Below are 41,673 nucleotides of genomic sequence, written 5' to 3'. Positions count from 1 at the left end.
CCCATGCAGATCACCGAGCAGCAGCTGCTGCAGATCCTCCCGAACGCCCGCACTGTTGCGGGCGTTTTCGTTTCCGCCATCAACCGAGCGGCGGCCCGATACGACATCACCAGCCGCGTACGCCTGGCCGCGTTCCTGGCCCAGGCTGGTCATGAGAGCGCCGAGCTCACCCGGCTGGTGGAGAAACTGAACTACGGCGCCGCCGGCCTGGCCAATACCTGGCCCGGCCGTTTCGCCGCGGATCCGACCGCCCGCCAGCGTGTGCCCAACGGGCTCGCCCTGCGCCTGGAGCGCCAGCCCGAGGCCATCGCCAATGCGGTCTATGGCAATCGGATGGGCAACGGACCGGCCGCCTCCGGTGACGGCTGGCGGTACCGGGGCCGGGGCCTGTTCCAGATCACCGGCCGCGCGCAGTACCAGCGGTGCGGCCGTGCACTGGGCCTGCCCCTGGTGGAGCAGCCTGAGCTGCTGGAGCGGCCTGAGCATGCGGCGCTGTCGGCGGCGTGGTTCTGGGCGGACGCCGAGCTGAACGCCTTGGCCGACGCCGGCCGGTTCGACGACATCACCCAGCGCATCAACGGCGGCCAGAACGGCCGCGCCGAGCGGCGCCTGCTGTGGGATCGCGCCCGGGCGGTGCTGGCATGAGCGCCGTGATCCCGCTGCGCCTGGTGCTGGCCGGCGTGGCGCTTCTGTTGGCCGCTGCCGGTGGCGCCTGGCTGGCTGCCCGGCACTATCGCCCGCTGCTGGACGAAGCACAGGCCCAGGCCGTGCGGTGCCAGCAAACGCGCCAGGGGCTGGAGAGCGCCGTGGGCGAGCAGAACGCCCGGGTGGCCCAGTTGCGCGCCGAGGCTGAGCAACGGCAGCAGGCCGCCGCGCAGGCCCAGCAGCAGGCGCGCCAGGCCGCTGCCGGCGACTACGCCGCCGCCCAGCGCCTGCAGCAGGAGGGGATCGGTGGCGACCAGTGCGCCGCGGCCGAGGCAGTGATCAACCGGGAGCTTGGTCTATGAGGCTGGGAATCGTGGTGGGGATGGTGTTCGCGCTGGCGGGGTGCGCCGGCCGGCAGTACGCCGAGCCGCGCATTGTGCGCGTAGAGGTCCCGGTGGCTGTGCCGTGCCGGGTTGAGGAGGTGGCCGTGCCGCCCTGGGCTGCATCGACGCTGCGGGCGGGTGACTCGCTGGAGGTGAAGGTGAGGGCGCTGCTGGCAGAGCGCCGGCAGCGGATCGGCTACGAGAGGGAGCTGGTGGCGGCGATCAAGGCATGCCAGTGACTGTCTAAAACTAACTGCCTCTACCGCGATTTATCTGGCCTGTACGGCGCCTATCTCGAGATTTCGTTTTAGACGAACGAAAGGTGATCCGCAGAATTACCGAGACCCTGAGCAGCATTTCCCCGCTACTGCTGCATCATGGGCGTGTGTTCGGAAAGGTCCTGGGTATCTTTGGCCATCGGTGCTTCGCGATTCTGAAGGTGGGGCCGGGCATTCCGATTGCCATGAACCGATGCCCGGTCTTGCATGGGAAGGGCGCTAGTGTACGGTATCCGGCTTGCCTGCTTTAACCCCGGAGTTGCACATGCCCGACACCGATCTCTCCCTGACCGAACTTGCCGCCCGCCTTGGCAAGGCCCTGGCGGCCATAAAAGCGCAGGTCACCACGGCGGAGTCCTGCACCGGAGGTGGCATCGCCGAAGCGATCACCCGTATTCCGGGCAGCTCCGCCTGGTTCGAAGCCGGCTATGTCACCTATTCCAATGCTCAGAAGACGGCGCAACTGGGTGTACCGGAAGCCCTGTTCAGCCATGTCGGTGCGGTCAGCCGCGAGGTGGTCCTGGCCATGGTCGAAGGCGCGCAGGCCCGCAGTGGCGCGCGATTCGCCGTCGCAGTCAGCGGCGTTGCGGGGCCTGATGGGGGCTCGCCCGAGAAGCCGGTCGGTACCGTCTGGATCGCCTGGGCCGATGGAGACGCGCGCCATAGTCGTCGCTACCAGTTCGTGGGCGACCGCCAGCAGGTGCGTCGGCAAACGGTGGAAACGGCCCTCCACGGTGTCATCCGACTAGCTGCAGGAGAAAAACCGTTCGAGGGGTAGGCGAGCGAAAGTTTCCTGTGAAATAATACTGTCTACTTATACAGTTGTTGGTGGCCGTCAGGCCCTCTTGATGAGCGAGGACTTCAATGGACGAGAACAAGAAGCGTGCTTTGGCGGCTGCCCTGGGCCAGATCGAGAAGCAGTTCGGCAAAGGCGCGGTCATGCGCATGGGCGACCATGAGCGCCAGGCCATTCCGGCCATTTCCACCGGCTCCCTGGGGTTGGACATCGCCCTCGGCATCGGCGGCCTGCCCAAGGGTCGTATCGTCGAGATCTACGGCCCGGAATCCTCGGGCAAGACCACCCTGACCCTGTCCGTGATCGCCGAAGCCCAGCGCATGGGGGCCACCTGCGCCTTCGTCGACGCCGAGCACGCGCTGGACCCGGACTACGCCGGCAAGCTGGGCGTCAACGTCGATGACCTGCTGGTTTCCCAGCCCGACACCGGTGAGCAGGCCCTGGAAATCACCGACATGCTGGTGCGTTCCAACGCGGTCGACGTGATCATCGTCGACTCCGTTGCCGCCCTGGTGCCCAAGGCCGAGATCGAAGGCGAGATGGGCGACTCCCACGTCGGCCTGCAGGCCCGCCTGATGTCCCAGGCCCTGCGCAAGATCACCGGCAACATCAAGAACGCCAACTGCCTGGTCATCTTCATCAACCAGATCCGCATGAAGATCGGCGTCATGTTCGGCAGCCCGGAAACCACCACCGGTGGTAACGCGCTCAAGTTCTACGCTTCCGTACGCCTGGACATCCGCCGTATCGGCGCGGTGAAGGAAGGCGAGGAAGTGGTGGGCAGCGAGACCCGCGTCAAGGTCGTCAAGAACAAGGTTTCCCCGCCGTTCCGCCAGGCCGAGTTCCAGATCCTCTACGGCAAGGGCATCTACCGCAGCGGCGAAGTCATCGACCTCGGCGTGCAGCAAGGCATCCTCGAGAAGTCCGGCGCCTGGTACAGCTACCAGGGCAACAAGATCGGCCAGGGCAAGGCCAATGCCGCCAAGTACCTCGAGGACAACCCGGAAACCGGCAAGGCCATCGAGAAGCTGATCCGTGAGCAACTGCTGAATCGCAACAACGGCAAGCAGGACTTCGTCCCCACCGCCGAAGAAGCCGCTGAAGCCGACGCTGACGCCTGATCCCGTGCCCGTCGTGCTCGACAGCCCCGCCGCCGTGCGGCGGGCCGCGATGGACCTGCTGGCGATGCGCGAGCACGGTCGCGTCGAGCTGACGCGCAAGCTGCGTCAGCGCGGCGCCCCGCCTGAACTGATCGAAAGTGCCCTCGACCGGCTTGCCGACGAGGGCCTTCTCGATGAATCCCGTTACCTCGAAAGCTTCATTGCCAGCCGTGCCCGCTCCGGTCACGGGCCTGCCCGTATCCGTGAAGACCTGGCCCAGCGCGGCTTGCCCCGTCCGGCCATCGAGGCGGCTTTGCGTGAAGCCGACATCGATTGGGGCGCGCACCTGCGTGAAACCTGGACGCGCAAGTTCGCGCGATTGCCCCTCGACGCCAAGGAGCGCGCCAAGCAAGGGCGCTACCTGGCCTACCGGGGGTATTCGATGGAGATGATCAGCCGCTTGCTGAGAGGCTCGTCGCTGGACGATTGAGGTGTTGTACGTACTGAAAAGCCCTGCCAGGCATACCTGGCAGGGCTTTTTCATTGGGCGTCAGCGCACCCAGTGTTCCGGCAGGTTGATGAAGTCCACCAGCTCCCGCAGGCGCCCGTGGTCGCGGCCGTTGAAGCGGAACGCCAGGCGGATGAGGTGGCAGAACTCCGGCTCGTCCCGCTCAGGCTCGCAGTAGGGGCGCTGTTCGAAGCCGCCCTGCAGGCACAGGCCTTTGAATTCTTCGTGCAGGGTGTGAAGGGCCGACTCTGTCAGCGGGTGGTTCATGCGAATGACGAAGTCGCTCTTCAGCCAGCGGCTGGAGTGGAAGTTGCCGTAGAAGCGGGCGATCTCCATGGCCGCGTCTTCCGCGCTGTGCACCAGCCGAACCAGGCGCAGGTCGCTGGGCAGGATGTAGCGGTTCAGTTCCAGATGGCGGTGCAGGAAGTCCAGCGCATCCTTCCAGTAGCTGCCGCCGGGCTCGTCCAGCAGTACCACCGGCACCAGCGGGCTCTTGCCGGTCTGGATCAGGGTGAGCACTTCGAGGGCCTCGTCCAGCGTGCCGAAGCCCCCCGGGCACAGCACCAGGGCATCGGCTTCCTTGACGAAGAACAGCTTGCGGATGAAGAAGAAGTGGAACGACAGCAGGTGGTCGGTGCCCGCCACCGTGGCGTTCGCGCGTTGCTCGAAGGGCAGGGTGATGTTCAGGCCCAGGCTGTTCTCCTGCCCGGCGCCTTCGTGGGCGGCGGCCATGATGCCGCCCCCGGCACCGGTAATGACCATCATGTCGAGCCGGGAGATGGCCTCGCCCAGCTGGCGGGCCAGGTCGTACAGCGGGTGCTCCACGGGCGTGCGTGCGGAACCGAACACGGTGACCTTGCGACGGCGCTTGAACTGCTCGAGGACGCTGAAGGCGTGCTCCATCTCGCGCAGGGTCTGCAGCATGATCTTGGCGTCCCAGCGGTTGCGATCCGCCTGGGCCATGCGCACCACGGTGGTCACCATCTCGCGGTAGAGGGACAGGTTGGGGCTTTCGTGCGGAACCACCAGCCCGACCAGTTCGTCGACCTTTTGCGCCAGGTCGATCCCGCTGGTCTGGAAGTGCCGGGAGAGGTAGTCATCCGGTTCGAAAGGCATAGCGTTCTCCTTGCTCAGCAACTGCAAGGCACGCCCGGGGTGGGCGCGCCAGAGCCCTGCCAACGGGGCATTCGACCCGGATGCAGGACGCTGGGACAGCTTGCGCGAGTGCCTCGGGCTTTTCCAGCCGCAAGACGCAGCCTCGACCCCAGCCCCCTGTAGGACACGGGGGCCGACAGCCGCAGGCAGGAGGGGAAGGCGGTGTTACTTGGCCGTGGAGGCCTTCAGGCCGCAGTCGCTGGCAATGAAGCGTTCGTTGGTGACCGGGCGATTGCTCTTGTACTCGGTGAAGGCGTAACGCAGCGCCGCGCCACGGGCCAGCAGCTGGCGGTAGCCGTTGTTGCGGCACACGCTGTTGGCCAGCTGGGCGCGAACCGAGTCGGGGTTGGCACGCATCTGGGCCGCGTGGGCGGGGCGGACGCTGAGGTGGTTGATCAGCTCCGTACCTTCCACCGTGTAGCCCTGGTCGAGGATGTCCTCGTTGATGGCGCGGGGCGTGCCGACGCTGCTCTCCTCAGCCACTTTCTCCAGCATCTTGGTCAGCTCGAAATCCTTGAGCGAGGCCGCCTGCACGGCGATGGGCGCGAGAAGGACGAGGGCGGCGAGGGTTAGGCGTTGCATACGAATCTCCGAGGGTGGGGCAGCCTTTGACTCTGGCTGCGGCCGAGTGTTCATGGCCCGGGAGCCTGGTGCGCGCATCCTGAACAAGCGCCGCCCGCAGATCAAGGTCCGTCGGCGTTCCCAACGCAGGACCGTGCCGACGAGCGGTCCCCCGGTGCTGGCGGCCTGCCAGCCTGTGGTCATGCGTAACAACCCGCCCTACCTGAACGAACCCCGTCACAAGGGGCGCGGGCCAGATTGCCGCTTCGCTTGGCCCCTGCGTCGTGGCTGCGTTCTGTTACCGGCAGATGACCACGAGGCAGGGCCCACCTCGACTTAAGGATGGGGATCGACGGCAAAACACGAACTGTCCCAAAACCCGTGATGCCTTCCGGTGTCCAGTTAGGAATGACCCGGCCACCCCAGGCCTTGCGTGCGGGTCATTGAAAACAAAGGGCGGGGCCATGTTCCCCGCCGCTACAGTTCGGAGTCGAGAACAATGACAACAACTCGTCCTGCCGGCTGGCTGACCGCATTCTGCGGCGGCAGCCTCGTGCTTGCCTTCCACGCCCCTGCATTGGCCTCGGGCTACCACTTCGGATCCCAGTCGGTGTCCGCCCAGGGCACCGCACACGCCAATGGAGCCGAGGCAGCCGACCCCTCGGTGATCTTCTACAACCCCGCCGGCCTGGCGCGTCTGAAGGGTACCCAGATGACCACCGGCATGAGCATCCTCATCCCCCGTGGCGAATACGAGGACAAGGGCAGCACCGACGTTTTCGGCAACCCCACCGGCAGCGGTGACGGTGATGCCGGTTCCTACCTGCCGGATGCCGCTGCGGCGCCGAATTTCTACTTCTCCCGGCAGATCAACGACCAGGTCACCGTCGGCCTCGGCATCTTCGTGCCCTACGGCGCCAAGCTCGACTACGAGGAGGACTGGAGCGGCCGCTATGGCATCCAGTCGGCCAGCCTGGAGACGGTCAACTTCAACCCCAGCATCGCCTACCGCTTCAACGAGCATCACAGCATCGGCTTCGGCGTCTCGGCCCAGTACATCAAGTCGGTCCAGCGTGGTGCGGCGGATGTGAAGGGCGCGTCCCGCCAGTTGGCCGGGCAGTTCGTCGCGGCCAACCAGCAGGTCACCGAGCTGGCCGCCTCGCCCCTCGGCCAGGCCGCGATCCCATTGCTCTACGGCGTCAGCGTGCCGGAGGAAATCACCCGCTGTAACGGCCAGAGCGGCGATGCCTTCGTCGACTGCGTGGCCTCGAACTTCGCCGATAACGTGCAGGGCGACGGCTACTTCCGCGCCAAGGGCGACGACTGGGGCTTCGGCTGGAACATCGGCTACCTCTGGGAGCCCACCGAGTCGACCCGTTTCGGCATCGCCTACCGCTCCCACATCAAGCACACCCTCAAGGGCGAGTCGAAGTGGAGCTTCGCCGATGTTCAGGGCGCCGTGCCCTCGCCGACCGCGGACCTCAGCGGTGGCATCGACCTGGGTGTGATCACCCTGCCGCCCAAGGACCAGCTCGAACTGGTGCTGGACCCGGCCAACTGGGTCAACCCGGGGGATTTCGCCGCCACCCGCCTGCACCCCAACTCCAAGGCCAGCACCTCCATCGACACCCCCGAGTCGCTCTCCATCAACGCCTTCCACCAGCTCAACGACAAGGTCGCGCTGATGGCCGACGTCACCTGGACCCGCCACTCCCGGCTCGGCACCATCGGCGTCGGCCTGGACCAGGTGGCCGGCTACCCCTACTTCAACGGCGTCACCGAGGGCGACCTCAACGTCCGCCAGGACTGGAACGACACCTACAAGATCTCCCTGGGGATGAACTACCAGTACAGCGACGACCTGCTGCTGCGCACCGGCATCGCCTACGACAAGAGCCCGGTGAGCGGCGCCAGCACGCGCCACCCCGGCTTCCCCGACGCGGATCGCTACTGGCTGTCGTTCGGTGCCAACTACCAGCTGTTCAAGGACACCTCGGTGGACCTGGCCTACAGCTTCGTGCAGTTCGACACCGGCAAGATGGACTACACCGACAACTGCTCCCCTGCAGGCTGGGTACCCGGCAGCGGCGGCCTCTACGTCGACAGCGGCCAGCGTTGCACCGGCAACGGGGGCAACTACAAGGGCGAGTACAAGACCCAGATCCACTTCATCGGGCTGGCCCTCAACCACACCTTCTGAATGGGGCGATGGGCAGTGGGCAACGGCTCGTCCGGCCCGCTGCCCATCGATGACCGGGCGGGGGTACACTGCGCGCCGTTTCCGCACAGCCCTGGTTTCCCGCCTTCCATGACCCACGCCGTCTTCCGCTTGCGCGCCGAATGCCTGGCCCGCGCCACCCGCCCGTTCGTTGCCCGCGGCTCCCGCGCCCCCCGCTGTCCGCGTTGCCGGGTGATTCCCGCCTACTGCTTCTGCGACCAGCGTCCGCAGGTGCCGGCCAACGCCGGGATGTGCCTGTTCATGTACTACTCGGAGCCGCTCAAACCGAGCAACACCGGCTGGCTGATCGCCGACGTGGTGGCCGATACCGCCGCCTTCGAATGGTCGCGGATCGCCCTCGACCCGGCAGCCGAGGCCCTGCTGAACGATCCCCAGTGGCAGCCGTACGTGGTGTTCCCGGGGGAATACGCCGAGCCGGAGCGGGTGGTGGAGGAGGTGGCGGTCGAGCCAGGCAAGCGACCGCTGTTCATCCTGCTGGATGCAACCTGGACGGAGGCTCGCAAGATGTTCCGCAAGAGCCCGTACCTGGACCGTTTCCCGGTGCTGAGCCTGCGCCCGGAGCAGATCTCCCGCTACCGCCTGCGCCGCTCCAAGCGTGACGAGCACCTGTGCACGGCCGAGGTGGCCGCGCTGTGCCTGGAACTGGGCGGTGACTCACAGGCCGCCGGCGCGCTGGATGCGTACCTGGACCTGTTCACCGAGCGTTACCTGGGCGCCAAGCACGCCCTGCCGCTGGACCTGGAGAGCCCGGCGCACCAGGCGCTGCGTCCTTACCTCTGAGCCTCGTGGCGCTGCGGCCAGAGCTGCGCCACCAGCATGCCGACGAACATCAGCGCACAGCCCAGGTAGCCCCGCGCATGCAGGGACTCGCTGAGCATGAGGGCACCGGCGATGGCGGCGAACACCGCCTCCAGGGACAGGATGATGGCCGCGTGGGAGGCAATCGCATGCTTCTGCGCCACCACCTGCAGGGTGTAGCCGATGGCCACGGCGATCACCCCGCCATAGAGGATGGCCGGGCCGGCCGAGACGATGGCGTCCAGGCGGATGTCTTCCAGCACCAGGGCCAGGGCCAGGCTGATCACCGCACAGGTGATGAACTGCAGGATGGCCAGTCGCACCGGGTCGTGGCGGCTGGCAAAGAACCCCACCAGCAGCACGTGCACACCCCAGACCACCGCACCCGCCAGTTGCAGCCAGTCGCCCCGCGCCACCTGGAAGTTGTCACCGACGCTGAGCAGGAACATGCCGCCCACCGCCAGCAGCGCGCCGATCCAGGTGCCCATGCCGGTGCGATGGCCCAGCAACAGCCCCAGCAGCGGCACGATGATCACGTACAGGCCGGTAATGAAGCCGGAGTTGGTCACGCTGGTGAACAGCAGGCCCACCTGCTGCAGGTTGATGCCCAGGGACAGGGCCAGCCCCATCAGCACACCGCCCAGCAGCAGGCCCCGGTTCATCGGCTCATGGTGTTCGCCACGTGGCAGCAGGTAGAGCAGCGGCAGCAGCACCAGGGCACCGAGTGCGAAGCGCAGGCCGGTATAGAGGAAGGGGCCGATGGCATCCATGCCGAGCCGTTGTGCCACGAACGCAGCGCCCCAGATGGCGGCGGTGATCAGCATCAGGATGTCGGCGCGCAGGGCTTGGCTTCGCATGGGACTTCTCGGCAGTCAAAAGGCCAAGACTCTGACGCAAAGATGGCCGCTTGACCACCCCGCCGAGGGTCGGCATGCTGGGCGCCGCTCCACGGCCGCCCATTAGCCGCCAGGGCCCTCCAATCGCCGCCAGGGCGGTGGGGCCCGCCAGAAAAGGACCCCTCGATGGCCGCTTACGACATCCTCATCGCCGACGATCACCCGCTGTTTCGCAGCGCCCTGCACCAGGCCCTGACCCTGGGGCTGGGCCAGGATGTGAGTCTGGTGGAAGTGGCCAGCATTGCCGAACTCGAGGAGCGCCTGGCGCAGAAGAGTGACTGGGACCTGGTCCTGCTGGACCTGAACATGCCCGGCGCCTACGGCTTCTCCGGCCTGGTGCTGTTGCGCGGCCAGTATCCGCAGATCCCGGTGGTGATGATCTCCGCCCAGGAGGAGGCATCGGTCGTGGTGCGGGCGCGGGAGTTCGGCGCCAGCGGCTTCATTCCCAAGTCCAGCCCGCTCGAAGTCATCCAGTCGGCCGTGCGTGCCGTGCTCGATGGCGATGCCTGGTGGCCGCCGCAAGCAGACGAGGCGGTGGTCGTGTCCGACGAGGCCCGTGCCGCCAGTGCCGGCCTGGCCAGTCTCACACCCCAGCAGTTCCGCGTGCTGACCATGGTCTGCGAAGGCCTGCTGAACAAGCAGATCGCCTTCGAGCTGAATGTGTCCGAGGCCACGGTGAAGGCCCACGTCACGGCGATCTTCCGCAAGCTCGGCGTGCGGACCCGTACCCAGGCCGCTTTGCTGCTGCAACAGATGGAATCGATTCCGCCGGCCTGACGCCGGCCTTTTCACGCAAATTTGAGACGCGCCGCGCTAGGCTGCGCGCTCCTTTCAAACAGCCAGCCTTCCCATGTCGCCATTCAAAGGCCAGACCGGCCTCAAACGTATCCTCAACGCCGCCGGCTATTCCTTCGATGGCCTGCGTGCCGCCTTCACCGGTGAAGCCGCGTTCCGCCAGCTGGTGCTGCTCAACGTCGTGCTGATTCCGGTGGCGTTCTTCTTCGATGTCAGCCGCGGCGAGCGGGCGCTGATGATCGGCGTGTGCCTGCTGGCCCTGATCGTCGAGCTGCTCAACTCGGCGGTGGAGGCGGCCATCGACCGCATCTCCCTGGACCGCCACCCGCTGTCCAAGAACGCCAAGGACATGGGCAGCGCCGCCCAGTTCGTCGCCCTGACGCTCATCGGCTCGGTCTGGGCCACCATCCTGCTGGGCTGATCAGGGGATCTCGGGCAGCACAATCTCGTCGCTGCGCCGTACCCCCACCGTGAGTTCGCGGCACTGTTCGAGGAACTCGCGCATGGCCGCCGTCTGGTACTTCTGCCGGTGCCAGATGAAATAGAACTGCCGACGCAGGTCGATCCCCGGGGTTTCCAGCGGCACCAGGCTGCCCCGGCGGAAGGCATCGCGCAGCGCCAGGCGCGAGATGCAGCTGATGCCCAGTCCCGACTCCACCGCGCGCTTGATCGCTTCGGTGTGCTCCAGCTCCAGGCGGATGTTCAGTGGCACCGGGTGATGACGCATGGCCTGGTCGAAGGTCAGGCGCGTACCGGAGCCCTGCTCGCGGAGGATCCACGCCTCCCGGCACAGCTCGTCCAGGCTCACCGGCTGCTGTTGGGCCAGGCGATGGCCGGGGGCGCAGAACACCACCAGTTCGTCCTCCACCCAGGGCAGGACCTCGATGTCCGGGTGCTGGCAATCGCCTTCGATTAGACCCAGATCAAGTTCGTAGTGGGCGATCTGCTGGACGATATTCGCCGTGTTCTGCACGTGCAGGCTCACCTGGCACTCCGGGTGACGCTGCATGAAGCTGCCGATCAGCAGGGTCGCCAGGTAGTTGCCCACCGTCAGGGTGGCGCCTACCGCCAGCGAACCGAAGCCGCTCTTGCCGTTGAGCAGGTCCTCGATCTCCCGGGCCTGATCCAGCAGGGCGACCGCCTGGGGCAGCAACTGGTGGCCCAGCGCATTGAGGCTGAGGCGCTTGCCGACACGGTCGAACAACTGGCAGCCAGACTGCCGCTCCAGCTCGGTCAGCGAGGTGCTGGCCGCCGATTGTGAAAGGGACAGCGATTCGGCTGCGCGAGAGACGCTGCCTTGCTGGGCGACGCTGACGAAAACCTGCAATTGACGGAGTGTGAAACGCATATCGATATAACCGATAACCTATATCTTGATAATCCAGTTAACAGATATTGTGGCGATCACTACAATGCCGCGCAATTGCGCCCAAGCGGCGCTGGCGACATTCCCTCTTCGGAGCTTCCGGAAACATGAGCAACTTCAACTCCGAGCGCGTCCTCAGCGTTCATCACTGGAACGACACGCTGTTCAGCTTCAAGTGCACCCGCGACCCGGGCCTGCGCTTCGAGAACGGCCAGTTCGTCATGATCGGCCTGCAGCAGCCCAACGGCCGTCCGCTCATGCGCGCCTATTCCATCGCCAGCCCGAACTGGGAAGAGCACCTGGAGTTCTTCAGCATCAAGGTGCCGGACGGCCCGCTGACCTCCCAGCTGCAGCACCTGAAGGAAGGCGACGAGATCATCATCAGCAAGAAGCCCACCGGCACCCTGGTCCTCGATGACCTGAACCCGGGCAAGCACCTCTACCTGCTGAGCACCGGCACCGGCCTCGCGCCCTTCATGAGCGTGATCCAGGACCCGGAGACCTACGAGCGCTTCGAGAAGGTCATCCTCGTGCACGGCGTGCGCTACGTGAACGAAGTGGCCTACCGCGAATTCATCACCGAGCACCTGCCGCAGAACGAGTTCTTCGGCGAGGCGGTGAAAGAGAAGCTGATCTACTACCCCACCGTCACCCGCGAGCCCTTCGAGAACCAGGGCCGCCTGACCGACCTTATGCGCAGTGGCAAGCTGTTCCGCGACATCGGCCTGCCGCCGATCAACCCGCAGGACGACCGCGCCATGATCTGCGGCAGCCCGAGCATGCTCGACGAGACCAGCCAGGTGCTCGACAGCTTCGGCCTGAAGGTATCGCCGCGCATGCGTGAGCCGGGTGACTACCTGATCGAGCGCGCCTTCGTCGAGAAGTGATCCCGCGCCGCGCCTAACGAGAAGCCCGCCATCCGGCGGGCTTTTTCGTTTCAGCCCGGCAGGCTGAAGCGCTGGCCGGACAGGGCAGGGTGGTAGATCGGCTGGACCTTGTTCCCGGCCGGGTCCAGCAAGTGGAAGCTGTGGGTGCCGTCGCCATGGGCGAAGGGGCGGTCCAGCAGCGTGACGCCCTGGTCCTTCAGGTAGCGGTACCAGGCCTCCAGGTCTTCCAGGCTGTCCACCACGAAACCGAAATGGTCCACCGCCTGCGCGCCGTGGCTCGGCACCGTGGCGCGCCCCAGGGACAGGTTGTCGTTGCCGCAGGTGAGGTAGACCAGGTCCTCGTGGGCACGGTGCAATACCTCCATGCCCAGGACATCGACGTAGAAGCGCTCGCACGCCTCGAGATCCGGAACCAGCAGGGCGATGTGGCGCAGGCCGTTGAGCCGGGCAGGGCGGTTGGACATGTGATGGCACTCTTTTTTGTATACAATTTTTCGAGAATATAAGACAAAAAGGACTCACCCATGTACTGCCTGCTGCTCAAGACCCAACTGAAACCCGGAAGCCTGGAGGCCTTCATGGAAGCGATGCGCATCAATGCCGCCGCCTCCGTGCGGGATGAACCGGGTTGCCTGGTGTTCGACGTGCTGCGTGACCGCAGTGATCCGGATCGGGTGTGGCTCTACGAGGTGTACACCGACGAAGCGGCGTTCGAGGCCCACATGCAGACGCCGCACTTCCTGGCGAGCCGACCGCTGGTGGAGCCGCTGATTCTCCGGCAGGACTGCTTCGAGGCCGATGCGCTGGCCCTCAACCCCTTTCGCTGAGTCGCCTCAGGCGTCCGCTCCGCGTGCGATCTCCAGCACGCGGATGCGGCCAGCCTCGGGGTAGTGCCAGCGCACGTCCACGTCCCACAGGCGCGCGCCATAGCGGCGCTCCGGCTGGGGCTTCTGGTAGGCCGGGCGGGGGTCCTGGGCCAGGCACTGCTCCACCAGCGCCACCAGCGGCTCACCCAGGCGCTCGCCTTCGAGTCGGGCCTGGGCCAGGGCTTCGGGCGTCCATTCCACCGGAATCAGTTCCGGCGGGGCCGCAGCGATGCCGTTGCGTGCGTCCAGCTGGCAGTCGGCGTAGGGCACGTAGGGCTTGATGTCGAGCACCGGCGTCCCGTCCAGCAGGTCAATGCCCGACAGCCAGAGCCGGCCGGCTTCCACCTTGTCCAGCTTCACCACCGACTGGCCGATGCCGTTGGGGCGGTGCGTGGCGCGGCTGGCGAAGACCCCCAGGGTCTGGTTGCCGCCCAGGCGGGGCGGGCGCACCTTCAGGCGCGGTGTGTCCTCCAGCGCCTGATGGAAGAGGAACAGCAGCCACACATGGCTCACCTGCTCCAGGCCCGCCACCGCCTCGCCGCCATCGAAGGGTGGCAGCAGCTCCAGCACGCCACGGGCGGCCGGGGCGAGCTGGGGCTGGCGGGGAATGGCGAATTTTTCCTTGAAGCAGGACCGCAGGATGCCGACCGGGGAAACCAGGTGCTGCATGGCGTGTGACTCAGCGGCTGCGGATCGGTGCGCCCTGGGGCACCCGGCACCCGGCGTCGCGGTAGGGGCCGCTGTGGCGCACCCAGCCCTCGCCGGGCTGCACCTGGGCGCAGGTGAAGCGGCCGTCCAGCGTGCTCTGCCAGACATAGAACGGCGCCGGCGCGGCAAGGGCCGGCAGGGCAGGGAGCAGGGCGAGGCACAGCAGCAGGGCACGCATGGTGGGGTTCCGGGAAGAATGCGCGGCTACCCTAGCAGGTTGTTGAAACACTGGCCACGCCGCCGCTGCAGCGCTGAAGGCGCCCTCAAGTGGCCCATTTACTCCACCTGGACCAGGCTTTTTTCGTGCTTCGCCTTCCTGCCTGCGCCGGCATTCGCCAGGTGCAAGCCGTGGGCGCGCGCAGGTGCGCAGCGCCCGGCTCGGGCCTCAGAGGTGGAAGCCGCCGTCGATGGGGATGATGGCCCCGGTCATGTAGGCCCCGGCGGTGCCGGCCAGGGCGATGGCCAGGGCGCTCATCTCCTCTTCGCGGCCCCAGCGCTGCATGGGGATGAGGGCAACGTCCGCCGCCAGGGCATCGTCGTCCTGGGCGATGAAGCGGGTCATTTTGCTCGGGAAGCGGCCGGGGGCGATGACGTTGACGTTGATGTGTTCCTTCACCAGCTCATGGGCCAGCATGCGCGACAGTTGGTGCAGCGCTGCCTTGCTGGGGCCATAGGCGTAGGCCTGCTCGCCCATGGCGGTGATCCCCGCCACCGAGCCGATGTTGATGACCCGCGCCGGGCTGGCCGCGGTGCCGGCCTTGCGCAGCAGCGGCAGCAACTGCTGGATGCAGCTGAAGACGGCCGTCACGTTGAGCTGCATGACCTTCTCCCAGCCCTTGACCGGGTAGCTTTCCAGCGGCGCGCCCCAGGTGGTACCGGCGTTGTTGACGAGGATGTCCAGCTGCCCGACCTGCCTGCCCAGGGTTTCGGCCAGGGCACGCGCGCCTTCTTCGCTGGAGAGGTCCGCCGCCAGCCCGACGCATTCGCCGAAGGCCGAGAGTTCGGTGGCGGCTTCCGCGCACGCCTCGGCGTTGCGGGCGCAGATGAACACGCGGGCGCCGGCTTCCAGCAGGCCCTGGGCGATCATCCGGCCGATGCCGCGGGTGCCGCCGGTGACCAGTGCCGTGCGGCCTTTCAGGCTGAAGTACTTCTCCATGGGGTGAGCCTCGTCAGTGGGTGAGGGCCTTACCCTAGCCGCTGGCGGGCGGCGGCAAAGCCATCATCGAGACGGGGAATGCACGGCCATTCCAGCCCCCATGGAAACGAAAACGCCGCGAGCCCTGGGGGCGTCGCGGCGTTTGTCAGCTGATCGCGGGGGTCAGATGCACTCGGCCCACAGGTCGTACTCGTCGGCGTCCACCACCCGCACGCGGACCTTCTCGCCCGGCTTCAGGTTGGGGTTGTCGATGAACACGCTGCCGTCGATCTCCGGGGCATCGGCCCAGGAACGGGCCACGGCGCCTTCGTGGTCCACCTCGTCCACCAGCACGTCCATCTCCTGGCCGATCTTGCGCTGCAGGCGTGCAGCGGAGATGGCCTGCTGGTGCGCCATGAAGCGGTCCCAGCGGTCCTGCTTGATGTCGTCCGGCACCGGCTCCAGGCCCAGGTCGTTGGCCGGGGCGCCGTCCACCGGGGAGTACTGGAAGCAGCCGACGCGGTCCAGCTGGGCTTCGGTCAGCCAGTCCAGCAGGTACTGGAAGTCCTCTTCGGTCTCGCCGGGGAAGCCGACGATGAAGGTGGAGCGGATGGTCAGCTCGGGGCAGATCTCGCGCCACTTCTTGATGCGGGCCAGGGTCTTGTCCTCGAAGGCCGGGCGCTTCATGGCCTTGAGCACGTTCGGGCTGGCGTGCTGGAAGGGGATGTCCAGGTAGGGCAGCAGCTTGCCGGCGGCCATCAGCGGGATCACGTCGTCCACGTTCGGGTACGGGTACACGTAGTGCAGGCGCACCCACACGCCCATGGCCGAGAGCGCCTCGCACAGCTCCAGCATGCGGGTCTTCACCGGCTGGCCGTTCCAGAAGTCCAGCTTGTACTTGAGGTCCACGCCGTAGGCGCTGGTGTCCTGGGAGATCACCAGCAGTTCCTTCACGCCGGCCTTCACCAGGCGCTCGGCCTCGGAGAGCACGTCGCCCACCGGACGGCTGACCAGCTTGCCGCGCATGGAGGGGATGATGCAGAAGCTGCAGCTGTGGTTGCAGCCTTCGGAAATCTTCAGGTAGGCGTAGTGGCGCGGAGTCAGCTTGATGCCCTGGGGCGGAACCAGGTCGATCAGCGGGTTGTGCTCGGTCTTCGGCGGCACCACTTCGTGCACGGCGTTGACCACCTGCTCGTACTGCTGCGGGCCGGTCACGGCCAGCACGCTCGGGTGCACGTCACGGATGCTGTGCTCGGCCACGCCCATGCAGCCGGTGACGATCACCTTGCCGTTCTCCGAGAGTGCCTCGCCGATGGCGTCCAGGGATTCGGCCTTGGCGCTGTCGATGAACCCGCAGGTGTTGACCACCACGACGTCGGCGTCCTGGTAGGTCGGAACGATCTCGTAACCCTCCATGCGCAGCTGGGTGAGGATGCGCTCGGAGTCGACGGTCGCCTTGGGGCAGCCGAGGGAGATGAATCCGACTTTGGGTGTTGCGGTGGTCATGGGGGCTAACCTCGGAAGGGCACCTTGGGGGCGCCTCTGATCAAAAAGTGCGCAATTCTAGCGGCGGCCTACACACTTGAACAGCCTCTCCGAGGCAAGTCGTCGCAGGTGCATGCCCAGGCCCTGCCAGCGGGCGTCCCGGGGAATACGGCCTATAGTCAGCGGGAATGAAAATGACCGGCTCTTGCAACCCGATTGGGGTGAGAGCAGGATGCGCCGAATTTTGTCTGAGGGATTTTGTTACATGTCCGATGCAAGCACCGGGACCGCTGAGCAGGAACAACACCCCCACTCGAGCTCCGCCGTCGGCCTGATGGTCGGCGCCGTCGGGGTGTGCTACGGCGATATCGGCACCAGCCCGCTGTACACCCTCAAGGAAGTCTTCATCGGCGGCTATGGCGTGCAGGCCAACCACGATGGCGTGCTGGGCGTGCTGTCGCTGATCTTCTGGTCGCTGATCTGGGTGGTCTCCATCAAGTACGTGATCTTCGTTCTGCGGGCCGATAACGAAGGCGAGGGCGGCGTCATGGCGCTTTCGGCGCTGGCCCGTCGTGCCGCCACCGGGCGCCGCCGCCTGCAGGCCATGGTGGTGGCGGCCGGCCTGATCGGCGCTGCGCTGTTCTATGGCGACAGCATGATCACCCCAGCCATCTCGGTGCTCTCGGCCATCGAGGGCCTGGAGATCGCCTTCGACGGCCTGGAGCACTGGGTGGTGCCGCTGTCGCTGGTGGTGCTGGTGGGCCTGTTCCTGATCCAGAAGCACGGTACGGCGCGCATCGGCATCCTCTTCGGCCCGGTGATGGTGGCCTGGTTCCTGGCGCTGACCGCCCTGGGCATCTACGGCGTCGCCCAGCAGCCGGAAGTGCTCAAGGCGATGAACCCGGCCTGGGCGGTGAATTTCTTCATCTCCCACCCGGGCATCGGCGTGGCCATCCTCGGCGCCACGGTGCTGGCGCTGACCGGTGCCGAGGCGCTCTACGCCGACATGGGCCACTTTGGCCGCAAGCCCATCGCTCGGGCCTGGTTCGCCCTGGTATTGCCGGCGCTGGTGCTGAACTACTTCGGCCAGGGCGCGACCATCCTGGTCAACCCGGAAGCCGCGCGTAACCCCTTCTACCTGACGGCGCCCAGTTGGGCGCTGGTGCCGCTGGTGGCGCTGTCCACGGCCGCCACCGTCATCGCCTCCCAGGCGGTGATCTCCGGTGCCTTCTCCCTGACCCGCCAGGCCATCCAGCTGGGCTACGTGCCGCGCATGTTCATCCAGCACACCTCCAGCCAGGAGCAGGGGCAGATCTACATCGCCGCCGTGAACTGGGCGCTGATGGTGGGCGTGGTGCTGCTGGTGCTGGGCTTCGAGTCTTCTGCGGCCCTGGCCTCGGCCTACGGCGTGGCGGTGACCGGCACCATGCTGATGACCACGCTGCTGATGGGCGTGGTGATCTGGCTGCTGTGGAAATGGCCGATGTGGATGGCCATTCCGTTCTTCCTGATGATGCTGCTGGTGGACAGCCTGTTCTTCGCCGCCAACCTGCCCAAGGTCATCCAGGGCGGTGCCTTCCCGGTGATCGCCGGCATCGCGCTGTTCATCCTGATGACCACCTGGAAGCGCGGCCGCCAACTGCTGGTGGAGCGTCTCGACGAGGGTTCGCTGCCGCTGCCGCTGTTCATCGCCAGCATCCGCTCGCAGCCGCCGCACCGCGTACAGGGCACGGCGGTGTTCCTCACCGCCCGCTCCGATGCGGTGCCCCATGCGCTGCTGCACAACCTGCTGCACAACCAGGTGCTGCACGAGCAGGTGGTGCTGCTCACGGTGGTCAACGAAGACAGCCCGCGCGTGGCGCCGGAGCGGCGCTTCGAGGTGGACGCCTATGGCGAGGGCTTCTTCCGGGTGCTGCTGCATTTCGGCTTCATCGAAGACCCGGACATTCCCCAGGCGCTCAAGCTGTGCCACCTCAACGACCTGGACTTCAGCCCGATGCGCACCACCTACTTCCTCAGCCGCGAGACGGTGATCCCTTCCAAGCTGATCGGCATGGCGCTGTGGCGCGAGGCGCTGTTCGCCTTCCTGCTGAAGAATGCCAACGGCAACCTGCGCTACTTCAACCTGCCGCTGAACCGGGTGATCGAGCTGGGTACCCAGGTGGAGATCTAGCCGGCGACGAGGTTCGCCACAACGAAAAAGCCCGGGCATGGCCCGGGCTTTTTCATGGGGTGACGATCAGCCGCGGCCGGGCAGCATGCGCCGCACGGTGTCGTCCTTGCTGATGAAGTGGTGGAACAGCGCGGCCACCGCGTGCAGGCCGATCAGCCAGTAACCGAGAACGGCCACGGTCTCGTGCAGCTCCTTGATCTGCCCGGCGAGGTCGGGGTTCTTGCCGATCAGCGGCGGCAGTTCCAGGCCGAAGAAAGGGATCGGCTTGCCGGCGGCGCTGAGGATCAGCCAGCCGGCGAACGGCAGGCCCAGCATCAGGCCGTACAGCGCCAGGTGCATCAGCTTCGCCAGGGCGTTCTGCCAGGCCGGCGGATTAGGGGTGATCGGCGGGGTAGGCGAGAGGAAGCGTGCGGCGATGCGCACGAACACCAGGGCAAATACCGAAAGGCCCAGCATGAAGTGCCATTGCTTGAGCAGTTCGCGGGTCTCGCTGCCTTTGGGGAAGTTGCCCTTCAGCTCGATGGTGGCGTAGACGGCGGCGATCAGCAGCAGCATCAGCCAGTGCATGGCGATGGAAAGTTTCCCGTAGCGGGAGGTCTGGGTGGTCATCACGGCTCCTTGTTGTCCCGCATCGTGGTGGCGGGCTTGTCCTCAGCTTAGCGGCTGGGCCTTAAGTGAAAATGAAGCAGGTCAAAGAACGGGGGATTCGCCGCCCCTGGGCGGGGCGGCGGAGGGGTCAGGGCTTGGCCTGGCGCTTGGCGATGGCCTTGACCAGGCGCTCGGCCAGGGCCGGGTAGTTTTCGTCGTAGTGGTGGCCGCCGGGCAGGCCCAGCACTTCGCCGATGGCGCCGGGCTGGGTGCAGCCGCTGTCCTTGGCTTCGTCCTTGCCGTACACGCAGAGCACCTTCTCCGGCGGCAGCTTGGCCAGTTCCGGGCCGGTGGCCGCTTCCTGGCCGGCCTTGCCCAGCCAGCCCTGCACTTCGATCTCGAAGCTGCCGCTGCGGGCCAGGGCCAGCAGCAGGATGGCGTCCACCTGCTGCTGGTCGGTTTTGGGCAGGCGGTTGTAGAAGGCCGGCAACACGTCGGCGCCGAAGGAGTAGCCCGCCAGGACGAAGCGCTTGGCGCCCCATTGCTCGCGGTAGCGCTTCATCAGGCGGCTGAGGTCGGCTGCGCCCTGCTCGGGGCTCTTGTGCTGCCAGAAATAGCGCAGCGCGTCGATGCCGACCACGGAGTGATCGAGCTTGGCCATTTCTTCGGCCACGGCGCGGTCCAGGTCGCGCCAGCCGCCGTCGCCGGAATAGAACAGGGTGACGGTGTCGGAGGGATGGTCCGCCGGCACTTCCACCACCGGCATCTGGCTGCCACCGCCTTCCAGCAGGCTGCGCAGGCGCTCGTTGAGCAGCTCGGGCAGGCTGGTGTCGTAGTCGCTGATGCCGGTATCGGCGTTGGCCTGGTCACGGGCGAAGGCCGCGCTGGGGTCGTCCGGGTTGTCGTTCCAGGCGATGGTCCAGTGGCCGTGGGGCGCTGCCTTGGGCAGCGGGGCGCTGCAATCGGGCTGGTCGAGGCTGAAGTCGATGGATAGGGCGCGGGCCTGGTCGTTGCCCTGGCCGGCCAGCCAGCGCCAGGCGAAGGCTGCACCCGGCCCGATGCCGGCCACCAGGGTCGGGTCGCCTTCCAGCACGGTGCGGGCCAGGCCCAGCAGGTGCTGCTGGGCATCGCAGTTGTCAGCGGGCAGTTGCAGCTGGACGAGGCGTGCGCCGCCGTCCTGGGCCAGGGTCAGCAACTGGGCCTCGTTCAGCTGTTGCTTGGCGTCCACCACCAGCAGCACGCGGGCACGGGTCTCGCCCGGGGGCAGGGCGATGGTGGCGCGGCTGCCGTCGGCCAGGGTGCGTTGTTCCACCCGGGCTTGCGGCGAGGGGCGGCCCCACAGCAGCAAGGCGGTGCCCACCACGAGCACGAGGAAGATGATCAGCAGGCGGTGCCAGTGGCGTTTGAGCATGGGTCCCTCAGCGTTTGACCAGTCCAGTGAAGCCGCCCGCGATCAGGGCTGCGGTATCGGCCAGTGCCACCAGGGGGTCAAGGCCCGGCGGTACGGCCATGTAGCGGGGCTCCCAGTCCGGCTGGAACTTGTCCTTGAAGCGGCGCAGCCCCTGGAAGTTGTAGAACTGCTCGCCACGGCGGAACACCAGGGCGCCGAGGCGCTGGGTCAACGGCGCGCCGCGACGGGGCTGCAGGCCGGCCAACGGCACCATGCCGAGGCTGAAGCGCTCCACGCCCCGCTCCTTGAAGTGCAGCAGCAGGTTGAGCATGAGGAATTCCATGGTCAGCTTCGGCGCTTCCGGGTGCACCCGCATCAGATCCAGGCTGGCCAGCTCCTGGCTGTCGGTCTCCAGCAGGTTGGCAAAGGCCATGGGGCGGCCTTCGAAGGACACCACGGCGATGCGGAAGTACTTCAGGTAGTCCGGGTCGAAGCGGCCCAGGGAGAAGCCTTTCTCGCGCACGTTCTTGCCCTGCATCCAGGCATCGGAGATTTCCCGCAGCGCTTCGATGGGCGCTTCGCCCGCTTCGTGGAAGGCCAGGGTCAGGCCGTCGCGCTGGCCCCGGCTGAGGGTGTAGCGCAGGTCCTTCATGGCCTTGTTCTTGGCGTCCAGGTCGAAGCGGCGCAGGTCCACGCGGGCCTCCTCGCCGAGCTTCAGGGCGCTGAGGCCGATGTCCATGTAGTAGGGCAGGTTCTCCGCGCGCACCTGGTAGAACACCGGACGGGCGTGGTGCACGTCGCACAGGTCGCGGAACTGCCAGATCAGCTCGGCGCGGTGGTTGGCCTTGCCGATGGGGTCGAATAGCGCCACCAGGCTGCGGCCACGGCGGGCGAACATCAGGAAGGCGTCTTCCTCCGGGTGGAACAGCAGGGCCTTGTCGCCGGTCAGCACCAGGCCGCCATCGGGCTGGGCGGAGCCACGGACGATGCGCGCTGCCTTCAGCAGCTCTTCCTCGGTGGGTTCGTGGATCACCAGGGGCACCGGACGCAGCAGCCACACCAGGCCCAGGCCGGCCAGCAGCAGGCCGCTGCCCAGGGCGGCGCGCAGGGTGCGCGGCGCGTCGGCGTCCACGGCGAACTGCCAGAACAGCTCGCGGCTGTAGGGCACGTCCTGGTAGGCGAAGAACATCAGCCAGATCGACGCAGCCAGCACGCAGGCGGCCGCAGCGAGGTTCACCGGGGAGAACGGCACCTCCAGCAGGCGGCTGGGGCGGTAGAAGGCGCTGCGGAACATCGCCAGCAGCGAGGCGGTCAGCAGCAGCAGGGTGGCCTCTTCCCAGTCCACGCCCTTGAGCATCGACAGCACCGCGCCGGTCACCAGCAGCACCAGGGTCAGTGCCCAGGCTGCCGACAGCCGCCGGCGCAGCCCGTGGGCCAGCAGCAGGCAGAGCACGCCCACCAGGCTGGCGGCCAGGTGCGAGGCGTCGATCAGGCGGTGGGGGATGAGGAAGCTGAGGTCGTCCAGGCGGGTGTCGATGGCCGGGGTGGCGCCGGAGAACAGCAGCACCACGCCGGAGAGGAACACCATCAACGACAGCACCGGCGCCGCGAGGCCCGAGGCACTGCGCATGGCCTGGCGGCCAGCCGGCAGGAAGCGCTGGGCTTCGTTCACCAGCAGCAGCATGCAAGCGACTACCAGCGGCAGCCCCACATAAATGAGGCGATAGAGCAGCAGCGCAGCGGCCAGCGGGGCTGCACCGAGCTGGCCGGCGAAGGCGGCCAGCAGCACCGCTTCGAACACGCCGACGCCACCGGGCACGTGGCTGAGTACGCCGGCCGCCAGGGCCAGCAGGTACACCAGCATGAAAGCGCCCAGGGGCGGCGCCTCCGGCAGCAGCAGGTAGAGCACGCTGGCGGCTGCGCAGACGTCCACCAGGGTGATCAGCAATTGCAGGCCCGACAGGCCCAGGCCGGGCAGGCGTACCCCACGGCCCAGCAGGCGCACGCTGATGCAGCCGGGCACCGGGGCTTCGGGTTCGCGCAGGCGCGAGAACCAGAACACCGCCAGCAGGGTGAGGCCGAGTACGGCGCCGGCGATCAGCGCCACCATCGAGGGGGCCAGGCGCAGCGCCTGGGAAGCCGCGTCCAGGTTGCTCAGCGCGGCAACGGCTGCCAGCGGCGGCAGGGCCGAGCCCAGCGCCAGGCTGGCGAACACCGTGACCCGGGCGATATCGGGCGCACTGACGTTGTCGCGGCTATAGAGGCGGTAGCGCACCGAGCCGCCGGTGACCACCGAGAGGCCGATGGCATTGCCGATGGCCGAGGCACAGAAGCTGCCCAGGGCCATGCGTGGCAGTGGGATGCGCACGCCGGCGAAGCGCAGGCCGGACCACTCGTAGCCCACCAGGGCCATGAAGCTCACCGCCGTGGCGCCGACGGCCGCCAGCAGGCTGCTCACCGGCACGTCGTGCAGGGCACCGCGCAGGGCGTTGGGGTCGAGTTCGCGCAGCAGGTGCCAGCAGGCCACCAGGCCGATGGTGAAGAGAAGGAGGGTAAAGGCCAGCCCCAGGGGTTGCCGGTAGGCACTCAGGCGGTCGAGCCAGCGCAACTGGTTGGCGTCGACCGGTTGCTCGTCATCAGGCAGGGCGGATTCGTCGGGTGTAGCGGGGCTGGCGCGCATCGAGCACCTCATGGAAATTTGCGCCACAGGATGTGGGCTGGACGTTCAAGTTCCAAGCCCCGGCGTGCAATTTTTCCCTGGCGCTCCTGGCGGTAGAGGAAAACACCCCACAAAAGAAAAGGCCACTCGTTTGAGTGGCCTTTCTTTGTTTGGTTGCGGGAGCTGGATTTGAACCAACGACCTTCGGGTTATGAGCCCGACGAGCTACCAGACTGCTCCATCCCGCGTCTGTGGGTCGGCATTCTAGCGATTAATCTGGCCCTGTCAACAACTGATTTCTGAAAAAGTGGTTTTTCATCAGAAACTTAGCGCGTCGAAACGGCTCCATCCCGCGTGGTACATGGCCTGCAGCTGGGAGAATTGTTTACTCAAGGGGGTAGGAAAGACCTCGAGGCCGGTACGGGGTAGGGACCGGCCTCGAGGGTGCCGGTCCTTCCATTACCAGGCACCCGAGCAGGCTAGCGGGAGGCTGGCTGGGAAAGTTGTCAGAAAAGGGTAGGAGATTTCTGATTGGCGATCCGGGCGTTGAAGCGTGTCCGGCGGTGGGGATACTGGCCGGGCGGTCGTACCCGGTACGGCCGTCGCCTCTCCCGGCGAGCCCCACTCCTTGAGTGGGGCTTTTTTCGTCAGGGTTGGCGGTTCTTGCCCAGCCCGACTGCGTAATCGTTCCGGAGGACTCCTCATGCTCGATGCGATCCGTCGCACCATCCTGCACCCTGCATTGGCCCTGCTGCCCGAAACCCTGTCCGGGCGCGAGGCGGAGGTGCTGCTGCTGGCCAGCGGCCTGGCCGCCAGTGGCTTCCAGACCCGGCGGGATGCCCGTGGCCCGGGCCGGGGTTACTGGCGGGCCTTGCCCGACGGGGTGATGGTCGGTGGCGTGCTGCGGGCGGCGCAGACCCGCGACCTGGCCGTGGCGGTGTGCGATGCCCGGCAGGTGCCGCCGATTGCCGAGCGGGTCTACAGCGCGCTGGAGCATGACGATGTGCTCGCCGCTGCCCTGGCGCGCCTGCTGTTATGGAGCGACCCGGCCAGCCTGCCGTCGCTCGGGGATGAGGCCGGTGCCTGGGCCTGCTACCAGCGCCACTGGGCCGTCGACGAGGTGGCTCGCCGGGACTGGCCCGCCCATTACCAGCGCGCGCTGGCTGCCTGCCCTGCCTGACCCCGCCGGCCCGGCCCTCACGCGGCCGGGCCGCCTTGCCGCGAATCCGCTAGAATCCGCCTCCCTTCATATGGACGTGCGCCCCGCCTGCGCAGCCGTGACCCGTGCCGCCTCCATGAGCCAGCGGAAGATCATCCACATCGATTGCGACTGCTTCTACGCCTCCATCGAGATGCGTGACGACCCCAGCCTCGTGGGGCGGCCGCTGGCCGTTGGTGGCTCGGCGGATCGTCGCGGGGTGATCGCCACCTGCAACTACGAGGCGCGGGCCTATGGCGTGCGCTCGGCGATGTCCTCGCGCCACGCGCTGAAGCTGTGCCCGGACCTGCTGATCGTCAAGCCGCGCTTCGAGGCCTACCGCGAAGCCTCGAAGGCCATCCACGGCATCCTCCGGGACTACACCGAGCGCATCGAGCCGCTGTCCCTGGACGAGGCCTACCTCGACGTCACCGACAGCCCGCACTTCAGCGGCAGCGCCACCCGCATCGCCCAGGACATCCGCCGGCGGGTCTGGCAGGAGCTGCGCATCACCGTCTCCGCCGGGGTGGCGCCGAACAAGTTCCTCGCCAAGATCGCCAGCGACTGGCGCAAGCCCGATGGCCTGTTCGTCATCACCCCCGACCAGGTGGAGGCGTTCGTCGCCGAGCTGCCGGTGGCGAAGCTGCATGGGGTGGGCAAGGTCACGGCCGACAAGCTCGGGCGCCTCGGCGTGCACCTCTGCTCGGACCTGCGGGAATGGAGCCTGACGGCACTGGCGCGGGAGTTCGGCAGCTTCGGCGAGCGCCTCTACAACCTGGCGCGTGGGCACGACGAGCGCCCGGTGCAGGTGGACAGCCGGCGCCAGTCATTGAGCGTGGAGAACACCTACGACCATGACCTGCCGGACCTGGCGGCCTGCCTGGAGCGCCTGCCGGCACTGCATGAGGAGCTGGAACGGCGCCTGGCGCGGCTGGATGCCAGCTACCGGCCGGACAAGCCGTTCGTGAAGCTGAAGTTCCTCGATTTCACCCAGACCACCCTGGAGCAGGCGGGGGCCGGGCGGGACCTGGACAGCTATCGGTTGTTGCTGGGCGCCGCCTTCGCGCGGGGCGAGCGCCCGGTGCGGCTGATCGGCATCGGCGTGCGCCTGCAGGACCTGCGCGGCGCCGCCGAACAGCTCAGCCTGTTCTGACGCCGACTCAGCGCTCCGGCCAGAGGCGCAGGGCCTTGCCTTCGGCCGGCCACAGGCGCAGTTGCTCGGTGGCCGAGAAGTCCCAGCGCTGCACGTTGGGGAGGAAGTCCAGGAAGCGCTGTTCCTGTTCCATCAGGGCTGGGGCACAGGCCTTGCGGGTGCTGCCCACCGGACCGAAGCTCAGGCGCTCGCCCTCCAGGGTGTAGGGGGCGAACCAGTGGTTGCAGCCGGCATTGCCGTAGGCGCGGCCATCGTGGCCCAGGGTCAGCGTCAGGTGGCTGCGGTCGATCAGCGGGCGCTCACCGATCCACTCCACCTGGTAGGTACGTTCGGTTTCCAGGGTGGGGCCTTCGGTGGCGCAGCCGGCGAGGGTGGCGCCGACCAGGGCCAGCGGCAGGGCGAGTCGTTTCATCACACGGTCTCCTGGCAGGTGGGGCAGAGGTGGCGACCGTCACGCTTGGCCCAGCCCAGCTCGGCGATGCGCGCTTCGGCGGCGGGTGTCTCGGCGGGCTTGCCCAGGCTGGCGTCCACGGCGAATTCGAAGTCCAGGCGCTTGCCGCAGGCGTCGCAGTCGACCTTCCACTGCAGGATCGACAGCTCCTTGAACGCCGGCCCCTTGGCCACGGCCAGCCACTGGCCGGGCGGGTTGATCAGGTGGCGGACCTTCTCCACCTCCAGGCGCATGGACAGCTCGCGGCTGCCGCGCAGGGTGACCAGCAGGGTGTCGCCATCCTTCACCGAGCCACCGACCCCGGTGACCTGGTAGCGGCCCGGCGCGAGGGCGCGGCATTCGTTGAGGGTGTGGGCGGGGTTGAGCAGGGTGTAGCGGAAATCGTGTTCGGCCATGGGTCCTCCGGAATCGACGCGCATGCTAACAGACTAGGCGTCTTCATCGGATTGCGAAGGCGCGCCGCGGCGCCTTCGCACAGGCTCAGGCTTCGACCCGGTTCACCGGCGCGCCGCTGGCCCAGGCGCTGATGTTGTCCAGGGTGGTGCGGGCGATGGCGGCCAGGGCCTCGCGGGTGAGGAAGGCCTGGTGAGCGGTGACGATCACGTTGGGGAAGGTCAGCAGACGGGCCAGCACATCGTCCTGCAGCGGCAGGTCGGAACGGTCCTCGAAGAACAGGTTGGCCTCCTCTTCATAGACATCCAGGCCCAGGTAGCCCAGTTGGCCGCTCTTCAGCGCCTCGATCAGCGCCGGTGTCTCCACCAGCGCGCCGCGCCCGGTGTTGATCAGCATGGCGCCGCGCTTCATGCGCTGCAGGCTGTGGCTGTTGACCAGGTAGCGGGTGCCGTCGTTCAGCGGGCAGTGCAGGCTGACGATGTCGCTCTCGGCCAGCAGCTCGTCCAGGGGCACGTAGCGCCCGCCCAGGGCTTCCACCGCCGGGTTGGGGTACGGGTCGTAGGCCAGCAGGGCGCAACCGAAGCCGGCCATGATGCGGGCGAACACTTCGCCGATCTGCCCGGTGCCCACCACCCCGACGCGCTTGCCCACCAGGTCGAAGCCGGTCAGCCCGTGGAGGCTGAAATCGCCCTCGCGGGTGCGGTTGTAGGCGCGGTGCAGGCGCCGGTTCAAGGCCAGGACCAGCGCCACCGCATGCTCGGCGACGGCGTGGGGCGAGTAGGCCGGCACCCGTACCACCGTGAGCCCCAGCTGCTGGGCGGCGTGCAGGTCGACGTGGTTGTAGCCGGCCGAGCGCAGGGCGATCAGCTGGGTGCCGCCTTCGGCCAGGCACTCCAGCACCGGGGCGGAAAGGTCGTCGTTGATGAAGGCACAGACCACCGCATGGCCCTGGGCCAGTGCGGCGGTGTCCAGGGTCAGGCGGGCGGGCTGGAAGTGCAGGTCGAGGTCGGACGAACAGGCCTGGAAGCTGTCGCGGTCGTAGGTCTGGGTGCTGAACAGGATGGTTCGCATGGGCGCTCCTTTATAGGTGCCCGGAGTCTAGGAATCCCTTCCCGCCGGGGCCTTGCCCCAGGTCAGCTCAGCCGGCCTCGGCCGCCAGGCGCTCGATGGCGCGGTCCAGGTCGTCCAGGGCTTCGCGGCTGGTCGGGTCGTTCTTCTTCAGCAGGGTCTCGCTGCGCTGGCAGGCGGCCCGCAGCTGGGGCACGCCGCAGTAGCGCGTCGCGCCATGCAGGCGGTGCACCCGCTCCAGCAGCGTGGCGCGATCATCCGCCTCCAGCGCCTGGCGGATGGCCTGGCGGTCGGCGTCCAGGGAGGCCAGCAGCATGCCCAGCATGTCGGCGGCGAGGTCGGCCTTGCCGGCGGCCAGGCGCAGGCCTTCCTCCGGGTCCAGCACCGCTGGCTCCTCCTGGGGCGCGGCGGGCTCGGCGGGGCGCTCCGCTACCGGGCCCTGGAGCGCCAGGCCGGTCCACTTCAGCACCACCTGGGCCAGTTGGCGCTCGCCGATGGGTTTGGTCAGGTAGTCGTCCATGCCGCCCTGCAACAGGGCGCGCTTCTCGTTGGCCAGGGCGTGGGCGGTGAGGGCGACGATGGGCACCGGGCTGGTTTCGTGGTTGGCCTCCAGGCGGCGGATTTCCTCCGTGGCCTGGCGCCCGTCCATGCCGGGCATCTGCACGTCCATCAGCACCAGGTCGAAGGTCTGCTGGCGCACCGCGTCCACGGCACCGTAGCCGCTGTCCACCGCCGTCACCTCGGCGCCCATGTCGCCGAGCAGGGTCTTCACCAGCAGCAGGTTGGCCGGGTTGTCGTCCACGCAGAGGATGCGCGGTGCCCGCTGCACCACCGGCATCGGCGCCTCCACGCGGACCGGGCGCGGCCCCACCAGGCTGCTGAGGGCACGGTGCAGCTTGCGGGTGCAGGCCGGCTTGGCCTGCAGCTGGTTGTGGGAGTCGGGCAGCACCGGGTGGTACAGCGCCTGGTCGGTGGTGGGGCAGAGCACCAGGCTCTTGCAGCCCAGTTGTTCCAGGTCCCAGATGTATTGGGCGAGGCGCTCCGCCGGCAGTTCCGCGGTGCTCGCGGCCAGCACGGCGAAGCCGATGGCCTGCGGCCCCTGGCGCTGGGCGGCGACCTGCTCCAGCAGGGCCTCCAGGCTGGGCGCATCGAGTACTTCCAGGCCGCAGTCCTCCAACTGGTGGCGCAGGGCCTGGCGGGTCAGCTCCTGGGGCTCGAAGACGATGGCACGACGCCCGGCCAGGGTGGCCTTGGGCAGGTCGTCGGCATCGTCGCGGGCCTTGGGCAGGCTGATGCTGATCCAGAACTCCGAGCCCGCGCCCGGGGTGCTGGCCACACCGATCTCGCCGCCCATCTGTTCCACCAGGCGCTTGGAGATGACCAGCCCGAGGCCGGTGCCGCCGGCCTGGCGCGAGAGCGAGTTGTCGGCCTGGGTGAAGGCCTGGAACAGCGCCCGCAGGTCCTCGTCGGAGAGGCCGATGCCGGTGTCCTGCACGCTGATGCGTAGCTGTACCAGGTCCGGCTCGCTGTCGTCCTCGAGCATCGCCCGCACGGCGATGGTGCCCTCGCGGGTGAACTTGATGGCGTTGCTCACCAGGTTGGTCAGCACCTGCTTGAGGCGCTGAGGGTCGCCCATCAGGTGCACCGGGGTGTCGCGGTACACCAGGCTGACCAGTTCCAGGCGCTTCTCGTGGGCGGCCGGGGCGAGGATGGTCAGGGTGTCCTGGATCAGGTCGCGCAGGTTGAAGGGGATGTTCTCCAGCACCAGCTTGCCGGCCTCGATCTTCGAGAAGTCGAGGATCTCGTTGATGATCCCCAGCAGGCTCTCGGCGGACTGCTCGATGGTGCCCAGGTAGTCCTGCTGGCGCGGCGACAGCTCGCTCTTCTGCAGCAGGTTGGTGAAACCGAGGATGCCGTTGAGCGGCGTGCGGATCTCGTGGCTCATGTTGGCGAGGAACTCGGACTTGATGCGGCTGGCCTCCAGGGCCTCCTTGCGCGCCAGGTCCAGCTCGATGTTCTGGATCTCGATGGTCTCCAGGTTCTGCCGCACGTCCTCAGTGGCCTGGTCGATGTTGTGCTGCAACTCTTCCTGGGCGCTCTGCAGGGCCTCGGCCATGCGGTTGATGCCGGCGGCCAGCTCGTCCATCTCGTGGTTGCCCAGTTGCGGCAGGCGGGTTTCCAGGCGGCCTTCCTTGAGCAGCGCGACACCCTGCTTGATGCGCCGCAGCGGTTCGTTGATGGAGTGGCTCATGCGCAGCGCCAGCAGCGCGGTGACGGCCAGGCCGGCGGTGATCAGCATCAGGCTGGCGAACAGGCTGCGGTAGCCGCGCAACAGGGTGCCGTGGTGGGACATCTCCAGTTCCACCCAGCCCAGCACCTTGTCACCTTCGCCGGGTGGCGCGTCGCCGGCGAGCACCCGGTGGCGCTCGAACACCGGCAGCATGAAGCGCGTGGCATCGGTGTTGCTGATCTGGCTGGTGTGGCTGCCGTCGTTGTCCGGGCTGCCGTTGAGCATGCTCGGCCCGGCGTGGGCCAGGCGCACCCGGTCGAGGCTGAGGAAGCTCACCGCGCGCACGTCGGGCTGGTCCAGGGCGTTGTCGGCGATGCGTTCCAGCAGCAGGCCGTCGCCGCGCACCAGGGCGGGGGCGGCCAGGGGCGCGAGTTGCTCGGCGATCATCTGCCCGCGCTGCAGGAGCTGGGCCTGCATGTCGGAAAGCTGGGCCCAGATGAAGTAGCCGCCCAGCACCATGGCCAACAGGCTGGTGGGGAGCAGGGTCAGCAACAGCACGCGACCCTTGATGCCGAGATCCTTGAACACGCCGGAATCCTTTAGACGAAAGTGCCCGAAGTGTAGCGACTCGCCCGGTGGGAATCTGCCTGCCGTTTTGACAGAATGCGCGCTCTTTTAGGAATGCTTCGTATTCGCTGGTGCAAGTCATGAACAATTGCTCGCCGGGGGCCGCCCGCATCCTGGCCATCGAGGACGACCCGGTGCTGGCCGCCCACCTGGCCGACCACCTCGGGCGCCGAGGTTTCGAAGTGGTCCTGCAGCACGACGGCGAGGCCGGCCTCGGGCTGGCCCGTCGCGAGCCCTTCGACCTGATCCTGCTGGACATCCTGCTGCCCGGGCGCAACGGCCTGGAGGTGCTCGGCGAGCTGCGCCGGGAGCGTGGCGTGCCGGTGATCCTGATGTCCGCCCTGGGCGCCGAGCAGGACCGCATCGCCGGCTTCAGCCGGGGCGCCGACGACTACCTGCCCAAGCCCTTCAGCCTGGTGGAGCTGCAGGTGCGCGTCGACGCAGTGTTGCGCCGGGTGGCCTATGAGCGCCGGGGCGCGGTCACCGCCGCAGCGCTGGAGGAGCCAGGCCTGCAGTTCGATGACGTCAAGGGCGATGTCGCCTGCGAGGGCAACTGGGCCGGGCTTACCGGCACCGAGTACCGCCTGCTGGAGACCCTGGTCCGCCACGCCGAGGAGGTGCTCAGCAAGGCCTTCCTTTATCAGCAGGTGCTGCACCGGGCCTATTCCCAGCACGACCGCAGCCTGGACATGCACGTCAGCCACATCCGCCGCAAGCTCGTTGCCGCCGGCTACACCAACGGCCGTGTGGAAACGGCCTGGGGCAAGGGCTACCTGTTCACCCGGCAGGACGCCTGACATGCCCGGGCGGCGTTCGCTGTTCTGGCCCCTCGCGGTGTTGCTGGTGGCCTTCAGCGTGCTGGTGATCTGGCTCGCCCGCGCCTGGGGCGAGTACGTCGAGTTGCAGAGCTACCACCTCACCGAGGCTGCCCAGGCCCGGCTCAACCACTACGCCGCGGAGGCCGAGCAGGCCTGGCGGCGCGACGGCCGGGCCGGTGTGGACCGCTGGCTGGAGCGCCACCAGGCCCGCGAACCGGATTGGGCCGTGGTGGTGGGGCCCGACCTGCGCAGCCTCGGCAGTCGCCCGCTGAACGCAGAGGAGTATGGGCGCCTGACCTTCATGCGGCGCGTCGACTGGCCCATGAGCAAGCGCAGTGGCGGGCTGCCGATCCTCAGCCTGCCGTTCCCCGAGGCACCGGATGCCGGCCAGCTGGTGATGCGCCTGCCCGAGCGCTACCTGCCCGGCGGGTTCAGCCTGCTGGCGCGCTTCGTGATCCACGGCGTGGTGCCGGGGGCCCTGGCCTTCCTCCTCTGCGTCGGGCTGTACCGCCTGCTGCTCGCCCCGTTGCGTCACCTGCGCGAGCAGGCCAACGCGCTGCGCGGCAACCACCTGTCCACCCGGGTTTCACCCGAGGTCAGCCGCCGTCGCGATGAACTGGGCGAGCTGGCCCGGGCCTTCGACCACATGGCCGAGCGCCTGGAAACCACGGTGGAGCACCAGCGCCAATTGCTTTGCGACCTCTCCCACGAGCTGCGCACGCCGCTGAGCCGGCTGCGGGTGGCGGGGGAGAGCGAGCTGGAGATCGGCCAACTGCGCCAGCGCCTGGAGCGCGAGGTGCAGTGCATGCAGAAGCTGGTGGACGACACCCTGGAGCTGGTGTGGCTGGACACCGAGCGCCCGCAGCTGCCACGGGAGGTGATCGACGTGGCCTCGCTGTGGGCCGTGCTCAGCGAGGACGCCTGCTTCGAAAGCGGCTGGCCGCCGGAGCGCCTGCGCTGCGAGCTGCCGACGGACTGCCGCGTCCACGGCAACCTCAACGGCCTGGCCCAGGCCCTGGAGAACGGCCTGCGCAACGCCATCCGCCATTCCCCGCCGGACGGCACGATCCGCCTCGGTGCACAGCGCGGGGATGAGTACTGGCAGCTGTGGCTGGAGGATGAGGGCGGCGGCGTGGACCCGGCCCAGCTGGAAGCCATCTTCCGGCCCTTCACCCGCCTCAGCAGTGCCCGGCCGGGGGGCGAGGGCTTCGGCCTGGGCCTGGCCATCGCCCGCGGCACCCTGCGCTCACAGGGTGGTGACCTGTGGGCGGAGAACGGCGCGCGGGGCTTGCGCCTGTGCCTGCGTTTGGAAAATGTATAGTTTGTAAATGATCTTTACTGTCAAATAAGAATAAATACCATTTGCGCCGACCCGCGTCCGACTCGGGCCTGCCAAATGAAGACTAGCGCGGTCGCTCCGCCTGCATCGGCATGCCCCGTCCCACGTGACTGCCCGATTGCCCAAGGAGTGCCCCATGACGCAGCCGCGATTCACCCTCAACCCCTTCGCCCTGGCCCTGCTGGCCGCCTCTGCGCCGGCCTGGGTCCAGGCCGAGACGCTGGAGCTGGCCGACGACGTCGCCGAGCAGGCCCGGGCAAAGGTCGGTGAAGCCGCCGAGCAGGCGCTGGAGCTGCAGGAAACCCGCGTGATCGGCACCGCCGAGCAGGAGCTGAAGCAGGCCCCGGGGGTTTCCATCATCACCGCCGAGGACATCCGCAAGCGTCCGCCGGCCAACGACCTGTCCGACGTGATCCGCCGCGAGCCGGGGGTCAACCTCACCGGCAACAGCACCAGCGGCAACCGTGGCAACAACCGCCAGATCGACCTGCGCGGCATGGGCCCGGAAAACACCCTGATCCTCATCGACGGCAAGCCCTCCACCTCGCGCAACGCCGTGCGCTACGGCTGGAACGGCGACCGCGACACCCGTGGCGAGACCAACTGGGTGCCGGCCGAGGAAGTCGAGCGCATCGAGATCCTCCGTGGCCCGGCCGCTGCCCGCTACGGCTCCGGCGCCATGGGCGGCGTGGTCAACATCATCACCAAGCGCCCCACCCAGGAGCTGCACGGCTCGATGACCGTGTTCACCCAGCTCCCCGAGGACGATGCCGAGGGCGCCAGCCGTCGCACCAACTTCAACCTCAGCGGCCCGTTGAACGACGCGCTGGCCTTCCGCGTTTACGGCGGCATGAGCAAGACCGATGCCGACGACGCCGACCTCAACGCCGGCCACCAGAGCGACCCCACTTCCCTGGTGGCGGGCCGTGAAGGCGTGCGCAACAAGGACGTCAACGGCCTGCTCAGCTGGCAGCTCAACCCCGAGCAGAGCCTCGACCTGGAGGCCAGCTACAGCCGCCAGGGCAACATCTTTGCCGGCGACACCATGCTCAACAACGGCGGCGCCTTCGTCAGCGGCCTGGTGGGCTCGGAAACCAACGTGATGCAGCGCAGCGCCTATTCGCTGACCCACAACGGCGACTTCGAATGGGGCACCTCCAAGGCCAGCCTGGCCTACGACTACACCCGCAACTGGCGCCTCAACGAAGGCCTGGCCGGCAGCTCCGAAGGCGCGCCTGCCAACGGCGCCGGGGCCTTCACCTCGCGCCTGCGCAACACCCGCGCCAGCGGCGAGGTGAACCTGCCCCTGAGCCTGGGGTTCGAGCAGATGCTCACCCTGGGGGGCGAGTACCTCTACGAGGTCCTCAACGACCCGGGCTCCCTGCGTGCCCAGACCTTCGACCCGGGCAGCGCCGGTGTACCGCCCATCCCCGGCTTCAGCCGTGGCAATACCAAGACCGACGCCCGCAGCTACGCGCTGTACGCCGAGGACAACATCGAGCTGGACAGCCGCACCACCGTCACCCCGGGCCTGCGCTACGACCAGCACGAGGAGTTCGGCGGCAACTGGAGCCCGAGCCTCAACGCCTCCCACAAGCTCACCGATGAGCTGACCCTGAAGGGCGGCATCGCGCGCGCCTACAAGACGCCCAACCTCTACCAGTCCAACCCCAACTACCTGCTCTACAGCATGGGCAACGGCTGCAACGCCGGGCAGACCAACAGCGGCGGCTGCTACCTGGTGGGCAACCCGAACCTGGAGGCGGAAACCAGCATCAACAAGGAAATCGGCCTGGCCCTGGACATGGGGCAATGGCGCGCCAGCGCCACCTACTTCCGCAACGACTACAAGAACAAGATCGTCGGCAGCAACAACTTCACCTACCGCCTGGCCAACGGCCGTCGCGTGCAGCAGTGGGAGAACGCCGGCAAGGCGGTGGTGGAAGGCATCGAGGGCAACCTGTTCATCGCCCTCGACCCGAGCCTGGAGTGGAACACCAACCTCACCTACATGATCCAGTCCGAGGACCGCGACACCGGCGAGCCGCTGAGCATCATCCCCGAGTACACCGTCAACACCACCCTGGACTGGTACGCCACCGAGCAGCTCTCCCTGCAGGTCAGCGGCACCTACTACGGCAAGCAGGAAGCGCCCTCGCTCAACCAGCGCACCAATCAGGCCTACGCCACCACCGCGCAGAAGGACGTGGACCCCTACGGGCTGATGGGCGTCAGCGCCGGCTACGCGTTCAGCGAGAACTACAGCGTGCGCCTGGGCATCAACAACCTGTTCGACAAGCGCATCTACCGCGAAGGCAACGCCAGCGACGCCGGCGCCAACACCTACAACGAACCGGGCCGGTCGTACTTCGCCTCCGTCACCGCCTCGTTCTGACCTGGGCTCCTGGCCTGCCGGAAACGGCGGGCCCATGCCCCGCCGGGTGCTCCGGCGGGGCCTTTTCATGATGGATGCAGCGCATGAGCCTCTGGCACGACGGCTACCTGGCCGATGCCCCTTATCCCCACCTGGTCCAGCCGGAACTCGCACCGAGCTGGATGGTGGCCACCCTCACCGCCCTTGGGCGCAGCGCCCCGGACATGTCCCGGGGCTTTCGCTATTGCGAGCTGGGCTGCGGCCAGGGGCTGGGCAGCCTGCTGCTGGCAGCGGCCAACCCGGCTGGCGAGTTCGTCGCGGTGGACTTCAACCCCCGGCACATCGCCCACGGACGTGACCTGGCCACCCGGGCCGGGCTCGGCAACCTGCGCTTCGTCGAGGCGGCGTTCGACGGGCTGGCCGGGCAGGACCTGGGCGAGGGCTTCGACTTCATCGTCCTGCACGGCGTCTATTCCTGGGTGTCGCCGGCCAACCGGGCGGCCATCCGCAGCTTTATCCAGCAGCGTCTGCGGCCTGGTGGCGTGGCCTACCTGGGCTACATGACCGAGCCGGGCCTGTCGGCGTTCCGTGCGGCGCAGCGCTTCATCTGGCAGCACGCCCGGCAGGCATCTGGCACGCCGGCGCAACGCCTGCGCAGTGCCTTCGCCGCCCTGCGTGGCTGGCAGGCGGCGGGGGCCGGCTACTTCGTCGAGCACCCTGACGTGGCCCGGCGGCTGGACGCCGGCGAGCCGGAGGACCTGGCCCAGCTTGCCCATGAACTGCTCTGCGAACACTGGGAGCCCCTGCCGGTGGCCCAGGTGATGGGCGAGTTCGCGGCGATCGGCCTGGACTACGCCGGCAGTGCCGTGCCGCTGGAGAACATCGACGCGCTGTCGGTGCCTGGCGCCTGCCTGCCGCTGCTGGAGGCGCTGCAGACGACCGAGGCCCGCGAGACGGCCAAGGACCTGGCGCGCAACCAGTCCCAGCGGCGCGACCTCTACCAGCGCACGGGCCAGGCGCTGGCGCCGGCGGCCCATCGCCAGGCCTTGCTGGAGGGCTGCTGGGCGGCATTGCCGGGGGCGCCGACCCGGGGAGGCCTGCGCTTCGACACCCGCATCGGCCCGGTGGAGGGCGAGGCGTCGCTGTTCTCGCCGTTGCTGCAGGCCCTCGCCGAAGGGCCCCAGGGCTTCGCCGAGCTGGCCCGGCGGCCGGCATTGGCGCCGCAGCTCGGCCAGCTCAACCGGGCGTTGCAGATGCTCACCTGGGCCGGGCATGCCCACCCGCTGACGCCGGGGCTGGTGGCGGAGGAAGCCGGTCAGCGGCTCAACCGCCTGCTGGCCGAAGGGGCGCTGGCCGGGGCCGGCTATCGCCACCTGGTGGCGCCCAGCCTGGGGGCGTCCATCCCCGTTACGGCGCAGCAGATGGCCCTGGCGCGGGTGCTGCTGGAGCTGCCGGGCCTGCGCGGCGGCCTGCTGCGCGAAACCGGCCTGGCCCTGCTGCGCCGCGAGGGCTGGCAGGTGCAGGTGGACGACGCACAGCTGAACCAGTTCGAACACGCCGTGCTGCCGGTCTGGCGGCAACTGGGCGTGGTGCCATGACCCCGTGAGGAGCCTGTTCATGACCCTGTCCCTGCCGGCCTGGGCGCCGGTTCTTTCGCGTGTGGTGGCCGCCTTGCTCGGCGGCTATGCCTTCACCTACGCCTTCACCGCCGCGCTGGCGCGGCTGCTGCCGCTGCACCCGGTGGATGCGTTGCTAGTGGCCAGCCTGCCGTGCTTCGTGGTCTACACCCTGGCGGTGTGCTGGGCCTTCGCCGCCCGCACCGCCCTGCGTGCCTGGCTGGGGTTGGCCCCGGCGCTGCCGCTGGCAGCCCTGGGCTTCTGGCCGCGCCTGCTGGAGTGGCTGGCATGAAGAAGACCTTCACCCAGTCCATGGCCTGGCTGCACACCTGGGGCGGCCTGCTGGCCGGTTGGCTGCTGTTTGCGGTGTTCCTCACCGGGACGCTGGCGGTGTTCGACCAGGAGATCGATCACTGGATGCACCCGGAGGTGCGCGACACCCCGGTGCCCACCGCCGAGGCCGCCGAGCGCGGGCTGGCCTACCTGCGGCAGCACCATCCCGAGGCACGGGCCTGGACCCTGAACCTGCCCACCGAGCGCTCGCCGGGGTTGTCCGTCTCTGCGGGCGAGCGTCGCCACGGCGGTGGCGTGGCCCTGGACCCGGCGACGGGGGAGGTGCTGCCGCAACGTGACAGTGCCGGCGGGCTGTTCTTCTTCCGCTTCCATTTCACCCTCGACCTGCCGCGCATGCTCGGCATCTGGGTGGTGGGCCTGCTGGCGCTGGGCATGCTGGTGGCGCTGCTGACCGGCATCGTCATCCACAAGAAGTTCTTCAAGGAGTTCTTCACCTTCCGCCCCGGCAAGGGCCAGCGCTCCTGGCTGGATGCCCACAACGCCACGGCGGTGCTGTTGCTGCCGTTCCACCTGATGATCGCCTACACCGGGTTGGCGATCTTCCTGCTGATCTACATGCCGGCGGCGCTGGAGAGCCTGTTCGACGGTGACGTCGAGGCGTACTTCCACGCCCAGTCCGGCACCGAGGAGGCCCACCCGCCCCGTGGCCAGACGCAGCCGGCCCCTCTGGCCGCGCTGGCGCCGATGCTGGCCGAGGCCGAGCGGCAGATGGGGCCGGTGGGTGGCGTGGTGATACGCCATCCCGGGCGCAGCGATGCCCGGGTGGAAGTGCGGCGGGTGCTGGGCAACCGCATCGCCCTGACCAAGGGGCAGAACATGGTTTTCGACGGGGTGACCGGGGCGCTGCTGCAGGCGCCGCCGGCCATGCGCGCCAGCGTGCTGACCCACCGGGTGATCATGGGCCTGCACTTCGCCCAGTTCGGCGGCTACCCCATGCGCTGGCTGTACTTCCTCTGTGGGCTCGGCGGCTGCGTGATGATCGCCACCGGCCTGCTGCTCTACGAGGTGAAGCAGCGGCGCCAGGCCAGCCCTGGCATGGGCGCGCGCCTGGTGGCGGCGCTGAACCTGGCGGCGGTGGCTGGCCTGGGCGTGGCCTGCGTGGGGCTGCTGTGGGCCAACCGCCTGCTGCCGCTGGAGCTGGCCGGGCGCGCACAGTGGGAGGTGCGGGTGTTCTTCCTGCTCTGGCTGGCCTGCCTGGTCCACGCCGTGTGGCGGCCCGGGGCGCGGGGCTGGAGCGAGCAGCTCGGCTGTGGCGCGGCGCTGTGCCTGGGCGTGCCGTTGCTGGGCTGGGCCACCGGCGGCGGGGCAGGGGATTTCACCCGCGGCATGCTGGAGGTGACGGCCGTTGCCATCGGCCTGTTGCTGGCCGGGTGTGCCTGGCGCGTGCAGCAGCCGGCGGCCGTGCGCCCGGTGCGGGTGCGCCGCCCGAAGGCGGAGGTGCAGGGATGAGCCTGATGCTGAGCGTGGCGGCGGGCCTGGCCCACGGCGGAATGGCCGCGTTGTGCCTGGGCCTGCCCCGGCATTTTCGCCAGGTGTGGCAGCGTGAGCCGCCGCCCGCACTGCGGCGTGGCCTGCGGGCGGCGGGCTGGTGCCTGTTGGCGTTGGCCTTGCCGGCGAGTGCGGCGTTCTGGGGCTGGGCGATGGGGCCGGTAGCCTGGTTCGGGCTGGTGTCCCTGTCGGGGTTGTTGCTGGCGCTGCTATTGCCCTACCGGCCCAGGCTGGCGGCGTGGTTGCCGCTGGGCTGGCTGCCGGTGATGGCCGTCTTGGGCGTGGTCCAGGGGCTGCCCTGAATCTCAGCCCGCGCTGCCCTGCTGGTAGGCCTCCAGGGCCTGGCGGTCACTGTCGTCGCCCAGTTCGGCAGCGCGCTGGTAATAGGGCAGGGCGAGGGCGCGGATGTCGGCGTGCCGGGCCTGGGCGAGGCGGGCGCGGCTTTCCCGGAGGAAGTTGAGGTTGCCGCCGGCCAGGGCCAGGCGCAGCCAGTGCAGGGCGCCTGCCAGGTCGCCCTGGTCGGCCAGCACGGTGGCGTGGCTGAACTGGCCACGGAAGTCGCCGGCCTCGGCGGAGCGCCGGTACCAGGCGTGGGCGCGCTCGGGGTCGGCGGGCACGCCGATGCCTTCTTCATGGAAGCGCCCGGCGAAGTTCATCGCCTTGGCGTGGCCCTGGGCGGCGGCGCGCTCGTAGAGGGCCAGGGCCTGGGCCGGGTCCTTCGCCACGCCACGTCCGGCGGCCAGCAGGTGGGCGTAGTTGTAGCAACCCCAGTCGAGACCGGCTTCCATGGCCTGGCGGAAGGCCCGGGCGGCGCCGGGCAGGTCCACCTCGCCGCCCCAGCCCTGTTCCAGGCAGCGGCCGAGCATGTTGTGGGCCATGGGGTCGCCCTGGGCGGCGGCGATGCGGAACCACTGTCGCGCCAGCGCCGGGTCGCGTTCGATGCCGCGCCCGTCCAGCAGCAGCTGGCCCAGCAGGGTCTGCGCGGGCACCACGCCTTCACGGGCGGCGGCCAGCACGGCGCTGGCGGCCTGGCGCGGTTCGCTGGCCAGGCGTTGCTGCAGGGCCTCGCGGTCGAGGATGTCGGTGCGGGTCAGGGTGAGGGACATGGGCGGCATGGCCAGGGGAAAGGCGGCGAATAGTATTCATTTCCATTTGTGCTGTAAAACCACGGGCGCTGCCTTTCCAAATGCCATTCCGTTCCATGGATATAGCGCTAAGCCATAAGCGGAAACGCTTGTGCGATATGGCGTAGAGGGGTTTGCCGGTATCATGGGCGCCCCTCTGAGTCTGGATCGCAGAACCGCCATGACCCTGCAGTACCCAACCATCGCCGACTGCATCGGCAACACCCCGCTGGTGCGCCTGCAGCGCCTGGGGGGCGACACCCGCAACACCCTCCTGGTCAAGCTCGAAGGCAACAACCCGGCCGGCTCCGTGAAGGACCGCCCGGCCCTGTCGATGATCACCCGTGCCGAGCTGCGCGGTGACATCCAGCCCGGCGACACGCTGATCGAGGCCACCTCCGGCAATACCGGTATCGCCCTGGCCATGGCGGCGGCGATCAAGGGTTACCGGATGATCCTGATCATGCCGGACAACATGAGCGCCGAGCGCAAGGCGGCGATGACCGCCTACGGCGCCGAGCTGATCATCGTCAGCAAGGACGAGGGCATGGAAGGTGCCCGCGACCTGGCCGAGCGCATGCAGGCCGAAGGCCGTGGCAAGGTGCTGGACCAGTTCGCCAACGGGGACAACCCCGAAGCCCACTACGTGGGGACCGGCCCGGAGATCTGGCGCCAGACCCAGGGCACCGTGACCCACTTCATCAGCTCCATGGGCACCACCGGCACCATCATGGGCACCTCGCGCTACCTCAAGGAGCAGAACCCGGCGATCCAGATCGTCGGCCTGCAGCCCCAGGAAGGCTCGGCCATCCCCGGCATCCGCCGCTGGCCCCAGGAATACCTGCCGAGGATCTACCAGGCCGAGCGCGTGGACCGCGTCGTCGACATGGCCCAGTCCGAGGCCGAGGACACCATGCGCCGCCTGGCGCGCGAGGAAGGCATCTTCTGCGGCGTGTCCTCCGGCGGTTCGGTGGCGGCCATGCTGCGCCTGTCCCGCGAGGTGGAGAACGCCGTGATGGTGGCGATCATCTGCGACCGTGGCGATCGCTACCTGTCCACCGGTGTGTACGACGCGCGCCCGTGATGACTCCGATTTCCCGTCCTGACCTTCGCCCGGGGCGTTACTCGCTCCGGGCCTATCGCATTCACCTGTCCACCGCGCCCGTGCACGGGGGCAGCCGTGTGCCGGCATTGCCGGTGCTCTCGCGCTGCGCGCCGAGCGTGCTGGTGCCGCTGCGCATGCACCTGCCGCTACGGAGGCCCGATGTCCAAGCGTAACGGTGGGCTGCGCTTCCAGAGCGGGGGCGGCAAGCGCCAGGCCGCGCCGGCAGTGCCGGTGGGCAAGAAGCAGACCCTGGAGGTGGAGCGCCTGGCCCATGACGGCCGGGGCATCGCCTTCGAGCAGGGGCGCACCTGGTTCGTCGACGGCGCCCTGCCGGGCGAGTCCGTCGAGGCGCGGGTGCTGGGTGCCCGCAGCCAGGTGGTGGAGGCCCGTGCCGAGCGCATCCTGCGGGCCAGCCCGGAGCGTCGCGCCGAGCCGTGCCCCCATGCCCGCCAGTGCGGCGGCTGTTCGCTCCAGCATCTGCCCCACGAGGCCCAGCTCGCCCTGAAACAGCGCACGCTGGCCGAGCAACTGGAGCGCTTCGCCGGCTTGGTGCCGGAAACCTGGGCCGCGCCGCTGGTGGGGCCGGAGTTCGGCTACCGGCGTCGCGCACGCGTGGCGGTGCGCTGGGACGCCAAGGCCGCGCGCCTGGAGGTGGGGTTCCGCGCTGCGGCGAGCCAGTCCATCGTCGCCGTGCAGGACTGTGCCGTGCTGGTACAGCCCTTGCAGACGATCCTGCGTGCGTTACCGCCCCTGCTGGCCGGCCTGGAAAGACCGCAAGCGATCGGACACGTCGAGCTCTTTCACGGCACCGCCTCTTCCCTCCTGCTGCGCCATACCCAACCGCTGGTCGACGGCGACCTGGCACGCCTGCGCGCGTTCTGCGCCGAGCACCAGGCGCTGCTCTGGCTGCAGGGGGCGGGCGAG

The 41,673-nt window shown here is 68.3% G+C and carries 41 protein-coding genes and 1 tRNA gene (1 of these 42 running past the window's edge); 24 read left to right on the top strand and 18 right to left on the bottom strand.

Features of this window, described 5'->3' with window-relative positions; translation table 11 throughout:
* The first annotated feature begins 3 nt into the window (after positions 1–3).
* The 6 genes from RTK35_RS16805 to recX all read left to right on the top strand — a co-directional run bounded on the left by RTK35_RS16805 (position 4) and on the right by recX (position 3,692).
* Entirely contained in the window at positions 4–645 is a 642-nt protein-coding gene (locus RTK35_RS16805) for a glycoside hydrolase family 19 protein (RefSeq protein WP_316908536.1), read from the top strand.
* Positions 642–1,007: a hypothetical protein gene (locus RTK35_RS16800; RefSeq protein WP_316908523.1), complete on the top strand. Its 366-nt coding sequence runs from the start codon at positions 642–644 to the stop codon at positions 1,005–1,007. The genes RTK35_RS16805 and RTK35_RS16800 overlap by 4 nt, the downstream gene beginning before the upstream one ends.
* Entirely contained in the window at positions 1,004–1,267 is a 264-nt protein-coding gene (locus RTK35_RS16795) for a hypothetical protein (protein WP_316908522.1), read from the top strand. The genes RTK35_RS16800 and RTK35_RS16795 overlap by 4 nt, the downstream gene beginning before the upstream one ends.
* Positions 1,268–1,571: 304 nt before the next feature.
* The gene (locus RTK35_RS16790; RefSeq protein ID WP_316908521.1) at positions 1,572–2,084 is read left to right on the top strand and encodes a CinA family protein; all 513 of its coding nucleotides are present in this window, start codon (positions 1,572–1,574) and stop codon (positions 2,082–2,084) included.
* Positions 2,085–2,170: 86 nt separating this feature from the next.
* Positions 2,171–3,223 carry a recombinase RecA gene (gene recA, locus RTK35_RS16785; RefSeq protein ID WP_044414285.1) on the top strand — a complete coding sequence of 351 codons (1,053 nt, stop codon included), beginning with the start codon at positions 2,171–2,173 and terminating at the stop codon, positions 3,221–3,223.
* Between the two features lie 4 nt (positions 3,224–3,227).
* Complete coding sequence (gene recX / locus RTK35_RS16780) at positions 3,228–3,692, top strand: recombination regulator RecX (protein WP_074971922.1); 465 nt, start codon at positions 3,228–3,230, stop codon at positions 3,690–3,692.
* A gap of 60 nt (positions 3,693–3,752) precedes the next feature.
* Here the strand turns inward: recX and RTK35_RS16775 are convergent, their stop codons facing one another.
* Positions 3,753–4,826, bottom strand: coding sequence for an LOG family protein (locus RTK35_RS16775; protein WP_044414282.1), 1,074 nt, complete (start codon positions 4,824–4,826; stop codon positions 3,753–3,755).
* Positions 4,827–5,030: 204 nt separating this feature from the next.
* Positions 5,031–5,447 (bottom strand): quorum-sensing-regulated virulence factor family protein, encoded by a 417-nt coding sequence (locus tag RTK35_RS16770; protein WP_044414279.1) that lies wholly within the window; start codon positions 5,445–5,447, stop codon positions 5,031–5,033.
* A gap of 478 nt (positions 5,448–5,925) precedes the next feature.
* On the opposite strand from RTK35_RS16770, the gene RTK35_RS16765 reads away from it, so the two are divergent.
* The gene (locus RTK35_RS16765; protein ID WP_284547046.1) at positions 5,926–7,626 is read left to right on the top strand and encodes an OmpP1/FadL family transporter; all 1,701 of its coding nucleotides are present in this window, start codon (positions 5,926–5,928) and stop codon (positions 7,624–7,626) included.
* 108 nt (positions 7,627–7,734) lie between these two features.
* Positions 7,735–8,445 (top strand): tRNA-uridine aminocarboxypropyltransferase, encoded by a 711-nt coding sequence (locus RTK35_RS16760; RefSeq protein ID WP_044414274.1) that lies wholly within the window; start codon positions 7,735–7,737, stop codon positions 8,443–8,445.
* Here the strand turns inward: RTK35_RS16760 and RTK35_RS16755 are convergent.
* Positions 8,436–9,320 (bottom strand): DMT family transporter, encoded by an 885-nt coding sequence (locus RTK35_RS16755; RefSeq protein WP_107328252.1) that lies wholly within the window; start codon positions 9,318–9,320, stop codon positions 8,436–8,438. The two genes, RTK35_RS16760 and RTK35_RS16755, sit on opposite strands and share 10 nt — an antisense overlap.
* Before the next feature lie 165 nt (positions 9,321–9,485).
* On the opposite strand from RTK35_RS16755, the gene erdR reads away from it, so the two are divergent.
* Positions 9,486–10,136, top strand: a complete 651-nt coding sequence (gene erdR, locus RTK35_RS16750) for a response regulator transcription factor ErdR (RefSeq protein ID WP_044414269.1) — start codon at positions 9,486–9,488, stop codon at positions 10,134–10,136.
* A gap of 73 nt (positions 10,137–10,209) precedes the next feature.
* Positions 10,210–10,575 (top strand): diacylglycerol kinase, encoded by a 366-nt coding sequence (locus tag RTK35_RS16745; protein WP_044414266.1) that lies wholly within the window; start codon positions 10,210–10,212, stop codon positions 10,573–10,575.
* On the opposite strand, the gene RTK35_RS16740 is transcribed toward RTK35_RS16745, so the two are convergent.
* Positions 10,576–11,502 carry a LysR family transcriptional regulator gene (locus RTK35_RS16740; protein ID WP_044414263.1) on the bottom strand — a complete coding sequence of 309 codons (927 nt, stop codon included), beginning with the start codon at positions 11,500–11,502 and terminating at the stop codon, positions 10,576–10,578.
* Positions 11,503–11,627: 125 nt separating this feature from the next.
* On the opposite strand from RTK35_RS16740, the gene fpr reads away from it, so the two are divergent.
* Entirely contained in the window at positions 11,628–12,407 is a 780-nt protein-coding gene (fpr, locus tag RTK35_RS16735; protein WP_044414260.1) for a ferredoxin-NADP reductase, read from the top strand.
* Between the two features lie 50 nt (positions 12,408–12,457).
* Here the strand turns inward: fpr and RTK35_RS16730 are convergent, their stop codons facing one another.
* Positions 12,458–12,871: a VOC family protein gene (locus tag RTK35_RS16730; RefSeq protein ID WP_044414257.1), complete on the bottom strand. Its 414-nt coding sequence runs from the start codon at positions 12,869–12,871 to the stop codon at positions 12,458–12,460.
* 60 nt (positions 12,872–12,931) lie between these two features.
* On the opposite strand from RTK35_RS16730, the gene RTK35_RS16725 reads away from it, so the two are divergent.
* Positions 12,932–13,234, top strand: coding sequence for a putative quinol monooxygenase (locus RTK35_RS16725; RefSeq protein WP_316908520.1), 303 nt, complete (start codon positions 12,932–12,934; stop codon positions 13,232–13,234).
* A 6-nt stretch (positions 13,235–13,240) separates the two neighbouring features.
* Here the strand turns inward: RTK35_RS16725 and tsaA are convergent, their stop codons facing one another.
* The 4 genes from tsaA to rimO form a co-directional block, all read right to left on the bottom strand.
* Positions 13,241–13,942: a tRNA (N6-threonylcarbamoyladenosine(37)-N6)-methyltransferase TrmO gene (gene tsaA, locus RTK35_RS16720; RefSeq protein WP_044414252.1), complete on the bottom strand. Its 702-nt coding sequence runs from the start codon at positions 13,940–13,942 to the stop codon at positions 13,241–13,243.
* A gap of 10 nt (positions 13,943–13,952) precedes the next feature.
* Positions 13,953–14,159 carry a hypothetical protein gene (locus RTK35_RS16715; protein ID WP_044414250.1) on the bottom strand — a complete coding sequence of 69 codons (207 nt, stop codon included), beginning with the start codon at positions 14,157–14,159 and terminating at the stop codon, positions 13,953–13,955.
* Positions 14,160–14,366: 207 nt separating this feature from the next.
* Positions 14,367–15,137 (bottom strand): SDR family oxidoreductase, encoded by a 771-nt coding sequence (locus tag RTK35_RS16710; protein WP_316908519.1) that lies wholly within the window; start codon positions 15,135–15,137, stop codon positions 14,367–14,369.
* Between the two features lie 162 nt (positions 15,138–15,299).
* Positions 15,300–16,622: a 30S ribosomal protein S12 methylthiotransferase RimO gene (gene rimO, locus RTK35_RS16705; protein WP_316908518.1), complete on the bottom strand. Its 1,323-nt coding sequence runs from the start codon at positions 16,620–16,622 to the stop codon at positions 15,300–15,302.
* A 244-nt stretch (positions 16,623–16,866) separates the two neighbouring features.
* Between rimO and RTK35_RS16700 the strand changes: the two genes are divergently transcribed.
* The gene (locus tag RTK35_RS16700) at positions 16,867–18,774 is read left to right on the top strand and encodes a potassium transporter Kup (protein ID WP_316908517.1); all 1,908 of its coding nucleotides are present in this window, start codon (positions 16,867–16,869) and stop codon (positions 18,772–18,774) included.
* Positions 18,775–18,840: 66 nt separating this feature from the next.
* Here the strand turns inward: RTK35_RS16700 and RTK35_RS16695 are convergent, their stop codons facing one another.
* From RTK35_RS16695 to RTK35_RS16680, 4 genes are all read right to left on the bottom strand, one after another.
* Positions 18,841–19,383, bottom strand: a complete 543-nt coding sequence (locus RTK35_RS16695; RefSeq protein ID WP_222900082.1) for a cytochrome b — start codon at positions 19,381–19,383, stop codon at positions 18,841–18,843.
* Positions 19,384–19,510: 127 nt separating this feature from the next.
* Entirely contained in the window at positions 19,511–20,773 is a 1,263-nt protein-coding gene (locus RTK35_RS16690) for a virulence factor family protein (protein WP_208273074.1), read from the bottom strand.
* Between the two features lie 7 nt (positions 20,774–20,780).
* Positions 20,781–23,432, bottom strand: a complete 2,652-nt coding sequence (gene mprF, locus RTK35_RS16685; protein WP_316908516.1) for a bifunctional lysylphosphatidylglycerol flippase/synthetase MprF — start codon at positions 23,430–23,432, stop codon at positions 20,781–20,783.
* Between the two features lie 150 nt (positions 23,433–23,582).
* Positions 23,583–23,659: transfer RNA gene (locus tag RTK35_RS16680), tRNA-Met, on the bottom strand.
* Positions 23,660–24,114: 455 nt separating this feature from the next.
* Here RTK35_RS16680 and RTK35_RS16675 point away from each other — a divergent pair.
* Both RTK35_RS16675 and dinB read left to right on the top strand, forming a co-directional pair.
* The gene (locus RTK35_RS16675; RefSeq protein WP_316908515.1) at positions 24,115–24,591 is read left to right on the top strand and encodes a hypothetical protein; all 477 of its coding nucleotides are present in this window, start codon (positions 24,115–24,117) and stop codon (positions 24,589–24,591) included.
* Between the two features lie 115 nt (positions 24,592–24,706).
* A complete protein-coding gene (gene dinB / locus RTK35_RS16670; RefSeq protein ID WP_044414228.1) occupies positions 24,707–25,762 on the top strand; it encodes a DNA polymerase IV in 1,056 nt (351 codons plus the stop codon).
* Between the two features lie 7 nt (positions 25,763–25,769).
* Here the strand turns inward: dinB and RTK35_RS16665 are convergent, their stop codons facing one another.
* From RTK35_RS16665 to RTK35_RS16650, 4 genes are all read right to left on the bottom strand, one after another.
* The gene (locus tag RTK35_RS16665) at positions 25,770–26,174 is read right to left on the bottom strand and encodes an META domain-containing protein (protein WP_044414227.1); all 405 of its coding nucleotides are present in this window, start codon (positions 26,172–26,174) and stop codon (positions 25,770–25,772) included.
* A complete protein-coding gene (locus RTK35_RS16660) occupies positions 26,174–26,608 on the bottom strand; it encodes a hypothetical protein (protein ID WP_044414224.1) in 435 nt (144 codons plus the stop codon). Before RTK35_RS16660 ends, RTK35_RS16665 begins: the two co-directional genes overlap by 1 nt.
* A gap of 85 nt (positions 26,609–26,693) precedes the next feature.
* Positions 26,694–27,677, bottom strand: coding sequence for a 2-hydroxyacid dehydrogenase (locus RTK35_RS16655; protein WP_142015361.1), 984 nt, complete (start codon positions 27,675–27,677; stop codon positions 26,694–26,696).
* A 67-nt stretch (positions 27,678–27,744) separates the two neighbouring features.
* Positions 27,745–30,492: a response regulator gene (locus RTK35_RS16650; protein WP_316908514.1), complete on the bottom strand. Its 2,748-nt coding sequence runs from the start codon at positions 30,490–30,492 to the stop codon at positions 27,745–27,747.
* A 119-nt stretch (positions 30,493–30,611) separates the two neighbouring features.
* Here RTK35_RS16650 and RTK35_RS16645 point away from each other — a divergent pair, with 119 nt between their 5' ends.
* The 7 genes from RTK35_RS16645 to RTK35_RS16615 all read left to right on the top strand — a co-directional run bounded on the left by RTK35_RS16645 (position 30,612) and on the right by RTK35_RS16615 (position 38,822).
* Entirely contained in the window at positions 30,612–31,328 is a 717-nt protein-coding gene (locus tag RTK35_RS16645) for a response regulator transcription factor (protein ID WP_308724254.1), read from the top strand.
* A 1-nt stretch (position 31,329) separates the two neighbouring features.
* A complete protein-coding gene (locus RTK35_RS16640; protein ID WP_316908513.1) occupies positions 31,330–32,670 on the top strand; it encodes a sensor histidine kinase in 1,341 nt (446 codons plus the stop codon).
* Positions 32,671–32,824: 154 nt separating this feature from the next.
* On the top strand, positions 32,825–35,083 hold the full coding sequence (locus tag RTK35_RS16635; RefSeq protein WP_172434435.1) for a TonB-dependent siderophore receptor: 2,259 nt from the start codon (positions 32,825–32,827) through the stop codon (positions 35,081–35,083).
* 83 nt (positions 35,084–35,166) lie between these two features.
* Positions 35,167–36,660 carry a class I SAM-dependent methyltransferase gene (locus RTK35_RS16630; RefSeq protein WP_316908512.1) on the top strand — a complete coding sequence of 498 codons (1,494 nt, stop codon included), beginning with the start codon at positions 35,167–35,169 and terminating at the stop codon, positions 36,658–36,660.
* Positions 36,661–36,679: 19 nt separating this feature from the next.
* Complete coding sequence (locus RTK35_RS16625; RefSeq protein ID WP_074971906.1) at positions 36,680–36,970, top strand: iron transporter; 291 nt, start codon at positions 36,680–36,682, stop codon at positions 36,968–36,970.
* Positions 36,967–38,481, top strand: coding sequence for a PepSY-associated TM helix domain-containing protein (locus RTK35_RS16620; RefSeq protein ID WP_316908511.1), 1,515 nt, complete (start codon positions 36,967–36,969; stop codon positions 38,479–38,481). The genes RTK35_RS16625 and RTK35_RS16620 overlap by 4 nt, the downstream gene beginning before the upstream one ends.
* Positions 38,478–38,822: a DUF3325 domain-containing protein gene (locus RTK35_RS16615; protein WP_316908510.1), complete on the top strand. Its 345-nt coding sequence runs from the start codon at positions 38,478–38,480 to the stop codon at positions 38,820–38,822. The genes RTK35_RS16620 and RTK35_RS16615 overlap by 4 nt, the downstream gene beginning before the upstream one ends.
* Positions 38,823–38,825: 3 nt before the next feature.
* Here RTK35_RS16615 and RTK35_RS16610 read toward each other — a convergent pair whose 3' ends face one another.
* On the bottom strand, positions 38,826–39,626 hold the full coding sequence (locus RTK35_RS16610) for a tetratricopeptide repeat protein (protein ID WP_316908509.1): 801 nt from the start codon (positions 39,624–39,626) through the stop codon (positions 38,826–38,828).
* Positions 39,627–39,825: 199 nt separating this feature from the next.
* On the opposite strand from RTK35_RS16610, the gene cysM reads away from it, so the two are divergent.
* On the top strand, positions 39,826–40,728 hold the full coding sequence (gene cysM / locus RTK35_RS16605; RefSeq protein WP_069562225.1) for a cysteine synthase CysM: 903 nt from the start codon (positions 39,826–39,828) through the stop codon (positions 40,726–40,728).
* Positions 40,729–40,908: 180 nt separating this feature from the next.
* A protein-coding gene (gene rlmD, locus RTK35_RS16600) for a 23S rRNA (uracil(1939)-C(5))-methyltransferase RlmD (RefSeq protein ID WP_316908508.1) crosses the window boundary here: on the top strand, positions 40,909–41,673 show its 5' portion. Its footprint extends 594 nt past the window's final position; only the first 765 of its 1,359 coding nucleotides appear in the window; the start codon lies at positions 40,909–40,911; its stop codon lies beyond the right edge, outside the window.

The sequence above is a fragment of the Pseudomonas sp. zfem003 genome, from assembly GCF_032621675.1.
Classification (GTDB): Bacteria; Pseudomonadota; Gammaproteobacteria; order Pseudomonadales; family Pseudomonadaceae; genus Metapseudomonas; species Metapseudomonas otitidis.
Note: the sequence above shows the minus strand (reverse complement) of the source record. Positions and strands in the feature narration are given on the sequence as shown.

Coding starts and splice junctions, on each gene's coding strand:
- RTK35_RS16805 (WP_316908536.1), top strand. CDS start 4: ATGCAGATCACCGAGCAGCAGCTGCTGCAGATCCTCCCGAACGCCCGC.
- RTK35_RS16800 (WP_316908523.1), top strand. CDS start 642: ATGAGCGCCGTGATCCCGCTGCGCCTGGTGCTGGCCGGCGTGGCGCTT.
- RTK35_RS16795 (WP_316908522.1), top strand. CDS start 1,004: ATGAGGCTGGGAATCGTGGTGGGGATGGTGTTCGCGCTGGCGGGGTGC.
- RTK35_RS16790 (WP_316908521.1), top strand. CDS start 1,572: ATGCCCGACACCGATCTCTCCCTGACCGAACTTGCCGCCCGCCTTGGC.
- recA (WP_044414285.1), top strand. CDS start 2,171: ATGGACGAGAACAAGAAGCGTGCTTTGGCGGCTGCCCTGGGCCAGATC.
- RTK35_RS16775 (WP_044414282.1), bottom strand. CDS start 4,826: ATGCCTTTCGAACCGGATGACTACCTCTCCCGGCACTTCCAGACCAGC.
- RTK35_RS16770 (WP_044414279.1), bottom strand. CDS start 5,447: ATGCAACGCCTAACCCTCGCCGCCCTCGTCCTTCTCGCGCCCATCGCC.
- RTK35_RS16765 (WP_284547046.1), top strand. CDS start 5,926: ATGACAACAACTCGTCCTGCCGGCTGGCTGACCGCATTCTGCGGCGGC.
- RTK35_RS16760 (WP_044414274.1), top strand. CDS start 7,735: ATGACCCACGCCGTCTTCCGCTTGCGCGCCGAATGCCTGGCCCGCGCC.
- RTK35_RS16755 (WP_107328252.1), bottom strand. CDS start 9,320: ATGCGAAGCCAAGCCCTGCGCGCCGACATCCTGATGCTGATCACCGCC.
- erdR (WP_044414269.1), top strand. CDS start 9,486: ATGGCCGCTTACGACATCCTCATCGCCGACGATCACCCGCTGTTTCGC.
- RTK35_RS16745 (WP_044414266.1), top strand. CDS start 10,210: ATGTCGCCATTCAAAGGCCAGACCGGCCTCAAACGTATCCTCAACGCC.
- RTK35_RS16740 (WP_044414263.1), bottom strand. CDS start 11,502: ATGCGTTTCACACTCCGTCAATTGCAGGTTTTCGTCAGCGTCGCCCAG.
- fpr (WP_044414260.1), top strand. CDS start 11,628: ATGAGCAACTTCAACTCCGAGCGCGTCCTCAGCGTTCATCACTGGAAC.
- RTK35_RS16730 (WP_044414257.1), bottom strand. CDS start 12,871: ATGTCCAACCGCCCTGCCCGGCTCAACGGCCTGCGCCACATCGCCCTG.
- RTK35_RS16725 (WP_316908520.1), top strand. CDS start 12,932: ATGTACTGCCTGCTGCTCAAGACCCAACTGAAACCCGGAAGCCTGGAG.
- tsaA (WP_044414252.1), bottom strand. CDS start 13,942: ATGCAGCACCTGGTTTCCCCGGTCGGCATCCTGCGGTCCTGCTTCAAG.
- RTK35_RS16715 (WP_044414250.1), bottom strand. CDS start 14,159: ATGCGTGCCCTGCTGCTGTGCCTCGCCCTGCTCCCTGCCCTGCCGGCC.
- RTK35_RS16710 (WP_316908519.1), bottom strand. CDS start 15,137: ATGGAGAAGTACTTCAGCCTGAAAGGCCGCACGGCACTGGTCACCGGC.
- rimO (WP_316908518.1), bottom strand. CDS start 16,622: ATGACCACCGCAACACCCAAAGTCGGATTCATCTCCCTCGGCTGCCCC.
- RTK35_RS16700 (WP_316908517.1), top strand. CDS start 16,867: ATGTCCGATGCAAGCACCGGGACCGCTGAGCAGGAACAACACCCCCAC.
- RTK35_RS16695 (WP_222900082.1), bottom strand. CDS start 19,383: ATGACCACCCAGACCTCCCGCTACGGGAAACTTTCCATCGCCATGCAC.
- RTK35_RS16690 (WP_208273074.1), bottom strand. CDS start 20,773: ATGCTCAAACGCCACTGGCACCGCCTGCTGATCATCTTCCTCGTGCTC.
- mprF (WP_316908516.1), bottom strand. CDS start 23,432: ATGCGCGCCAGCCCCGCTACACCCGACGAATCCGCCCTGCCTGATGAC.
- RTK35_RS16675 (WP_316908515.1), top strand. CDS start 24,115: ATGCTCGATGCGATCCGTCGCACCATCCTGCACCCTGCATTGGCCCTG.
- dinB (WP_044414228.1), top strand. CDS start 24,707: ATGAGCCAGCGGAAGATCATCCACATCGATTGCGACTGCTTCTACGCC.
- RTK35_RS16665 (WP_044414227.1), bottom strand. CDS start 26,174: ATGAAACGACTCGCCCTGCCGCTGGCCCTGGTCGGCGCCACCCTCGCC.
- RTK35_RS16660 (WP_044414224.1), bottom strand. CDS start 26,608: ATGGCCGAACACGATTTCCGCTACACCCTGCTCAACCCCGCCCACACC.
- RTK35_RS16655 (WP_142015361.1), bottom strand. CDS start 27,677: ATGCGAACCATCCTGTTCAGCACCCAGACCTACGACCGCGACAGCTTC.
- RTK35_RS16645 (WP_308724254.1), top strand. CDS start 30,612: ATGAACAATTGCTCGCCGGGGGCCGCCCGCATCCTGGCCATCGAGGAC.
- RTK35_RS16640 (WP_316908513.1), top strand. CDS start 31,330: ATGCCCGGGCGGCGTTCGCTGTTCTGGCCCCTCGCGGTGTTGCTGGTG.
- RTK35_RS16635 (WP_172434435.1), top strand. CDS start 32,825: ATGACGCAGCCGCGATTCACCCTCAACCCCTTCGCCCTGGCCCTGCTG.
- RTK35_RS16630 (WP_316908512.1), top strand. CDS start 35,167: ATGAGCCTCTGGCACGACGGCTACCTGGCCGATGCCCCTTATCCCCAC.
- RTK35_RS16625 (WP_074971906.1), top strand. CDS start 36,680: ATGACCCTGTCCCTGCCGGCCTGGGCGCCGGTTCTTTCGCGTGTGGTG.
- RTK35_RS16620 (WP_316908511.1), top strand. CDS start 36,967: ATGAAGAAGACCTTCACCCAGTCCATGGCCTGGCTGCACACCTGGGGC.
- RTK35_RS16615 (WP_316908510.1), top strand. CDS start 38,478: ATGAGCCTGATGCTGAGCGTGGCGGCGGGCCTGGCCCACGGCGGAATG.
- RTK35_RS16610 (WP_316908509.1), bottom strand. CDS start 39,626: ATGTCCCTCACCCTGACCCGCACCGACATCCTCGACCGCGAGGCCCTG.
- cysM (WP_069562225.1), top strand. CDS start 39,826: ATGACCCTGCAGTACCCAACCATCGCCGACTGCATCGGCAACACCCCG.